The organism is Legionella sp. D16C41, from assembly GCF_048541585.1.
Lineage (GTDB): Bacteria > Pseudomonadota > Gammaproteobacteria > Legionellales > Legionellaceae > Legionella_C.
The window spans coordinates 3,308,701-3,366,371 of the sequence record NZ_CP183303.1 but is presented as its reverse complement, the minus strand read 5'-3'; the positions used below and the strand labels follow the sequence as shown (position 1 = coordinate 3,366,371).

The following is a 57,671-nucleotide window of genomic DNA, read 5'->3' as shown; positions in this document are numbered from 1 at the left end:
ATTTTTCTTAATTTAATTGTGCTTTGAAGGTCAGTAAAGTCCTCATTGGTGCTCCCGTTTACGAACTCTAAAGTACGCACCGGGTATGTTCTTGAGTGTTTACGGTAAGGTAGGTGGTTTTTATTGTGTTTATGGTGTATACTATCACCGTAACGATTGAGCATTTTTTCGCGCATGCTGTACGCTGTACCTTGCTGCTTTTCAGACATAACTTATTCCTATCTATGAGATTAATTTAAAGTTGAACTATAAAACAAACTTAATGTCGATTTTATAGTGCAAATTAATCGAATTAAGTTATCAGTATCAATAACATTAAAAAAAACAACCTCAATCTAAAATATAGGCAATTTGCTTTTAATTTACCAATTATTTAGTGGTATATAGGTAATAAGTTACAGTAAAGAATAGCAAAATTAGAAATTGGCGTTGCTTATCCAATTTGTTTACTTTATAATCCGCGCCTGAAAAGATAGGTACATTAGTGAGAGATGATCAAAGTTTACGCCGAGTGCAACGCTTACTATTAGTACAGGTAATAGTTTGCTCGTTAATTGCTTTAGGGATGCTAGCAGCTTTGGGTAAGCAGGCAGCCCTTTCTGCATTATTAGGTGGTATAGTTGCATTCTTGCCTTCATTGATATTTGCAAAAAAACTATTTCAATATCAGGGAGCAAGAGCAGCAAGGCAAATAGTTAGAAGTTTCTACGTGGGGGAATTTCTAAAAATAATATCATCAATCGTACTATTTACCTTGGTTTTTATGTTTTTTGAGGTAACGCCTCTGGCATTTTTTTTAACATACATAGTAGTGGTGATGACTCATTGGTTCTCGCCCTTACTTATTGACAGTAAACAGAATAGGCCCAAAAGTGACTGAAATGGCATCAAGTACAGATTATATTAAACACCACTTAACTTATCTGACTTATGATCTAAAAACCATGAGTTTAGGCTCATCAGGTGGTTTTTGGACTATTAATCTAGATACGTTGTTTTTTTCAGTAATCTTAGGATTTACCGTGCTAGGCCTTTTGTATTTTGGCGCACGTAAAATTACTACAGGTGTGCCTGGAAAGTTACAAAACTTTGCTGAATTGATGTTAGAGTTTGCCGACAATCAAGTAAAAGATTGTTTTCATGGTAAAAATAAGTTAATTGGCCCCTTAGCACTTACTATTTTTACTTGGGTATTTTTAATGAATTTTATGGATATTGTACCTGTAGACGTTTTGCCGCTTATGGCAAAGTCAGTAGGTATTCATTATCTAAAAGTTGTGCCTACTAATGATTTAAATCTAACTCTTGCTTTAGCCTTATCAGTATTTCTGTTAATAATTTTTTATAGTATTAAAATAAAAGGCATTAAAGGATTTGCTAAAGAATTAACTTTGCAGCCTTTTAATCATCCGGCTTTTATTCCCTTTAATATGCTTTTGGAGTTAGTAGGTTTAATTGCTAAACCAATTTCTTTGGCATTACGATTATTTGGTAACTTATATGCTGGTGAATTGATTTTCATCTTAATTGCTTTGCTAACACTTAATGTTACAGCTCAATCTTCTATAGCAGGCACTGCAACATTGGGTGTGGCCCAGTTTCTTTTATCGCTTGGTTGGTCAATTTTTCATATATTGGTTATTACACTACAGGCGTTTATCTTTATGGTCTTAACAATTGTATACCTTAGTTTAGCTCATGAAGATCATTAGTTCTTTTTTAATTTCATTGTTCATTTAAGGGGATTTCTATGCAAGCTGCAAATTTAATCGCACAAGTTCAAGGTATGACTGTTATTGCAGTCGCATTATTGATTGGTCTTGGTGCTTTAGGTACAGCAATAGGTTTTGGACTTTTAGGTGGTAAATTCCTTGAAGGTTCTGCAAGACAACCAGAAATGGTACCTATGTTACAAGTGAAAATGTTTATTGTTGCTGGTTTGCTTGATGCTGTAACTATGATTGGTGTAGGTATTGCGTTGTTCTTTACTTTTGCCAACCCATTTTTAAGTAATTTAGGTTCTTAATAATACAAGCGGCGCCTTTGCGTTTTTAAAAGTTACGGGGGAGACTGCGTTGGATATTAATTTTACATTGATTATACAAATGCTGGTATTTGCAGTATTTGTTTGGTTTACGATGAAATTTGTTTGGCCTCCTTTGGCAAAGGCTATGGAAGAACGCCAAAATAAAATTGCAGATGGCCTAGCCGCGGCCGAGCGAGGTCGTAAAGAGCTGGAGTTAGCACAATTTCGTGTTAAAGATGAGTTAAAACATGCTAAAACGCAAGCTTCAGATATTATTGAGAAAGCGACTAAACGTGCAGCGCAGCTAATAGAAGAAGCCAAAGAAGATGCAAAGCAAGAAGCACAGCGTCAGACTAAAATAGCGCATGAAAAACTTCAGCAGGAAATTAACCAAGCTAAAGAAAATCTGCGTAAACAAGTAGCTGAGCTTGCTGTAGCAGGGGCAGAAGTCATTCTTCAGCGTAAAATTGATGAAAAAATAAATAATCAATTATTAGATAGCTTAATTAAAGAGATTTGAACTTTAGATAAAGAGATTTGACATGTCTGAGAGCGTAACAATTGCTAGGCCTTATGCCAAAGCTATTTTTGAATATGCGTTTAATGCTGGAAAATTACGCCAATGGTCAGAATATCTGCGCAATTTAGCATTATCAGTATTAGACGAAAACGCAGCAAGCTTTATTGATAATCCTGCGTCAACCACAGAGCAGCATGTTGAATTGTTGCTAGTTACTGTAGGAAAAACTAATCCTGAAGATGTTACTTATTTAAAAAATATTGTCGCGTTGTTAGCAGAGAACAAACGTTTACAGGCTTTGCCCGATATTTTTAATTTATTTGAAGTAATGCGTGCTGAACAAAAAAAACACTGGCTGTTCATGTAAATAGCTACTCAGAATTATCTAAAGATCAACAAGATAAGCTAATCGATTCATTAAGTAAGCGTCTTCAACGTAAGGTAAGCTTGCAAATTACTATTGATAAAACGCTGATTGGTGGTGCCGTAATTCACGCTGGCGACTTAGTAATAGATGGCTCAGTTCGTGGCAAATTAGAAAAACTTAGCACCAGTTTAGCCGCATAAATTAAGAGGAAAGATTTCATGTCAGAACAAGTTGCATTAAACCCATCTGAAATTAGCGAACTAATTAAACAGAAAATTGAAAAATTTAATGTTGCTTCAGAAGCAAGAAATGAAGGTACCATTGTAAGTTTGCGAGATGGAATTGTCCGTTTACATGGCTTAGCAGATGTAATGCAGGGTGAAATGATAGAATTCCCTGGTGGCGTGTATGGGCTAGCGCTTAACTTAGAGCGTGATTCTGTAGGTGCGGTAGTGCTTGGTGACGCTGCAAATTTATCTGAAGGTCAAAAAGGTAAATGTACGGGTCGTATTCTTGAGGTTCCTGTAGGCGAAGCATTATTAGGCCGTGTGGTTGATGCTTTAGGTAATCCTATTGATGGCAAGGGCCCAATTAATACGGCAACGATGTCGCCTATTGAAAAAGTAGCTCCAGGCGTAATATCACGTCAGTCAGTTGATCAACCAGTACAAACAGGTTTAAAAGCCATTGACGCTATGATTCCTGTTGGCCGTGGGCAGCGTGAATTAATTATTGGTGATAGACAAACTGGTAAATCAGCTATTGCTATCGATGCCATTATCAACCAAAAAGGTACAGGCATTAAATGTATCTATGTTGCTATTGGGCAGAAAGCCTCTTCAATTGCTAATACAGTACGTAAACTTGAAGAGCATGGCGCAATGGAGCATACCATTGTAGTGGTAGCAAGTGCGGCAGATTCTGCTGCTTTACAATTCATTGCTCCATACTCTGGCTGTGCTATGGGTGAGTACTTCATGGAGCGCGGTGAAGATGCCTTAATTGTTTATGATGATTTAACTAAGCAAGCAAGCTTGGCATACCGACAAATTTCTCTACTTTTAAAACGTCCACCTGGCCGTGAAGCTTATCCTGGTGATATTTTTTTTTATCTACATTCAAGATTACTAGAACGTGCTTCGCGTATTAATGCTGAGGAAGTTGAGCGATTAACTAACGGAGAAGTTAAAGGTAAAACAGGTTCACTTACTGCACTACCCATTATTGAGACACAAGCAGGTGACGTATCTGCCTTTGTACCAACTAACGTAATTTCTATTACCGACGGTCAGATATTCTTAGACGTTGACTTGTTTAACTCAGGTGTTCGTCCTGCGATTAACTCTGGCTTATCTGTATCGCGAGTAGGTGGTGCTGCGCAAACTAAAATTATGAAAAAACTTGGCGGCGGTACACGTCTAGCATTAGCTCAGTTTCGCGAGCTAGAAGCATTTTCACAATTTGCTTCTGATTTAGATGATGCAACGCGTAAACAATTAGAGCGTGGTCAGCGCATTACTGAATTAATGAAACAAAAACAATATTCTCCATTATCAGTAGCCGATATGGGCGTATCTTTATTTATAGTTGAAAAAGGCTATTTAGATGATATTCCTATTGCTGAGGTCAGTAGTTTTGAAGCGGCTCTACGTGCATTTATGCATTCTTCTTACGCATCATTAATGAATAAAATTAATGAAGCTGGCGCTTACGATAACAACATTGAAGCTGAGATCAAAAACGCTGTAGAAGAGTTTAAGCGCACAGGTAGTTGGTAAATAAAGTATTAAGCGGCAATTGGGTTAAAAGCTCAATAAAGTAAAATAAGGTGAGTATATGCCTGGAGCAAAAGAAATCCGTTCGAAGATTGCGAGTACGAAAAATACGCAAAAAATTACTCGCGCAATGGAAATGGTTGCAGCAAGTAAAATGCGTAAAACGCAAGATAGAATGCGTGCGTCTAAACCTTATGCCACTAAAATATATGATGTTGTCAAGCATATTGCGCGTGCCAATTCTGAATATCGGCACCCCTTTATGACAACTCGTGAGATTAAACGTATTGGATTAATTGTTGTTACTTCTGATAGAGGTTTAGTCGGTGGGTTAAATGCTAATTTGCTACGTGAATCAATCCGAGTAATGCGCCAATGGCAAATTGAAAATAAAGAAGTTGATTTGTGTATCATTGGTCGAAAAGGCCAAGCATTTTTCAAGCGTGTAGGTGGCAATATCATTGCTTCTGTTGATCATGTAGGTGATAAGCCTGGTGTTAAAGATCTAATAGGCGTTGTTAAAGTAATGCTGGATGCTTTCTACAATGGTCAAATTGATGCTCTACATATTGTATATAATGAGTTCATCAATACTATGACGCAAAAGCCTTTAATTAAGCAACTGCTTCCTCTTCCTATGTCTGAAGAAGATAGTCAAAGCTTAGGGCATTATTGGGATTATATTTACGAACCCGATGCAAAAGAATTATTAGATGCTTTATTAGAACGCTATATTGAATTACAAGCTTATCAAGCTGTAGTAAAAATATTGCTTGTGAACAAGCGGCAAAAATGATCGCTATGAAAAGCGCGACTGATAATGCTGGTGAATTAATTAAACAATTCCAATTGGCTTATAACAAAGCCCGGCAAGCTGCCATTACACAAGAATTAGCAGAAATTGTCGGTGGTGCATCCGCTTTATAAGAGGGTAAATTTATGAGTTTAGGTACGGTAGTTGAAGTAATTGGTGCGGTAGTAGACGTTGAATTTGATCGTGATAACGTTCCGAAAGTTAATGATGCGCTGCAATTAGAGAATGAATTAGTACTTGAAGTACAGCAACAATTAGGTGACGGTATTGTTCGTACAATTGCAATGGGAACCACGGATGGCCTTAAGCGGGGCGTACGTGCTACTAATTCAGGAAAACCAATTCAAGTGCCTGTTGGTAAAAAAACTTTAGGTCGTATTATGGACGTTTTAGGACGCCCTATTGATGAAAAAGGGCCTGTTGAAGCTGAAGAACATTGGCCAATTCACCGTAAAGCACCAAGTTATGAAGAGCAAGCTGGTAGTCAAGAACTCTTAGAAACAGGTATTAAAGTTATTGATTTACTCTGTCCATTTGCTAAAGGCGGTAAAGTAGGGCTTTTTGGTGGGGCTGGGGTAGGTAAAACTGTAAATATGATGGAGTTAATTCGTAATATTGCTATTGAGCATAGCGGTTATTCCGTATTTGCTGGGGTTGGTGAGCGTACTCGTGAAGGCAATGACTTTTATCATGAAATGAAAGATTCGAATGTGCTAGATAAAGTATCGCTTGTTTATGGCCAAATGAATGAGCCACCTGGAAATCGTCTACGAGTTGCTTTAACTGGTTTAACAATGGCTGAGAAGTTCCGTGATGAGGGTCGTGATGTATTATTATTTATTGATAATATTTATCGTTACACCTTAGCAGGAGTAGAAGTTTCTGCTTTATTAGGCCGTATGCCTTCTGCTGTAGGTTATCAGCCTACATTGGCTGAAGAAATGGGAATGTTGCAAGAGCGTATTACCTCTACTAAAACTGGCTCAATCACTTCCATTCAAGCTGTTTATGTCCCAGCAGATGACTTAACAGATCCTTCACCTGCGACAACCTTTGCCCATTTGGATGCCACTGTAGTGTTGTCACGTCAAATTGCCGAATTAGGTATTTATCCTGCGGTAGACCCGCTTGATTCTACTTCACGTCAGCTAGATCCATTAGTCGTAGGGCAAGAGCACTATGATACTGCGCGTCGAGTTCAGCAAACTTTACAGCGTTATAAAGAATTAAAAGATATTATTGCTATTTTAGGGATGGATGAGTTATCTGAAGAAGATAAACGTGTTGTTACTCGTGCTCGAAAAATTCAACGCTTTTTATCACAACCTTTCTTCGTCGCTGAAGTATTTACAGGTTCTCCAGGTAAGTATGTTTCGCTTAAAGATACTATCAAAGGTTTCCAAGGTATTCTTGCTGGTGAATATGATGATTTACCTGAGCAAGCTTTCTATATGGTTGGCAGTATTGAAGAAGCCGTAGCTAAAGCAAAAACGTTATGAGGCAAGATAATATGGCAAATACAACTCGTTTGGATATTGTCAGTGCAGAGAGTGAGATATTCTCAGGTCCGGTTGAAATGGTTATAGCTACTGGCGAGTTAGGTGAGATAGGTATTTCACCTGGCCATGCTCCCTTATTAACTGTATTAAAACCGGGTGAAATTAGAGTGACTCACCCAGGCGGTGAACATGAGATTTATTATGTTTCTGGCGGTATGTTAGAAGTTCAACCTTATTACGTTACGGTTTTAGCAGATGTTGTCGAGAGAGCAGAAAACTTAGATGAGGCAGCAGCCTTGGCAGCTAAAGCTCGAGCAGAAGAAGCTATGACTAACAAAAACACAGAGTTAAACTACGCTTTAGCTGCAACGGAATTAGCTAGAGCCGTAGCGCAAATCCGTGCTATTCAGAAACTAAGAAAAACACTTAAGTAAGTAGAAATTGCTACCTATTTCATACTTATAAATTAGCAAGAGAGTATGAAATAGGCTTATTTAAACTAACCTACCTATTAGGTTACTCACAGTTATACACACAGCTTATCCACAAACTAATTTTATTATATTATTATTAAAATCAATGGCTTACCTTAAATATATTTCTGTTGATTTAAAAGAAGCAGAAATTTATACACATTTAATTTATAAAGTCAGACTAAGTAATTTATTATTATTTCAAATAAAATTTATTCGCTATTATAAATATATGTATTAATACCATTAAGAAATACTATCTAAAAACCTGCTAAAATAAAATAATCTAAGTTTTACAATGCTTAAAACTAAAAAAGTTAGAGCAATTATGAACTTAACAAAAATACCATTTATAAAACCTTTTACTTACTTAGGTTTTCGCTTTATCTTCTTATCCGAAGTCGCGTTTTTTACATCGGTCTGGATGGCTGCAATGGTTTTTGGCTTAATTGCAACCCATATTAAAGGAAATTCTCCATTTTATGTTGGCCTAATAGGTTTTAGCTTTAATTTACCTATGTTATTGGGCCCTTTAATTGGTGCTATTGTCGATCGTTATCCACGACCGCAGGTTATGCGTGCTGTGTCTTTGAGTGGGCTTATTGCTGCAGTAGCCATGGCCATTTTATTGTTATTTGGTTGGCCAAATTTTTGGTTGCTTTTATTCTTAGTTTTAGTTTATGGATTTAGCCAAGCTTTTTATTTTCCAGCTATTATAACAAGCGTGCCGGAATTAATTAATGATGAAAACGTTAGAGGCAATGCAACTAGTTTAATTAATTCTACTAATCGTGTTGTTATGTTTTTTGGCTATGGCTTAGGTGGACTATTAATTACTTATTTTAGTGAAGGGGCTACTTTCTGGTTTAACGCTTTCTTATTTCTTTTAAGCTTTATCTCTCTCTTAAAAATACATTCAAAGCAAGAATTACCTAAGGCTACAACCTCAGTTTATCAGGAGATGAAGGCAGGTATTTTGTATGTTAAAGATTCCTTACCCGTTTCGGCTATTATTGCATTACTTGGCATCATAGGGTTATTGGGCTGGCCTTATCTCTTTTTAATTCCAGTCGTAAATCGTTATTATTTAAGTGGTACGCCAGCCTCACTGGGGCTACTATTAGCTGTGGGAGGTATAGGCGGTACAATTGGTGCTTTTTATATGTCAGCAAGGAAAACGGTTTTAAGGTTAAATCTTATATTCCTTAGTTCTTTTTTAATTCTTATAATTAGTATGTTTTTACTGACCTTTTGTCGGTCTGTATTATGGGCAATGCTGCTTTTGTTATTAATTGATTTCGGTTTAATGGTTACTTTAACAGCAGGTATGGTATTTATCCAACAAATTGTACCTACTGAATTTCAGGGTCGCATAATTGGTATTATTACTATGGTAAGTTTTGGTACTATCCCTATTGGTAGTACTTTATTTTATGGAATAGTTGGCAGTATTTTTAACGTGATGATTGCTTTTGGAATTGCAGCGTTAATTCTGTTCTTAGCTTTACTTTGGTATATAAAAAAGCTTCCTGAAATTCGCCGTGCTGTAGCGCCAACTTACTTACAAAAAGGTTTAATTACAAACCTTAACGAAGCTGATCTCATTTAGCGAGCTAATTCTTAGTCATCACTTAGTTTCATTCTGCTACTATTATTAAGGGGCCTGCCTAACTTTGCATTCAAAGCTATCTAACGATTTAGTTTGCTCTTTTTGTTTGAAAAAGGGGTAGGTTACAGCCTTATGAAAAAATGCACCTAAACTTTCTAGAGGAGAAAATTGAGCTAATTCTTTGCGAATAGCTTTTGTAGCTTCGAACAATTCTTGTGAGCTGCACATATTTTGATATTTATTAATAAAATAGCGATATGTCTTACCGTTAGACGCAGTAAATTCATTAATTAAATCTTCACCGGTGCGAGGATGAGCAATAATACTTTTTCGACAGGCCTTCATACTTTCTTGTAAATTGTCAAAATCAGAGATATTTGTGCTGCCCACCACAGCTTTCCAATTATCTTCTTTATCTTTAAATTGTTTAACTATTAAGATAGGTATGGTAATAGGCATTAACGAAATTACTTCATCTGTTATTAAATCATCATCTAAAGCAGTTGTCTCGTTACTAAACAATGAATGGTTAGAGAGACGCTTAGTAATAGCTTTATCAAGTTGTTCTAGGCGCTCATAAAGTGATAGATAATGTTGCAGATTAAATTTAAGCTCAGGCATAGTGCTTGCTAATTGAATTTCTTTTTTATTAAGTAGTCTTAAAGGAAAAAGTGTTTCATGTTCTCTAAGCGTAATTAAGCTATCGATACTCTTTTTATAAAAAGCGTCTCTATCTCCTAGGCTCTCAAATGCTACAAACAATAAGTTAAAGATAGAACTAAACTTTTCAAAATCTTTCGTTGCAGAGGATAATACATAAAAAAATAATCCAGTTTTAAAGCCCTCAATAAGTCCTCTATAAGCACTAATAAGGGTATCTACAAGTGTTAATAAAATTATAGCCACACTTACAAAACAGGGAATTAGCGGTGTAAGTATTAATAATGTTAAACCTGCTAAAATTGCCTTAATTAAGGCATTATCAGGCTTATTGATTTGTAACTTTTTATAAATTAAATGACTGCTTATAAAAGGAAGCCCTAGCGCTGCCAGCACACTTAAAGTCAGTATTGCAATAGATATTATAGAATTAATTAATAACGATTTCACTGAATAAAGAATGGGGCCAACCAGTAATCCTAAGACCCTATTAAAAATATATACCATTACTTTTTTCTTCCAAAAGATTCTAGTCTTAGTAGTTCCTGAATTAAGGAAGGTAAATATATTTTATGGTAGGTTACTTAAAACTATCTTCCAAGGCTTAATTTATTTCCTTAATTTGTTTGTGTAAAATAATGGACTGCACAAAATGAGTCAATAAGGTAGTCGATTATTACGTATATTTAAAATTCGAATTCTCGCCTCATTTAACGAAATGAATTTTGATTTAGCTAAAGTTTTAAACAATTCCAGGAGCTATATTAAAGGCTTCGTGGTATCTTTAGCTTTATAGCGCGCATTATTAACAGTAGTGCTAACTGGAAAATATTGCAGATTAAGGGGGCAATTTAGTTGCTTAATTAATTCAAGATCTACAGGACTAAAAGGCTTTAATTGTAACCATTGTTCCTGTTGCTCCTCATTTAAAATCCAAGGCATACGATTATGAAGCTTTTTTAGCATATCATTAGCATCAGTAGTTAATAAACAACAAGTAGGTAATGCTGCAGGCTCAGCTGATGTTTCATGATCCCAAATGGTTGCGATCGCAAGCAATTTTTGATCGGCGCGGGTAATATAAAAAGGTTGTTTTTTTAAAGAAGTAGTTTGTTCCGTATGTTGCCACTCAAAAAAGCCACTCATAATCATAAGACAGCGACGATATTTAAAATGTTGGCGAAAGGTAGGTTTTTCAGCAACACTTCTTGGCGAGCGTTAAACAATACAGTATTTTTTTTAGTTTGGTAACGAGGCACAATCCCCCATTTCATGCTTACTGCTCTTAAGCCTTGCTCGGTCTGCCTTAAACATAAAACTTGCTCTGTCGGTGCTATATTATAGCCTTGTGGTAAAGATTCAATAATAACTTGGCCAAATTGTTCCTTTAAGCGCTCTGCACTAATTTCTAGTACGAATCGTCCACACATTAACTTTTTCCTATTTAGTTAAGTAATTTAGAAAAGCTACTTTAATTTTAAACTGACTTTTAATAAGTAACAAATTTTAATTAAAGTCGCTAACTAGCATGGCTCTACTATTTAATTTGTAGCAAGTGGGCAAAGGTATTTACTGGGTAGTTAAATTTTTACTTTAATTTAAACGGGCGCTCCTGCCGCATTTAGAGTTTCTACTTTTCCTGCTGTTTTATCCGCCTCTGTGGATAAGAGCCGTTTTTTTTCCTCATCTGTTGCTTGATAGAATTGATATCGGTTACTAGAAGGTTGTTTTGTGTTTTTTCCAGCAGGTTCTAAAGCAGATTGCGCTTGAATAAATTGCGTATATTCTGCCTCTTTAAATTGAGGTAATGTAGGTTCTTCGGGTGCAAGGCGATTTACTAGCACGTTGGTAAGTAAAACCAAAATAAGTCCAACACCTATCATAGCTGCGCCAAAGCCGAAAGGCATAAAAGCCAGAGCAATAAAGACCATAGCAGGAATTAAAACATTACTTATAACTGATTTAGCTAACTTAAAGTTTTGGAAAAAAATAAGCTCGCTTCTATATTTTGATTGTGCTTCTAATTCTTTTATTTTAAGAAAAAGTTGTTTTCGCTGCTTTTTGTTAGCTTCATCGTCGCCTTCTAAATTATTAAATTCGCTCTTTAATCGCTCTATATCTTTATCGATTAATTTCTTTGACTCCTTTAGCTTATGAACTTCAATAGCATAGCTAAGAGCCACATAGATTACACTTAAAGCAAAGCATAATCCCGCACCTACAACACCTAAGGTCATTAGCGTAGTTGGAGCGATTAAGTGTGTCGGAACAAAGCCACAACACATCAACGAAAATGCAGAAAATAAACTTGCTGCATAAACTATGCTGTTAATATTTTGGTAGCGATTGTATTTCCATTCAAATTGAATATAATCTTTTAACTTGTTATTTTCTTGTATTTTAATATTAATTTTTTCTAATTCAGATAGTAAAGTAATAAGTCCCTTAATTTTATTTGCATCAAGTTGTGTTTGTAATTCTTTCTTTAGCGTTTCTATTTTTTTATCTAAATCCTTTTTTATAAGACGTAATTCGTTATCAGCATTTTCAATCGCTAACATTTTTTTATTGTATTCGGCTTTTTCTTCCCAATGCTTCCAAATAGCTAGAGTTAAATCCATTAGTAATAGACCTGCGGTAACAATATTACCAGCATAGCCTAAGTTGCCACTTCCTTTTAACCAAAAAAAGCAGGCCATATTGGCTGAACCCCAGATAAGATCGTTTAATAATAAAAATTTACGTTGTCCCCACTGGGTTTTAAATTTTTCCCAAACAGAAATATCAATTTCTCGTTCGGTACTATTCATCCAAGAGCCTTTAATAGTGTGTTTGGCAAATAATAAAATCGTCATTGCTAGGCGAATATAATAAAGAATAAAACTCATATAGCCTGTAACTGGAGCTAAATCGCCAATGTGTTGCTGAGCTTGCGGATTGCGATAAAAAGAATCAAAAATACCAGCTAAAAAACATTGTCCCCATACCCCGTGCGTTAATCTAGGTTCATTTATCGCAGATAATATATTCACAATACCTGTGGCACTTATTGTATCCGTATCAAATTGTTTAGACTGTTGATTTTTATTGTCAATAAAGTCTAATATTTGCTCAACAAGAATAGGAGCAATAGTTGTATATCCCAATAAGTGTAAGAATTTTTCAGCATTCGCTATTTCTTCATTTAATTGTTTTGCCGGTGTAAAAGCTATCTCACTTTCACGTAACTTCATTATTAAATAACTGCAGCGTTTAAGGTGAGCCTCAAGTTCAACTCGTTTGGCTTTGCGATCTTCTGTTAGATGAATTTTATATTCTAAGGCAAAAATATAAAACATAAAAAGAAGTTTGTCGGCTAGCTCTTGCTTTTGGCTATCATTTAAATAAGGAAAATAAGCAGGATTAATATGAGCCAATTCATTACTATAATAACCCGTAAGAGAAGGAAGGGATTTGTTTAAGTGACGTAATTGAGCAAAATTTAAATCATCAAATGCTTTTTTTTTATTTTCCATTAAATTGCTAAAAAAATCATGAGCTTGTTTTAATCCTTCTTGCCCTAATAAAGGACTTAAAAAGTCTTTATTGCTCATGATATTACACCCCAAAACTTAAATTAAAGTAAAAGTACTTTTTTTATCGATTCTACTTAAATAAGAAACTAATTTAATATTTTTTACACCTTTGTAAATTAACTTTGCTGAATCTTTTTATCATAAAAGTTGCTTAAATTGACAACTATAATAATCTAGCTAGTTGATTAACTTATGTAATTTATTTAAACACTATGTTGAGTTAATTGTCAAGATTTAATTTAATTAAATAAGTGGTTGAATTTATTTAGTCTTGTATGATGAAAGGAAAATAAGAGATGCTAATTATGTTGGGGACTGTTTAATTTAATAAATGTTAGAGTTTAAATTAAATGATTCAGTAAACATATTCTTTTCGTTTTCAAAATATACTCTTAAAAATTCAATAAACAATAAGCCCAGCAAGAAATTTATTTATTAATAAAACAAATTGTGTAAAAATTTTAAATTTTTATTAAAATTAGAGTAGCAAGTGTAAAGTGATTTCTTATTAAATAAAAAATTAATTTGAGTTAAGTATGATTAAAGAGTTATCAGACATTTTATAATGTCTTCTCAAAAAAATTAAATCATTGTGATAAACTTATGATCTTTTAAAAGTTTATTCATATCATGAAAAAACGAGTGTTAATTTTAAATACAGGCGGTACCATTAGTAGTGTTAAGACAGACTATGGTTATGAACCTGCATTAGGTTATGTGGGCCGCGCTTTAGCTGAGATTCCTGCGTTAAACCATCCTGATATGCCGCTTTATGATATTGAAGAATATGTCCCTTTACTAGACTCTTCTAATATGACAATGGCTGATTGGAATCGTATTGCTGCTGATATTTTTAAATATTATCAGGATTATGACGGTTTTATTGTTTTTCACGGTACAGATACAATGGCGTATACCGCCTCTGCGCTATCTTTTATGTTAGAAAATCTGGCCAAGCCGGTTATTTTAACAGGCTCGCAAATTCCTTTATCTGAAGTCAGAAATGATGCTATTGATAATATTATCACCTCTCTTTGGTTATGTGCGCATGAGCCAATTCATGAAGTTTGTATTTATTTTAATCAACGATTGTTACGTGGTAATCGCACACAGAAAGTTAGTGCAGAGCGTTTTCGAGCTTTTGATTCCCCTAATTACCCCCATCTTGCCAGTATCGGTATTACTATTAATGTAGACCATAAATTATTACTACCTATGCCTACTAAAGCACTACGCTTACAGACAATTTCACCCCATTTAATTGCTAATATTCGTTTATTTCCAGGCTTTTTAACTGATATCTTAGCTTATTTAATAGAGCAACCACTACAAGGGTTAATTTTAGAAACTTATGGTTCAGGTAATGCTCCAAATCAAGATCCTCGTTTTTTAGCTTTATTAAAAGAAGCCTGTAAACGAAATATCATTATCGTTAATTGTACTCAATGCCAACAAGGCTCAGTTAAAATGGGTCAATATGCAACTAGTCATGGATTAAAGCAGGCAGGCTTAATTAGTGGTCGTGATATGACGCCTGAGGCTGCGCATTGTAAGTTACTTTACTTATTAAGTAAAAATCTTAAACCTGCTTATATAAAAGAGCTAATGGAAACAAATCTATATGGAGAGCTTAGTGCCTAGGCCTGACTTAATTTTTTAAAGCCTTCTTTGTTAGTATTAAAAAGGCTATATTTGGTTCGAAGCACGAAAGAAAATTATACATTAAAAATGTTCAGCTAGAAAACTATACTCCGCTTCTTCTTCAGCATGATTATCAATCAAACTGCCCCTAAATTTAGCCTTGCACCAAAATTTAAGCATAGTTCATGAACAACTGATGGCGTCGACTTAAAAACAACACTGTCCTTCCCTTGCAGGCGAGAATCTATTTTATGTTGGCACAGTGCGAGTATTAAAATAGACTTCTGCCTGCGCGGAAATGACACAGACTTGAATTGATAGCCTTGCATAAATAATTCCCGTCACATAAAACAAACTTAGCAGTTAGTTAGTGAAGCAGTAGACAGTTTTTCTATATTATGATCTACATCTTCTCTCGTAATATCAATTTCGGCCCGTGTTAGGCAATCATTAAGTTTTCCGGCTTCAGGGCCTAATTTAGGTGCATTGATATTAAGAGTAGAGAAAAATGCAACAGTAATAGGTATTTTAAAATTAACACCATATTTATTAACTTCTTCGGCATTCTTTCTCTGCAATTCCTGTATATTCAATATTACATGGTCTTTTCTTGCTTGCAGATACCTATGATGATGTTTATCCAGTTCTTCTAGTTGCTCCTTACAACGCATAACCCCCTCTTTAATAAGCTTTTCTTTTACTTTGGTAAGTTCACGGAAACTTGTAATTTTAGGGTTACTAGTTATCTTATCTAAAAAACCAGAGTGTAGTTCTGCTAAAATATTTTTAAATAGATAGGTGGCCAGATGGTAGCAAAATTTATTATAAGGATCTGAATCGTTAGGAATATCTTGTAACTGCATCTCAGCTAATTTTTTTAAAAATTGATTAATAACTGCAAGGCTATCTGAAATTAAAGGACCAAATGTGCCTTCATCATAGTTTAATTCATCACTAATCTCTTTAGCTTCTTTTTTGGCACTATTTAACAGCTCAATAATGTAATTAGCTATAGACTTATCTTGCACAGATTTATTTAACTTAGGTACAGCTTTAGATATACTTTCTATATTGGACGTATCAACTTTTGCTGATGATTCATTAAGTTCCTCTTCTTTTTCTAAACCACTTTTATCGCTTAGTTCCGTTATTGTTGAGCTTAAAGTAGAAGGATTTAAATTATTTAAGGTATGTATTAGTTGACCCGCAATCGCTCGCTTTTTAGCTGAAAGTTTAGCCTCTCTTCCTCCACTTAAAGCCTGAGAAAAACGATTAACTAGTGATTTATCAGCGGCAGATGAGGTACCCTGATAGTCTGTTAATTCAGTAGTTAAATAGTCACGAATTATTTTTAAAAAAATAGTCATTTTATACTACTCCTTGTAGCGCAATTTTTTTATCATATCAGTAATTTTAATATTAGCAATATAAAATCAAATTGCTTAAATCAGGTATCCACCAGTTAGGATGATGCCAACTAGCTTAAGGAAATTACAATACTTATGTCTCTACAAATTATTATCCTTGCTGCTGGGCAAGGTAAAAGGATGTATTCTACTAAACCCAAAGTGCTTCATACACTTGCCGGCCAACCCATGTTAAGACATGTGATTAATACAGCACAGCAATTAAAACCAGAAGCTATTTATGTAGTTTATGGGCATGGTGGCGAGCAGGTGAAACAAGAATTGAATGACTTAGAGGTCAGTTGGATTCTGCAAGAGGAACAATTAGGTACCGGACATGCAGTTAAGCAGGTATTACCTTACCTTTCGCTGACTTCCAATGTATTAATTCTTGCAGGGGATGTGCCTTTAATTCAAGCAGAAACGTTACAAAAATTAATTGTAAATACACAGTATAATTCTAATGTAGAACCTCGCACACTTGCTTTACTGGTAGCACAATTTCCCGATCCAACTGGTCTTGGCCGAATTATTCGCGATGACACAGGAGCTATACAAACTATTGTTGAAGAAAAAGATGCAACCACTGAACAAAAACAAGTTAAGGAAATTTATACAGGTGTGTGTTGCGCACAAGCTAAAGATTTAGCCCGTTGGTTGCCTCTACTTAATAATAATAATGCGCAACATGAGTATTACTTAACTCAGATTATTTCTTTGGCTGTTTCTGAAGGATATAACTTAACTTCCTTTATGGTAGAAGATATTTTAGAAGTTCAAGGCGTAAATACAAAACTGCAGTTACAACAGTTAGAGCGCGCTTTTCAAAGAAAGCAAGCTGAGCAATTATTATTAAAGGGTACTTTTATAGTTGATGCTAATCGCATTGATATTCGTGGTGAATTAATTTGTGGCAAGGATGTTTTTATCGATGTGAATTGTGTATTCATTGGCAAAGTTATTTTGCATAACGGTTGCTCTATTGGCCCTAATTGCGTACTTTCAAATGTGACTATAGACGAAGGTTCTGAAATTTATGCTAATAGTGTACTTGAAGACTGCGAGATTGGTAAGCAATGTCATATAGGCCCTTTTGCACGTTTACGTCCTGGCACTCAGTTAGGCCCTCGCTGTAAAATAGGTAATTTTGTTGAAGCTAAAAAAGCTATTTTTGCTGAAGGAAGTAAGGCAAACCATTTAAGTTATCTAGGTGATGTAACATTAGGTAAAGAGGTTAATGTAGGGGCTGGTACAATTACTTGTAATTATGACGGAGTAAATAAGCATCAGACTATCATTGAAGACGGCGCCTTTATTGGCTCAGATACTCAGTTAGTGGCTCCTGTAAAAGTAGGTGCTTATGCTACAGTTGGTGCAGGTAGCACTATTCGTAAAAATGTACCGCCTGGCGAGTTAACTATTTGCGAGAGTAAACAAAAGACAATTATTGGTTGGAAAAGGCCGGTTAAAAAGAAAGGTAATAGCTCAAGCGAGGTATCTTAACTCTTGGTGAAAAGTTGTAGTTAGGCTGTTACAAAGAAAGAATAGAAGCTTAGATTTATATTGCTAATACGTTAAGTTTTTCATTTAAAAAATTATATAAATAAATGATTAACGGTAAACTAATTAAAGTAACTATAAATTTATAAATCCAGCCACTTAAACTTAAATTAAAAATTTCTTCATAAGGATAGATGCCGGTAAGTAGAATAGAATAATTAATAGTACATAATAATGTATTTGCTAATATATTTGCAGCAAAGATACGTATGGCACGATGAGTGTCATACATAATTTTGAATTTTTTAAGTAAAAAAGCGTTAGAGCTAAAAGCAACTAAAATTGCCAAAGTAGTAGTCACAATATGTCTTGGCATAACAAAATAATAATAAGAATTGAGATTAAAGAAATCTGGAGAAGGTAATAAAATTGTAGACATAAATAACAAATCAAAAGCTAATGCTGCTAATACCATAACAACTATTAAATATAAATTAGCTCTATAACCAAATAATTCACCTACAAGGCTACTTATTAACATTATAAAGGGAAATAAAATCCCACTGGCAGCTAAAATTCCATACGCTCCAAAGGAGATTAAGCGGTATTCACAAACAAGACTAGTTAATAAAATAATAACAGCTAATCCCAGTAAATAATGATAATAAGGGTTAAAAAAATAGGCTATTTTACTTTTAAATTTATTATCGCGTGAAGATAAAAGATAGGCTAAATAACTAACTCCAATAAGAAGCAAAACACTGGCAGCAACTAGTAAAGAATCTAGATAAAGTAGGCTAAACTTTTTGGTGTAGGGTTCTGAGAAAAGCAATAGAAAATCAAGAGAAAAAAATGAAAATCCCCCCAGTAAGGCAAGTAACATGCATTTTCGTGGTAAGTTAAAAATTTCAGGATAGCGAGCAGAAAATAAAAGGTGAGGTAAGTAAAAACTAATACCAAAAGCAATCGTGGATGAGAAAAATTTTCTTGGAATCGCTTCAAAAACAATTTGGTAGGCAACAGTATTACGTATATTTTCTGTTGAAGGTAGATTTAATAAAAGATAAACGCCTACTGAAAATAAATAGAGTGCTAATAAAGATTGATTTAGTACTTGACGCTGTTGCTTTAAATTACAATTTTTTAAAACTAAGAGATATAACCCAGCTATAAAAGAACACAAGATACTGTTAGCTGTAAAATATAAATCATGTATGGCAATTACTTTAAATGAAACATTAATTAAAAGAATAAGACAAATTACCATTGCCAATGTAAGCAAGATATATCTACGATCGGAAAACGGTGTTGCAATAAAATTCATATTAGAGCCATTTACTAAAACTAAAATGAATAAAACCTTTAATAATTTCTAATATGGCAAGTTTTAATATGTAAATTTTACAATTAAGCACTTAATCCTTTATAGTAAATTTTTTAGAATGTTAGCATTAAGCCGTTACAACCGCTTAATGGGTCGGCACTATACCACTATCATTATTTAGTTGGCAAATTTATCTAAATTGTAAAATTAATTTGCATAGGACAAGCGTCTTTTACCTCTTGCCGATAGCCTGCGACTGGCTCTACGGAATTTAGCTAGTTAATTACAGCGCTAAATCTCCTTGATAAGTCGCAGAATGTCGATTTAGAAAAAAAGATCCTTAAGAGAAACTCACACTATCTATTGGATCTACTCTCTTTTGTTGATCTTGTTTTTCTTTTTTAGCGGAATCAAACAAACCTAAATTATGAGCTGATACTTTAGATGGCGAATTAAATTTAGTTTGAATCAGATTAACCGGTGGTTTTTTGGGGGTTGAGCGCTTTGTCGATGTAATAATAATATCTTTGGCACGGGTTGATCCAGAATTTTTATTAGGATTAATTATTTCTTTAGCGTCTATTTTAGTGTTATTACCTTCCTCTTCTTTGCTATTTTCTTCCTTTGGCGGTAGGGTTATTTCTTGTTTAGGTTCTGGTTGCCTTAATTGTAAAGTTAAAGGACTAGAGTCAAATTCTTTTAATGAATCTCTAACTTCTAGCGTTTCTAATTTTCTGCGCCAAGAACCTATATCAAGCATAAATTTTTGATTCCCAAGTTGTTTTAAAACTTCTCGAGAGACAGATTTAGGCATTCCAAAAATTAACCATAATAACTTAGCCGCTTTTTTGGGATCATAAGTTGCGACTTTAATTAAAAATAATTGGGCTGCTTTTTTAGGATCGTAAGTTGCTACTTCACTTATTTTTAAAAAGGGAGCGTTTAGATCCTCTAGTGCTGTTAACGCTAATATTGAACGTTCACGTAAATATTTCCAATAGGGTTGAATAACTGGATCAGAAATAAATGCTTCTGGACTATGTAACATACGCGGTAAAGCAATTGTTTCTATTTTTTGTATATAGGAGTACTGTTGTAGCTCTATCGCTGCATTATAAATTTTTTGCCAAGGAATATCGGCTGGTGGCCCTTTAAGTAACTTAGGAATTTGTTTTTTAAGGCCAGAGGCTACAATATCAAAAATAAGGCTGATTAAACTCTGGTAAGCGCCTACGGGATCAAATACTTTTCGTTGTGATTGATCGATTGGCCGTGGTAAGCGAGAGTGAGCAGCAACGCTAATCTGGGTCAATAGCATGGCTTGCGCTACAAAAGGTTGATAGTATTTAGAGGGTATATTTGTTAGTGATTCAATGCCCCAACTCAATAAAAGGGTAGCACCTAATTGATAGAGACCTAATGCTAATGAAAGCTCAGCATTTTCTTTTAAATATTCTACTTGATGGCGCTGACATAAATCAGGCAATACCATAGTTAAAGCATAACGCCCACGATGATAGACAGATAAAACGGCAACAACTTTATCGCCAAAAGGGATATAGCCTATTAAGGATAAGGCTGCTTCTGTAGCCCAAAAAGTGGTAAGATCACGAAAGTTACCTCTTACATAACGTAGCAAGTCGCATTTCTTTTCAATACAAATTTGCTTGGGAAGGTCAGAATTAACGGTATTTAAAGATTTAGATGCCTCAAAAGCTACTACAGCCATACGTACCGTAGCTTGTGTTTTTTTCCGAGTATTATAAACCCATAGTGCTGCTTGTAATAATCCTAATGAAGTTTGTAAGAGTGTAGTAGCACTTACCCACTCCGCATTTTTATCAATTAATTCATCTTCACTATATTTTTTTAAACTGTCAAAAGCATAATTGACAGCAACTAAAGGTGCTATGTCTTCGGCAAAAATACGGGCTATATGATAGGCAATTTGCCTGGTTTGGGTATGGGTGATTACAGAGGCAACTGTTTTTACCGCAGCTGGTGCAAGTTCAAACGATTTTAAGATGGTATTATAAGTGAAACTACTAACATTCGTTGCTGTTTCTGCAACTGTATTACTGTTCCATAAATCGCTACCCCATCCTTTTATCCTATTCCACCAACTATTATTACCTGGGGATTGAGTAATTGCTTGTGCGTTAACTGAATCCTCAGAATTATTCCACCACCAACGCATATGCTTCTCCCTGCTGAAGTCGGAAATTTCATTCTAGGGCCAAAGTAAATTAATTTCTAGACATTTTGATATTTAATTTAATGGAGTAATTCTTTTTTAGTAAACTTTACTTAACTTAAAGCTTTAGAGTGTTTTTTCGGGATATTCGCATAAATCACGTATGGTACAACCATGGCAATGAGGTTTACGGGCAACACAAACATAACGTCCATGTAAAAGCAACCAATGATGAGCATTCAGCACAAATTCTTCATCAACAACCTTTAGTAAATTTAATTCAACTTCTAGCGGGTTTTTACCAGGTGCAATACCCGTACGATTAGCAACACGAAAGATATGTGTATCAACTGCTATAACAGGCTGTTTAAAAGCGGTATTTAAAACGACATTAGCGGTCTTGCGGCCTACACCAGGCAGTGCTTCTAATTCTTCACGAGTAGTTGGGACTTCACCATGATGCTTTTCTAGTAGCATCTGACATGTCTTAATAACATTTCTTGCTTTACCGCGATATAAGTTAATTTTATTAATATAAGTTTGTAGTTTTTCTTCGCCTAATGAAAAAATAGCTTCTGGAGTATTGGCGATAGGAAATAATTTCTCAGTAGCTTTATTCACACTGATATCTGTTGCTTGGGCAGATAAAATGACCGCAATAAGCAGTTCAAACGACGAATTAAAACGTAATTCGGTAGTAGGGCTAGGGTTAGCTGCTTGAAAGCGTTTAAAGATTTCGCGGCGAGTTAAACTATCCATGATTTTTTTTAGTCTTTACACGATTAAGAGCTTGTAAAATATAATTTTTCTTTGCTTCTAATTCTTGGCTATTTTGCGTTTGTTTAGCTAATTGCTTTTTAGCCCGGTAGAGCTGCTGTTGCTCATGTTGCTCACGTAAATTTCTTATTTGTTTAGCTTGAAAGCGTTGCCTGGCTTGCTCACGATTATAAGTTGGTTTATCAATAATATGCATCTCAATACAATCTACTGGGCAGGGCTCAACACACAAACCACAGCCTGTACAAGCTGTTGCTAAGACTACATGCATAAGTTTTCCACTACCAATAATGGCATCCACAGGGCACGCTTGAATGCATTTAGTACAGCCTACACAATCTGCTTCACGTATTTTAGCAACGCTAGGTTTACGCATATTTGCTTGTGCTGTAGAAAGGTAAGGAGTAGCATCCATTTGTAATAACTTTGCTAATACTTTAACAGTTTCAACGCCACCTGGCGGACAGCGATCAATAGGGGTGCTTCCTTGTAACAAAGCTTCTGCGTAAGGTAGGCAGCCAGAAAAACCACACTCGCCACATTGCGTTTGTGGTAATAAGGCATCGATATCTTTTACTGAAATAGTCATTTTACTTTCATACCAGGTAAAGCGCCTGTATCAGGTTGTAATAAAAATATACCTTTTCCATCACCAGCTGCTAAAATCATTCCTTCAGATACGCCAAAACGCATAGTGCGTGGTGCTAAATTAGCAACAACAACGGTTAAGCGGCCGATAAGCTCATTAGGTTCATAAGCTGATTTTATACCAGCAAAAACTTGCTTTTGGCTATTTCCTAAATCGAGCTGTAAACGTAATAATTTATCAGCGCCTTCAACCGGTTCAGCAGCAATAATTTTAGCTACTCGTAAATCGATTTTACTAAAGTCGTCAATACTAATAGATTGTATTTCTGCAACTTGTTCCGCTTTAGGCTGACTAGTTTTAGTTAAATTAGCTTTTGTTTCTTCTAACACAGCATCTACCTTATCACGTTCAACGCGAACCATTAATGGTTTAAATAAATTAATAGTCTGATCTACTAATGGCTTATTAAGACAATCCCAGGTTAGGCTCCCACAGTTTAAGAAGGTTTCTACTTGATTAGCCATTAAAGGTAATACAGGCTTAAGATAGGTCATTAAAATACGAAATAAATTTAATCCCATAGTACAAATAGCCTGGACATCAGCTAATTGTTCTGGATTTTTGGCCAATACCCAAGGTTTATTTGTATCAATATACTGGTTAACTCGATCAGCACATTCCATGATTTGGCGAATGGCTCGCGCATAGTCTCTTTGAACATAGGCATCAATAATCCCTTCACGAAAGCTTAAAAGCTCTTGATACAATGTTGGTTCACTTAAGGCTGCTGCTAATTGATTATCAAAGCGCTTATTAATAAAACCTGCACAGCGGCTAGCAATATTCACCACTTTACCTACTAAGTCAGCATTAATTCGATTAATAAAGTCATCAAAATTTAAATCAAGGTCGTCTACTTTACCATTTAATTTAGCAGCAAAGTAATAACGTAGATATTCAGGATGAAGATGATTTAAGTAGGTTCTTGCTTCAATAAATGTGCCCCGGGATTTAGACATCTTCTGTCCATTAACAGTTAAAAAACCATGCGTAAAAATGGCTGTCGGAAGACGATGGTTACTTCCGGCAAGCATTGCAGGCCAGAAGAGGGCATGAAAGTAGACAATATCTTTACCTACAAAATGATAAAGCTCCGCTGTAGAGTTTTTTCCCCAAAATTCATCAAATGATAATTGATGAAGTTCACAGTATTTTTGAAAACTTGCCATATAGCCAATAGGGGCATCTAACCAAACATAGAAAAATTTATTAGTCGTACCTGGAATAGGGAAACCAAAATAAGGCGCGTCACGCGAAATATCCCACTGCTTTAAGCCTGCTGCAAACCACTCATCAAGTTTGTTACTTACCTCTGTTTGTAAATGGCCTTGGCGAGTCCATTCTTTTAATAATTTTTCATAACGTGGTAAATCAAAAAAATAATGTTCCGATTCTTTTTCAATCGGTTTTGCGCCTGAAATTGCGGAAACTGCATCGATTAAGTCCGTGGTTGCATAGGTAGCACCACAACTTTCGCAATTATCACCATATTGATCAAGCGTGCCACATTTAGGGCATGTTCCTTTGACATAACGATCAGGTAGGAACATTTCTTTAACTGGATCATAGGCTTGCCGAATAGTTTTTTTAACAATATCACCATTGGCTTGTAACTGCTGGTAAATCTGACTCGCTAGCGTCTGGTTTTCCTTAGAATGCGTTGTATGGTAATAGTCGTAATAAATAGCAAAGTTTTGAAAATCCTGCTCATGGCTTTGCTTCATTTGTCTAGTTAATTCTTCAGGACTTATACCAAGTTGTTCTGCTTTTAACATAATTGGCGTGCCATGGGCATCATCACCACAAACACTAATACAGGTATGGCCTAACATCTTATGCGTACGGACCCATACATCTGTCTGAATATGCTCAACTAAATGTCCTAGGTGAAGTGGGCCATTAGCATAAGGAAGTGCACTGGTTACCACTAATTTGCGAGTCATACTTAAAAACCCTGTCTTATAAAAGTGACAAATTATAATGTATTTATAAGTAAAATGCTTGTTCTAGGTAGTTTTAATAAGTAATTAATTCTAGTAAGCGGTTGAAGAAAATAGAAAGGAAAATGAAGAAAGTATATGTTGAGCTTAAGCTCAACATATACTGAGAGAATAACAGTAATTAATTATTTTATAACTAATTTAGATTCTTCTGTTTGTACTACATCTGTTTGTACTTCAGCAGGTTGATAAGTTGTATAACGATTCGTGCTTTGTCCTAAATCTTTTACTTCAGGAGTAGTTCTAGTAGGAGAAACTACTATAGAAGGAGCATCAGTTTTCGCAGTGCTACGATGTAAAGTATCTTCTTCATTCGCTGCTTTAGGAAGATCCTTTTCTACTTTTTTAGATGGGTGGCTATGAAGTTTGCTACCAAGACCTTTAAGTGGGTTGTTAAAACTAAAACCATTATTACCGAAACCATCGTTAACAATGTGTTCGTGCTTGAAGTTAGTAATGTGAGTTTTCTTAGTGCGGAATAAGTTATCAAAAAGATTAGATAGCTTAGTCACTGCATTAACGACAGCTGAAGCAGCAAAAACTGCAGCGGCAGCAATTCCAGCAGCTGCAAAAGAAGCAGCAACGACAGACATTGAAGCTAAACCTGCGAAAGGTGCAGCGCCGAAAAGAGTAATACCAGCAACGAAACCAAGTGCAGGTGGGAAGAATGCACAAGTTAAGCCTACTCCAAGTGCAGCTAAAAGAGCTAAGCTAACTGCAGAAGCAGTTTTCCAATTGTTTTGCACATCGCTTTTCTTAAATTTAAAATTAAATAATGCCATAATTTTTCTCCATATGTTTGAAAAAATCGTTGGCATCATAGCAAATAATTACTTTAAGTGAAACAAATATGTCCAATAAGTTGTTACAAAACTGTAAATTTATACCAACCAAGGTATTTTAATTAAAATTAATAAGCTTTTAGGTAACAAGCTAATTTTATTTAATTTTTGTTTAAAAATATTCCAATATGGAATATTTTAAATTTAATTGATCTTGTTTTTTTCATAAAAGTATTGCAAAACTGTAAACTAAAAAAGTGTGTAATTTTTTTGTAAAAAATAAGCTTTTTATTTTAACAATGTATAATATTTTGTGTTGTGCTTAAATTAAAATAGAGAGTAATTGCCAAAGTCTTGCACTTTATGGAAAAATCACGAATTAATGACTTAAGTGTAAATAGTAATGAAATGGTAATTGATCGAGCCGGCTATAGGCTTAATGTAGGAATTATTCTTGTTAATGATTCAGGTCGTGTTTTTTGGGGCAGGCGTAATGGCCATGATGCCTGGCAATTTCCGCAGGGCGGTTTAATTGCAGGTGAAACACCGCTTGAGGCAATGTATCGTGAACTACGCGAGGAAGTTGGCTTAGATAAAGAAGATATTGAAATTATAGGTGTTACTAAACGATGGCTAAAATACCGTCTACCTAAACAATATTTGCGGCATGGGAGTGAGCCTTTAGTTATTGGCCAAAAGCAAAAATGGTATTTACTCAAGCTAATTGCTTCTGAACAGAAGGTACGTCTTGATTTAAGTGATTCGCCAGAATTTGATAGTTGGCGTTGGATTGATTATCACGAACCGCAGGAGCAGGTGATTTTTTTTAAAAGACAAGTCTATGCTCAAGCCATGAAGGAATTAGAGCACTTGTTAAAAAAACGGCGTACCCCATTTGGTATACGTCGCAAGCGAGGTAATCATAGTTCATAAATGTTAAAAATTTTAAAACGTATTGTACAGGATGTTACGACCGCTAATCATTTATCTGAGGCTTTATCTATTCTCGTGCAGCGTTTGCATAAAGCCTTGGCGGCAGATGCTGTATCGGTATACCTAATTGATAATAAACATGCTGAGTATGTGTTAATTGCTACTGAAGGGCTAAATAAATATGCTGAATCACAAGTTCGAGTCGGTTTAGACAGTGGAATTATTGGATTAATTGGCCGACGAGAAGAACCTATTAATATTATTGATGCGCCTATGCATCCAGAGTTTCATAAAAACCCACTGCTGGGTGAGGAACACTTGAATGCTTTTTTAGGTGTTCCTATTATTCAGCATCGTAAGCTCTATGGGGTAATTACTGTACAACAGACAGAGCAACGTTATTTTGATGATGCAGAAGAAGCTTTCTTAATTACTCTAGCTGCCCAATTAGGCGGTATTATTGCTCATGCTGAGGCAACAGGTGAATTAGTTCAATTAACTCAACCTAAGCCTATAGGGGCAAAAAAAACTGAGTTGCCTGCACATATTGCTTTATCTGGTATTGGCTGTGTACCTGGGGTGGGTATTGGGCGTGCTGTTGTTATCTATGCGCCTGCTGATATCGATTCAGTACCTCGCCATACGGTTGAAGATATTGAAACGGAAATAGATATTTTTTTAAAAGCATTACAATCTGCCCGTGAAGATATGCAACGTTTAAGTAGACGTATTAAAGCGACCGTTGCAGAAGATGAACAAGCATTATTCGATGTTTATATTCGTATTTTAGATAAAGAAAGTTTGGGTGCTGAAGTTATAGCAGTTATTCAAGCAGAAAACTTAAGCGCTCAGGCAGCATTGTCAGTTGTTATTCGGAAACATGTTCAGCAATTTGAAAGTATGGAAGATGAATACTTACAAGAGCGTGCCAGTGATTTTCGAGACTTAGGTCGCCGTGTCCTTGCTGAATTACAACTTTCGCAACGAATAGAAATTACCTATCCGCGGCGAACCGTCTTAGTGGGTGAAGAAATTACAGCCTCTGTATTAGCTGAAGTACCAGAAGGTCAATTAGTTGGTATTGTTTCTGCTAAAGGCTCTAATAATTCACATGTGGCTATTTTGGCTCGTGCTTTAGGCGTGCCTACTATTATGGGTATACGTGGACTTAAGCTAGAAGCTTTATCTAATCGTGCAGTCATTGTAGATGGTTTCTTAGGCCATGTTTATGTTTCTCCTTCTCGTGCTCTATTGGCTGAATTTAAAAAATTAGCACAAGAAGAACTTAAATTAAATCAAAGTCTTGAAAATCTACGCGATAAACCGGCAGAAACACTGGATAATTACAAAGTCTCTTTGCAAGTTAATACAGGTCTTGCTATGGATGCTGGTTTATCAATGAGTGTTGGCGCTGAAGGGGTAGGACTTTATCGCTCTGAAGTGCCTTTTATGAGTCGAGATCGTTTTCCTTCCGAAGATGAGCAACATATTATTTATCGTCAGATATTAAAAGCTTTTGCACCACGTTTGGTAACTATGCGTACTTTAGATATCGGTGGCGATAAAATTTTGCCTTATTTTCCGGTAGAAGAAGATAATCCTTATTTAGGTTGGCGGGGTATAAGGGTGACACTTGATCATCCAGATGTATTTCTTATTCAGGTTAGAGCTATGATGCGTGCAAGTGAAGATTTAAATAATCTTCGTATCATGCTGCCTATGATTACCAGTTTAAGTGAAGTAGAAGAGGCCGCCTTACTAATCGAGCAAGCTTTTCAGGAACTCTTGGAAGAAGGTTGCCAAATCGAGAAACCTAAACTTGGTGTAATGATTGAGGTGCCTGCAGCGATTTACTTAACTCGTGACTTAGCTAAACGGGTTGATTTTATTTCAGTAGGTAGTAATGATTTAACCCAATATTTACTTGCTGTTGATAGAAATAATTCACGTGTAGCTAATTTATATGATTCATTTCATCCAGCTATGTTACGTTCATTAATAAAAATTATAGAGGGCGGCCATGCGGCTGGCATTGAAGTCAGTATTTGTGGTGAAATGGCCAGTGATCCCTTAGCAGTTGTCCTACTTGTTGCAATGGGCTTTGATACGTTAAGTATGAACTCTACCAGTCTGCCACGCGTCAAATGGGTTATTCGTAATATCTCTTTAGCTAAAGCAAGGAAAGTGCTTGCCGATGTATTGGAATTAGAGCACGCAGTTGAAATAAGGCTTTACTTACAAAAAGCCTTAGAAGACGAAGGCTTAGGCGGCCTAGTTAGAGCAGGTCGAATATAATGTCTATGCTTACTATTGTAGCTAATAGTACTTTATATGTCCTTACGGGTATCGTAGCAGGCCTAATGTCAGGTCTAATAGGTATTGGTGGAGGAATTATTGTTGTACCTGCTTTACTAATTATTTTTCAGTACTTTGTCAAAGTACCAGCAGATCTTGCTATTCATTTAGCTACGGGAACTTCTCTTGCAGCAATTTTGATAATCTCGCAAGCAGCAGTACGAGCTCATTGTCGACATGGTATCATTTTATGGAGTTTATTTAAGCGTTTGGCACCAGGAATTGCCATAGGCAGTTTTTTTGGTGTCTTGTTATCTACGTATTTATCAGTTAGTTGGCTAGAAAGCCTATTAGCTGTTTTTCTACTATTTATTGCAATAATGCTTATGCTTAATATTAAGTATAATTTTAGACTTCTCCACTCTAAATTGTCTCAACCACCTAGAGTATTATCAAGTTTAATTAGTTTTTTAATTGGCTTTTGCTCAGGTTTATTAGGAGTAGGGGGCGGCGTAATAATTGTGCCTTATTTGTCTTATTACAATCTAGAAATGCGACAAATCGCACCAGTTTCAGCTTTATGTGTTACGACTGCAGCGATTACCGGTACTTTAATGTTTATTATAATGGGCTTTCATGAGGCTGGGTTGCCAGCTTATACTACGGGTTATATTTATTGGCCAGCTGTCATAAGTATTGCTATTCCTAGTATTTTGGGTGCTTTTTGGGGGGCAAGGCTTACTTATCTACTTTCTCAAAGGCAATTGGAGTATATTTTTATTATTATTTTGTTAATAACGAGTATCGAGTTAATATTATAACGTTATAATCAAATGTATTATTGCAGTTTGACTACCTTATTAAGTTTAATATTTACTAGCTAATTGGGTTAAATGCTTTGAATAATCTGAGGGAAAATCATGCTAACTTATCCTGCTATTGACCCTGTGGCATTCTCTATTGGGCCGCTTAAAGTACATTGGTATGGCTTGATGTATTTATTTGGTATTACAGCTGCTTGGTGTTTAGCCCAATGGCGGGTTAAGCATTATAAATTAAATTGGACAACAGAACAAATTAGTGATCTCATTTTTTATGCTGCTTTAGGTGTAATTCTAGGTGGTCGGCTAGGTTATATGCTGTTTTATAATACGCAGCAGTTTATTAATAATCCTCTGATATTCTTTAAATTATGGGAAGGCGGTATGGCTTTTCATGGTGGATTATTAGGAGTAGCTATAGCACTGATTTTGTATTCGAGGAAAATAAAAAAACCTTTTTTAGAAATTGGTGATTTTGTTGCACCTTTAGTACCTTTAGGTCTTGCTGCTGGTAGGTTAGGAAATTTTATTAATGGTGAATTATGGGGGCGAGTAACGGATGTCCCATGGGCTATGATATTTCCGCATTCAGATGGATTGCCACGCCACCCCTCTCAATTATATGAATTTGGTTTAGAAGGTATTGCTTTATTTATTTTAGTTTGGTGGTATGCAGCAAAGCCGCGTCCGGTTGGTTGTGTATCTGCGGTCTTTTTAATTGGTTATGCTTGCAGTCGCTTAATTATTGAGTTTTTTCGTGAGCCAGATGCGCAACTTGGTTTTGTTGCTTTTAACTGGCTAACGATGGGGCAGTTATTATCAATACCTATGCTTGCTGCAGGTTTTTGTTTATGGTGGGTTAAACGATGCAAACCTATTTAGCATTATTAGAACATATTTTACAAACGGGCGTTGAAAAATCAGATCGTACTGGTACAGGAACCTTATCAGTATTTGGCTATCAGATGCGCTTTAATCTAGCAGCAGGCTTTCCCTTAGTTACAACAAAAAAATTGCATATACGTAGCATTATTCATGAATTATTATGGTTTTTACAAGGTGATACAAATATTGCTTATTTAAATGACCATGGCGTTACTATTTGGAATGAATGGGCTGACGAGAAAGGTAATTTAGGCCCTGTATATGGGCGGCAATGGCGCTCTTGGCCTACACCAGATGGTCGTAGTATTGATCAATTAACAGAAGTTGTAGAGCAGATTAAAAATAACCCTGATTCTCGACGTCTTATTGTCAGTGCCTGGAATGTAGGTGAGTTGGATAAAATGGCTTTAATGCCTTGCCATGCCTTATTTCAATTTTATGTTGCTCAGGGAAAATTATCTTGTCAGTTATATCAACGCTCAGCAGATGTTTTTTTAGGTGTGCCTTTTAATATTGCCTCTTATTCATTATTAACCTATATGATTGCACAACAGTGTAATCTTGCTTTAGGTGATTTTATTTGGACTGGCGGTGACTGCCATTTATATAATAATCATATAGAGCAAGCTCGCATCCAGCTAACAAGAAAGCCTTTTCCGCTACCGGAACTAGTTATCCATCGCTGCCCAAAGTCTCTTTTTGATTATCAGTTTGAAGATTTTAGTTTTATTAACTATCAAGCGCATCCCACTATTAAAGCGCCTATAGCTGTATAAATTCTTTTAGCTTTACATTAAGGAAAGCTTTAATAGGCGGTATACCATTTGGCGCCCAATCTTTTTATAATTAGCTTCCTAAGTTTAAAAAGCTTAGGAAATAAACTTTCCAGTCAATTTTAGGCAATTTGTATATATTTTATTTTTATGTTTTAATATTGTTCGTGTTGACTTATTTGAATTTATTATGGCTAAAAAAATAGTTTTCCTTATGACTTTTCTAGCAGCTTTGTTTGTATCGATTGGTTATGCGAGCAAGCTTAGTCACTACTTAAACAAAATGGAAGCACAAGATCGAGCTAAGCAGCAGCAAGAATGGCAACAAGATATGAATTTTAATGATTTTTCTTTTCGTTTGGACAAACGTTATCGAGATGAACGCGGCCAATATTGTCGCGATTATATCTTTAGAGCACGTAGCAATCCTTATCGACATGGATTTTATACCGTTTGTGAAGAACGATAATAAGCAGAACAAATATTAAAGTAATAAATATCAGGCAAGGCGTTAATTTAAGTTTTAATGTAGATTGTGGCCAAAGCCTAATGGCGCTGCCTTAAGGCTTTCTCCCAATCTGCACTCAAATCTGACTTTTCACCAAGATTTATAACTTGTGACTAAGATACAGGCTTGTCCGAGGGATTCAGGAATCTCGGCTGAGGATTAGAGACCTGGATCCCGTGGACAAGCCACGGGACGTAGGCTAGAGTTTTAAGGCAGCGCCATTAGTCCAAGGCCCAACCTATATAAAAATTCTCTTAAATTGATGCCATAATGTGATTTATTACATATTGCGATTAATTTTCCAGAAGATTATAGTCTTAGAACTTAAATTAGACTTAATTTAAGTTAGCTTCTTTAACTTGGTATTTTAATAGCAAGTAGCCTGGGTGAAACGACGTGAAACCCGGGTTTCGGCCCGCAGGCCTACACCCAGGCTACAGCTGCTTTTTGATACTCTACGTCCCTCGGCTTGTCCGAGGGATCCAGGAATCTCGGCTGAGGATTAGAGATCTGGATCTCGTGGACAAGCCACGGGACGTAGGCTAGAGTTTTAAGGCAGCGCCATTAGTCCAAGGCGCAACCTACATAAAATTCTCTTAAGTTGATGTCATAATGTGATTTATTACATATTGCAATTAATTTTCCAGAAGATTATAGCTTTGGAAATTAAATTAGACTTAATTTAAGTTAGCTTCTCTAACTTGGTATTTTAATAGCTAGAGGTTCTGCTTTAGTTTTATCTTTTACAAGGGAATAGCCTGTTCTACCATTAGCAATATAAATTAAAGACCAACTACTTATCATAGAGCCGTCACCAAATACACAAATATCTGTTTGGCCCAGCGCATTACTAAATCCACCATTAGGTACTAAAAATACAATACTTGCTCCACCAATATTCTTACAAAAATTAAGAGATGGATTATCATAATTTCCTTTAAATAGAGGCGAGTTAGAAGGAATAGGTGGTAATTTCTTAATTAAAGTTGCTGCTATATTAAGCTCAGGAGATGCAAAGGTCTCTAAACCTACAGCGATAAAGCCTCCATCTATTTTAAATGTACAAAAATCCTTCTTAAACCCCTCTGTTAAACCAGTTTTAGTACTAAATTGCGCTGGCATTTGTTCAACCTGCCCTCCCGCTTGATAGCAGTAATCTTCAAATGCTTGTTTATTAGGGTCATCAGCATAACTTAAATTTACAAAAAGCAAGCTTAGTAAAATTAGTCTTTTGTGCATTTAAATATCCTTAAATTGAGTATATAAAACTTCTATAGCGGTTACTATTTTAAGTTATTTTCGATTAAGTAAGCGTTGTAAGCGCTCAATTTCATTTAGTAAATCTAATGCTAAACCAGCGCCAGCCAAATTAACACCTAAATCTCTGTTAAGTCGTAGAACCATATTAATACGGCGAAAGGCCTCATTATCAAATTGCCATTCATTTTGATTGTTTTTATTAGCTGCAATAATTCCTTCATCAATTATTTCAAGAATAGTTGTCTGTGAGACACCAAAAGAATAAGTAATTTCTTGTAGAGATAAATAGAATTGCTCTTCACATTCAGACGCTTGAGTGTCATTATGATTTTTAGTCATTACTTACTCCTAAGTTTTGTCGCGGGTTAAATGGTGTGGCTGCAGCAATTTGTTCATAGAGTTTATTAACTTCAGGATTTTCGATAGTAGAAATAACAATTTTTAAACTAATAAATTGATCACCTGAAGGAGTACCAGGCAAACCTCGCCCTTTAAGACGCATTTGTTTTCCAGTTTGGGTTAATTTAGGAATTTTAAGCTTTACCAGGCCACCTAATGTTGGCACTTGCACGCTAGCACCCAGCGTTGCCTCCCAAGGAGTTATAGGTAGTTCTAGATGAATATCTTTTTTTTCTAATTTAAACCACGGATGAGGAGCAATATTAATTTCAATATATAAGTCTCCCTTACGTTGCTTTTTACCTTCATTTCCTTGCCCTTTTAAGCGAATTTGCTGCTTATCGGTAACCCCTTTAGGAATTTTAACTTTAATTGAGCGTGTTTCATATTCAGGCCAGCCCTGTTGCGTCATTACAGGCTTTTGTAATTGTAGTGTTTTTTCAGCGCCATGAAAGCTGTCTTCAAGGCTGATAGTAAGTTTGGCATGAATATCTAAAGATTCTGCGAAATAATCTTCTTGTTCATATTGCCGTTGATGACGTTGTCTAAAAATATTACTAAGAAAATCCTCAAAATCTGCGGCTCCTGCTTGATCAAAAGATTCATGAAATTGATAATCAGTTTGCGGTCCTGGTCCTTGGCTGCTATATGTTTTGCCAGTATTAGGATTTTGCCAATATTGACCATACTGATCATATTTGGCCCGTTTTTCCGGATCTTTTAATACTTCGTAAGCCTCACCTAGTTCCTTAAATTTACTCTCAGCATCAGGCTCTTTACTAACATCAGGATGATATTTACGTGCTAATTTACGGTAAGCTCGTTTGATATCTTCTTGGCTGACATTTTTATCTAGCCCCATAATTTTATAGTAATCTTTATATTCCATTATTATTCTTCACGATTTATTAAGCTATTTATAATATTTATCTATTTATTTGTTAAATTTTATTTTTTAATTAGGATAGGTGGTAACTGTTGACTATGCCTATCACAAAACATTAGAACACCACCTATAACACCTGCTGGCATACTAATTATATTTAAGATAGGTACAAAACTAATTAAATTAATTAAAAAGCCAAAACCTAGAGATTCTTCTTTATTATGTGCCATTAATTGACGCATGGTTCTAAAGTCAACTAAATTATTGTCCATAGCATAATCTTGATATTGCATACTTAAAACCCAAGAGTTAAAAGCAAACCATAAAAAAGGAAAGAAGGGATGAATAAAGGGGATAAAAAATAAGCAGCACATACCAAAAAAGCGCGGTAAAAAGTAACTAATAAACTGTAATTGGCGTTTTATGGTGCGAATGGTAATTTCAGCAAATGTTAACTCTGGAATCATTTGATTACGTAATAAATATTGAGCGCGTTCCGCTAATAGGCCATTAAAAGGCGCTGCTATTAAGTTAAATACAATGGTAAAAGTCGTTAGAAAAAAAAGAAAAAAACTTAAAATAAAAAAAATCATAATGACACTATTTAAAAAGCTTAACCAAGTAGGAAGCTGATTAATATAGTAATGAGAGAGCGGGAAAAAATAGTGATATAGTAAATAAAAAAGGCCAACAAAAACAAAGAGATTAAAAATAATAGGCAAAACAACAAAACGTTTTAAACCTCGTGTCGGTAAATGGGTCATACCAAGTAGAAGGTAACTCATTCCTGTAGTAAATTTAATCATTAATAAAATAATTGGTTTTGTAACCCGTTAGGCCAGTATAACCTGCCCTTATCGCGGATTAAATAGACTTTTTCAAGCGCTGCTATAATCATCACTAATTTAACGCTACTAAAAAGAGAGCTACTCTTTATTTAATAGAGCAGCTCAGAATGTAAATTAATGAAAATGAGGTTTCATAACTACTTTAATACATCCATCTTCTTTATCACGGAATTTTTCATAAGCAGTTGGTGCTTCATCAAGAGTGATACGATGTGAAATAACATTAGATGGATCAATTTTACCATCCATAACTTTTGATAATAATAATGGAAGGTAATGCTGAACATGAGTTTGGCCCATTCTAAAAGTTAACCCTTTATTCATCGCAGCACCAAAAGGAATATTGTCAGCAAAACCCACATAAACGCCTGGAATAGAGATAGTTCCGCCTTTGCGGCAACTCATAATCGCCTCTCTTATACAACGTGGCCTATCGGACGTTAAATTTAAACTTTGTTTTGCTTTATCAATAATTGCATCAAATTTTGGCCCAGCGTGGGCTTCGGTTCCTACAGCATCTATACAAGCATCTGGCCCTAAACCGTTAGTCATTGTCATTAATTCATCATAAACGTCTGTTTCTTCAAAATTAATTGTTTCTGCTTTACCCCAGGTTTGTGCTAATTTTAAACGCTCTGGCACACAATCAATAGCTATAACCCGACCTGCACCAAGCATCCAGGCACTATGGATAGCAAATTGGCCTACAGGTCCGCAGCCCCATATAGCAACAGTATCGCCTGGTTGGATATTGCAATTTTCAGCCGCCATATAGCCTGTAGGAAAAATATCGGATAAAAACAACACTTGCTCATCACTATAACCGTTAGGAATCACAATAGGTCCTACATCAGAGTAAGGAACTCTAGCATATTCTGCCTGCCCACCAGCAAATCCTCCTAACATATGTGAATAACCAAATAAACCAGCTGGTGAATGGCCCATTCTTAATCTAGCAATCTCTGCATTAGGATTTGAATTTTCACATAAAGAAAATAACTCTTTTTTACAAAAAAAACAGTCGCCACAAGAAATAGTAAAAGGGACAACCACACGATCTCCAACTTTTAATTTCTTATTACCTGATCCTACTTCAACTACTTCTCCCATAAATTCATGCCCTAAGACATCACCAGATTCCATAGTGGGGACTAAGCCATCATAAAGATGTAAGTCAGAACCACAGATAGCTGTTGCTGTGATACGAATAATGGCATCGCGATCATGAAGTATTTTAGGATCATCAACCGTATCTACTCTAACATCATGTTTTCCATGCCAACAAAGTGCTTTCATAGTCAATTCCTTTTAAAAGTTTTTACTCGGTAGAGGCAATTTTTTAATAGATTTTCTGCCCTGCCCTAAATCCATAGAAAGGCATCACCTAATTAGTATAGTCTAGAAGTTATAGTGGTAAAAAAAGAACACAGTATTTAAAAGGTTTAAAGTTATGACTTAATTTATAAATTAAGAGGTTAGCTTGTTAATTTTAAATAAAAATACAATTGCTTTGTAGAAAGCAATTGTATTTAAATAAATTTATAGTTTAACCCGGATTACGTGACCAGTAACGAAGCTTGCGGCAAGCTTTAATAAATTTGGCTGTAGCATTTTCATCTATCAAACTGAAAAAACCATCATCTAAATGATTAATCGAACCCACTTGGGTTAAAAGAGGCTGTAAATGTTTTGTATACCCTATAAATTTACAGTGTAGATAAGCATCATTAATAAATTCATGTACTTTTGGTAAATTAAATAGCGCTGTCTTACCCTCAGCGATTAAAAGTACTACTGCATCATACAGTACAGAAGGGCCACCACCAATTTTTTCATTAACTTTAACCTTAGTGCCATCGCTTAGTGTCACACCTGAAATATGGGGCGCAATAACAAAAGGCAAAGCACCCTCTGCTGTAAGCTCTTGAATAAGCTTATTATAGAGTTTAGCATTAGCACCATCGGACAATAAAATACCTAAGGTTCGACCAGCAAAACTATTCATAGGATTTTTTAAAATACTTAATTTATCAGAGGCTTGTAAATTTTGTAAAGTTGGTTTAGCAGCAGGCGCAGGCTTTGGCAGCTGCTCAATCCCCAAACCTTTTGCCACGTTATTAGCTAGCTCTTGATCTATATTTAATAAGTGAGAGACCATACGCAGGCGAATATCTGCGGTTTCAACTTTACTTAATTCAAACACTAGCGCATCGCTTAAATGCTTTTGTTCAATGACCGTTTGGCTTAGGTAAAATTGTCGTGCTTGGCTGTAATGGTCAGCAAATTTTTCTGACCTTACTCTTAATTTAGGCCCTTCTTCATGCGCTGGATAACTACTAAATCCAGCTTGTCGATTTTCTCGTGGGCCTACTCCCCATGAATTAGGATTGTAATTTACTCGACCTTTAGGATTAATAAATGCCATATGGCCATCTTGCTGGAAATGGGCAAACGGGCACTTAGGAGCGTTAATAGGTAAATGAGTAAAGTTAGGGCTACCTAGGCGTTTTAACTGAGTATCTAAATAAGAAAAGTTACGCCCCTGTAAGAGAGGATCGTTAGTGAAATCAATACCAGGAACAATATTTTGCGTACAAAAAGCTACTTGCTCAGTTTCTGCAAAAAAATTATCAACGCAACGATTTAAGACTAAGCGCCCTACAATTTTAATTGGAATCTCTTCTTCTGGAATAACTTTTGTTGCATCTAGCACATCAAATGGAAAACGCTCACAAAAGGATTCATCAAACAGCTGTATACCTAGCTCCCATTCAGGAAAATTACCAGTTTGTATAGCGTTCCATAAGTCGCGTCGATGATAGTCAGGATCAGCACCATTAATTTTAACAGCTTCATCCCAAATAACGGATTGCATACCAAGCTTAGGCTTCCAATGAAATTTTACAAACGTAGATTTACCTTCCTGATTAACTAAGCGAAAGGTATGAACTCCAAAACCTTCCATAAACCGAAATGAGCGCGGAATGGTACGATCAGACATAATCCACATTACCATATGCATGGATTCAGGTGTCAGTGAAATAAAATCCCAAAAGTTGTCATGCGCTGTTTGGGCTTGTGGAAAACCGCGATCAGGCTCGTCTTTGGCTGCATGTATTATATCTGGAAATTTAATGGCATCTTGAATAAAGAAAACGGGAATATTATTGCCAACAATGTCCCAATTACCTTCTTGAGTATAAAATTTAACAGCAAATCCTCGCACATCTCGAGCTAAATCAGGCGAACCTTTATTACCAGCGACGGTAGAAAATCGGACAAATACAGGCGTTTTCTCCCCTTTTTTTTGAAACAGATGAGCACAAGTCAGATTGCTTAGCGATTCATAAGTTTCAAAGTAACCATGTGCTCCAAAGCCACGCGCATGAACAACACGCTCAGGAATACGCTCGTGATCAAAATGAAATATTTTATCTCGCAAAATAAAATCTTCTAATAAAGTTGGCCCCCGCGCTCCAACTTTCAAAGAATTATGATCATCTGCAACGGGTGTACCTTGTTGCGTGGTTAAAGTTTCGGTATTAGCGTCTGCTACTTGATGTAAATCACCACCCTCAGCTCGGTAAAGCTTTTGATCGCTAATTTCTATTTCTTTTAAGTTCACGCCAGTTAAATCAACATCCTTTTTGTTATTATCCATTTAATTATTCCTAATCTGTAATTGTAATTAGTTAATAGAGTATAGAGTTAAGAAGTCATGTTAGCTTAAATTAACCTTTATAAAAAATAAAAAACATCTTTAATTTTGCCGATTTTCTGCTTTAACCTCTGAATTTGTTCGTGGGGCTCAGTTATCTAGTTAAATCACTGAAGCCTGTGGACAAACTACAGGACGTAGTCCTGATAGGTATTCTTAAGAAATATTAAGACTAGCTAGTTTATATTCATGAGCAAGTTTATCAGCTAAACGAGTAGGCTCAGGTAAACGGTAACCTTTTGATAGTTTCAAAATCCATGCCAGAGCGCTTGCTAAATCAGCTTTATGGCCGGCTGAAATAAAAAGTGGTTTCACATTGAATTTATTACGTAGTACCGCACCTATAATATTTTTCTGCCTATCATAAAGATAAGAATAATCGCCACGTTCATTACCTGGTTCTTGTGCATATCCATACAACTTACTTTTACCACAGCCAATAGTAGGAATATCATAAGCTAAGCCTATATGGCAGGCTAAACCAAAACGGCGTGGATGTGCAATACCTTGGCCATCACAAACAATTAAATCAGGTTTAATACTTAATTGATCTAGCGCTCTACAAAGAGCGGGTACTTCTCGGAAAGATAAAAAGCCAGGTTTGTAAGGAATATCAATTGAAGTAATTGCTTTAGTTATTTCAATAGGCTCTAAGCTTTGTGCATTTAAAAGAATTGCTATAGTAAAAGCTCGATTACTTGGATAATCGTAACCTATATCAATACCAGCTACGTAATTTACAGTTTCAGGTATAGGTTTTATTTGAATTTCTTTCGACCATTGCTTTTGATAAATAATGGCCTGTTTTACATGAAATTCATTATTGAGAACTAAATTTTCCGGGTTTTTTAAATTCATAATACCTATTAGACTTTTTATTAAGACTATCTAAAATTAAATGAAATAAGATAGCTTTAGTGAGAAGAATTAGACTTTTTCTATTATCTGTTCATAAAGTTATTTTGAATAATTTATATATCATTAAATTTGCTACCCAATCAACTTTAAGCAGTTATTAAATGGTGGAATATAATTATGTCTAATTTGAAAATATGTCAAAAGTGTGGTGCAAAAATAGAAATTGAAGATGGAGACAATCTAGAGCCCATGCAAGAGGTACTGCCAAGAGAAGAAGAGGCTATTGAACCTATTGATACTTTATGTGAAGAATGTGCTCATCAGCAAATGATTCATAAAAGCTAATTAAAAACATAATAGTGCAGCAACTAGATTAGTTACTGCACTATTATGAATATTGGCTAAAATTGCCCTGTACGATCACCACTGCGGCTAGCCATTGCAGTATCATAATAACGAGTAATAGAATCACTCCACATCTTGTCTGACATATTGGGCCAATTGTCTTTATCAAATCCGGGTGAGTTTTTTAATTGCTCTTCATTTAAAGGAATTTGAAAACAATCATGGTCTTTATTATAAGAAAAGATACTCCAAGGCATTGCAAAAAGTTTATTCCCCATTCCTAAAAAGCCACCGTAGCTTAAAACAACATAATTTACTTTTCCGCTTAGTTTATCTAGCATTAATGCTTCAATTTTACCAAGATTATCGCCTTGCATATTTTCAACTTTAACTCCAATTACATCATTTGCATTGACAACATGATTAGTATCCATTGCGATCTCCTTAATTAAAATTTCGGTTAAGTTAATTTTTACAAATTATTTCACTACAATTGCTGAACGAACAGCTCTAATACCACGAACATTTTTCGCTAAATTTGTAATATTGACTCGTTCTCTATCATTAGCTACTTCACCAGTCAAATAAACGACTCGATTTTTGGTTTCTACTTTAATGGGCCAATACTCAACTGCTTTTTTACCAAATAATTTTTCTTTTAAGATAGCGCCTTTTACCTTGGCTGTAAGCATCGTATCACTTAGAGGTGCCTTGCTATTGACGACTGATAACTGTTCTGTGTTAACTTGCCTTACCCCATCTACTGATTCTGCTAAGGCAATAGCACGCTCATATTGCATATCACTTTCAACTTTCCCGGCTAAAATAACTTGCTGATTAGTTGTTTTTACAGAGATTTTGGAGACTGGAACCAATGATGATTTAGTATATAGCGCTTTGATTTTTGCAGTAATAGCGGTATCTGTAATAACATTTTGTGTAGCATTTTCATGATGACTAACTGCTGCCTCAACGGCGAGAGGAGAAATAGTAGTCAGAGCAAAGACACCACACAATAAACTTTGTTTAAACATAGTCACTCCTTATGTTATCTAAACGTGTCCTATCTTTTAGGAATTTTTAGTCAATTTATTAGTGAAATAATTTGTCATAATTTCAAAAAACAAACTGTGACTATTTAAGTTAACATTTCTGTGACAATGATGTCAATAGATTGCTTAATTCTATCCTTAATTTCTATTTACCAAATTATAGCTAAGATAAGATTGAACTAAATTAATATAGCAACTGACTATAAGCTCTATTACAGTGTGCTTGTTAAATAAATTATCTTTAAAAGAGATTTGCTGGGGCTGATTTTTATACCTAACGCCTAACGAGTTTGCCAAATTTTTATTAATAGCCAACCCTAAGCTCTTTGGAGTACCCTGCGCACCCATCCTCCTTTAGGAACAGATGATGTGAAATAATCTAGCTAATTTAGTTCTACTTGCTCGTTAATTATACATTAAGATTGGTATGCTATCATAAATAATGGCTTATAGTTATATCTTCTGGTTATGAGTATTGAAGTACATTTCTGGTTTTCCACGACACATATATTCGGCACCAGAGTTAAAAATGCTGTAGGATCACTTTTTTCTACTCCTTTAAATGAAAATGCAGGCCATGTTAATTTTAAAATGGATATAATCGAAGGAACTCCAGCATTCTGCAAAATGCAAGAAAATAAAGGTCAGTGGATTTATGAAAAAAGCTTAGGTTATGTTGGCGAAGTAAAAAAAGACAAAAGTGCTATTGTTAGACCTGATGGTGAGACTTCTCTAACAGGAATAAATACTAAAAAGCAAAGGACTCTTAAACTTGATTATCGGCAAGCTAACAAAGTCAAAGTAAATGTTATACATCATAGTTTTTGGCCAGGGCCAAAACCTCCCATAAGTTCGATAGTTAAAGATTTATTACATTTAGTAGGCCTTACCGAGCCTTCTAAAGGAGTAGTAGCCGAGTTAAGTAGGCATGAATTGGATATGGACCGAGAAGAAACAAGTAAAAAAGCTACAACTATTGAACATCAAGCGCCGATTACATACATTGATCCGGTTATAGAAGAACAAAAATATATTAAAGAGCTTCTTAAAAAGGCGTTGATTTTGCAGCTACATGAACTTAGGGCGAAACACCAGAAAGAAGTTGACACTATTCAATTAACTAGAGCAACCCTTTTAAAACAGCTAACGGTTGAAAAAGAGCCAAAAGCAAAAGTTCTTGCTCTTAAGCTTAGCTTGTTAAAAAAAGCCTATCAAACTAATCCCGATACAAATATACAAAAAGAGATTCTAAAATATGAAGCTTTTAATCATGAAAAAAAGACACCTATAGAGCTTGAATTAAAAAAATTAGATGCAGAGCTTATAAGAGTAAATACAAATTTCAATAAACAAATCAAGGAATGTGAGTCAGAGATCCAAGAGCTCCAGTCTACAATAAAAGCTTATACTACCCATTTACAGAAATCAGATAAAGAGATAGTAGATTAAAATGAACAAGATATGCGGGAATTAATGAGCGAATATGAATTAAGGAAAACGCTTCTTGAAGAAGCAAAGCTCGTTTCTGAATTAACGGCATTTCATCAAAAGTTACAGGAAATTAATTTTAATGGAGCAGGTCAAGATAAAAGTAAAAAGCAGCAAATAGACCAGCTTATATTTAACATAGAGACTATTACAGTTAAGCTCTTAACGCTACGTGAGAATCTAGAGTCTATTAAAAGGACATTAAATGATAGTGAGTTAATTGATTCTATCGAGGATATACGACAAGATTATTTACAACGATATGATATGAGTGAAAGAGAAATAAATCATTATTTAAGCAAAAATAGGACTAAGGGTAGTCATTCTGAAGCTTGGATCACCTTACCCACAAAGGAAAGTAATTGTCCTTTTTATCTTGATGAATTAAAAATCCTTGAGGCAATTGAAAGAGAAAGAGAGCAAAATTATAGTTTCATTACCAATAATTGTGTAAGTAGTGTCAAGCGCTGTTTAATAGCTGGACTTACAGACAACACAAGAGCCGCTCTTAAAGCTCGAGCAGGCTTTATAGAAGATGATTTTAAAATGAACAAAATGGAAACGCCCATGGCTTTTCAAATTTGGCTAGCTAAACTTCGAGATGGCTTGCAAGAACTAAATTTTCCTAAGCAAAAAACTAGTAAAATAGAGTCACACACCTTCAAACCAGCTTGGAACTAGATTCTAAATAAATATTAAGAAAATAACTTCTCTAAAAATTAACTAATTAAAATTAAATAGAAGACTAAATTGAGCGCTACTTAGATAATAAGTTGGTTTATAAATTAAAAGAATGTTTGATTAGAAAGGATGAAATAGCTATATCTCTCTTTAACTTGAAATGATGCTAGCTAACGTTAACTAGCATCAAATAAATTATAAATTAGTGGTGTTTGTTACGAAAATCTTTAATTGCTTTTTCAGCTTCCGCACGGGTGTAGCCATAATGTTTTTGTAGTTTGCCATAAATTTCTTGTTGATTGCCTTGAAGCTCACGAAAGTCATCATCGGTCAATTTGCCCCAAACTTGTTTCATTTTACCTTTTAACTCTTCCCAGTTACCTTCAAAAATATCTTTATTCATAATAGTTCCTTGTTGTAGTTTAAAGATTAAGAAAAACAACGGGTTATTTAGGACAAATAATCAACTTAAATAATAGTTAAACTCGCTTAATTATGCAACTTAACTCGTTAAACGCTTTTAAGTAAATAAATTAGAAATATTAACAGGTACCGGTACTGATTTATTGAGCTTATAGTCAACCCAAACAACTTTGCTAATCCCTTGCGCCATTAAAGTATTTTCTTGAAATAAATCATGATCAATAATGAAACTTGAGCGGCCAAGGCTATGAATACTACTTTTAATTGTTAAAGTCGCTGGATAAACCACAGGCTTTAGAAAAGTGCAGGCAACATGAATAACCACTGGGCCTGTTTTTTGCTCTAAATTAAAATTTAAGCTTGCTAACCATTCTATTCGTGCTTCTTGAAAGTAATCGAAATAGCGGGCGTTATTAACATGGCCTAAGGCATCCATATCGCCCCAAGCGATAGCAAATGTCTTCTGATGAACAGTAATTTTTGAGTTACTCATGTAAGGTCCAATGGATCAATATCAATACTCCAACGTATGTCTTGGGCTTGTTTAGTTATTTTGATCCACTCGCGCATGCTCGTCAATGACAAATGTAGCTGTTTGCGAGAAGATGCTTTTATTAAAAGTTGCATGCGAAATAAATTGGCTTTTCTAGCTAACGGGGCTGGTGCTGGCCCTAAAATTTGTAAGCTATTGTTATTTAAGTAGGTTTTAATTGATTTTAAAAAGTGCTCAATACGCTCATTTTTTTTGTGTTGCGCGCGAATAACTGCTAAGTAATGATAAGGAGGTAACGCAGCCTGTATGCGGCTAATTAAAAGTTTTTTCGCAAACTCAGCATAGCCTTTTTGAATAAGTATATTCAATAGCGGGTGACCAGGAAGATGTGTTTGAATAATAACTTCTCCCGGGTATTCGGCACGTCCAGCACGTCCTGCTACTTGTGTTAATAATTGACCTAATTGTTCAATAGCGCGAAAATCTTGATTATAAAATCCCCAATCAGCGTCTACCACTACAACTAACGTTAATTTTGGGAAATGATGTCCTTTAGCAAGCATCTGAGTGCCAACAAGTAATTGTGCCTCCTCCCTATTAATTAATTCAAGCTTTGCCTCAAGCTCATTTTTTTTACGTATTTCATCACGATCAATACGTAAAATATTAATATTTGGGAATACCTCTGTCAGATAGTCATAAATTCTTTGCGTACCGGTCCCAATCGGAATTAGTTCTGGATTTTCACATTGCTTACAAAATTTAGGAATTGTCTGACTTAAGCCACAGTGATGGCAGATTAAGCGTCTGGTATAGCTATGCAAAGTTAAATGACTATCACAAGCTAGACAATCAACCATGAAACCACAGGCATGGCATAGCAAAATAGGCGCAAAACCACGTCGATTAATAAATACTAAGACTTGGTTTCTTTGCTGTAGATGTTTAGTAATTATCTGTAGAGAACGCTCTGCTAAACCATGTTGCATAGGTGCTGAACGTAGATCAATTAACTGATAATGCAAAGGGTTAGTCGTCAAAGCTCTATGATTTAATTGTAACAATGTATATTTTTGTTGATTACAATTATAAAGGCTTTCCAAACTTGGTGTTGCTGAACCTAAAATAATGGGTATATTTACCTGATAGGCTCGCATAAGGGCTGTATCGCGTGCTGAATAGCGCACATTGTCCATTTGTTTTAAAGAGGCATCATGCTCTTCATCAATAATGATTAGCCCTAACTTAGGCATAGGAGTAAAAATGGCTGTGCGCGTTCCAATCACTAAACGAGCGATATTATGCGCTGCAGCAAACCAAGCATTATAGCGCTGAGTTTCATTAAGCTTTGAGTGTAGCGTTACTATTTGGTTTGTAAAACGAGCGCTAAAGCGTTTCAATAACTGGGGTGTTAAGCCAATTTCCGGTACTAAAATTAAAACTTGTTTCCCTTGCGCTAGTACTTCAGTAATGATTTGCAAATATACTTCAGTTTTACCGCTGCCTGTTATTCCCTGTAAAAGGAAGCAATGATAGTTGGTTAAATGTTGTTTAATCGCTTCTACGGCAACAGCTTGTTCACTATTAAGGGTTAAGGGCTCAGTTTTTGTAGAGGACGGAGCAGGTAGTGCAAGCACTTGTTCATTTAGAATAATATTTAATTGAATCAGTTTATCTAACTGTGCTTTTGTAAATCCAGCTTGTAATAATTCACTTCTAGTCACTTTATTATTTTGTTCTAGAAAATGAATTAAAGCTCGTTGTTTAAGCGCATTTTTATTTAAAAGACTGTAAGCTTCGTTGGCTGCTAGCCTTAAAGCATAAACCTCAGTTAGAGGTGCTTGTAGAGAGTAGCCTTGGCGTAGCTTTTTAGGTACTGCTAAGGGTAAAACTTCTGATAAAGGTGATTGATAATAAGTGCTAACCCACTGATACAAATTCAGTATTTCAGCAGTTATAATAGGTTGTTTATCAATAACACTATAAATTGCTTTAAGTGGCCTAGTTACTTCTGCGCATGTAGTAGTGCCAACAATAAATCCTAAGCGCTTTTGGTTACGGAAGGGCACCCAAACCCTTGCCCCCACTTCAGGAGAAATATCCTGTGCTAAGTAATCGAAATAATCGTGATTTGTATGGGGAATACACACATGACAAATAATAATCACACGTATTTCCTTAATAATTAAGAACCTGCCTTCAAAGTCTATTAAGGTGGCCACAGGGAGTGATTTTCCTGAAGTCCATTGCTTAATACGCCTAAGTATTCTGCTACGGTCCGCAAAATTAGTCTCTTTGCCTCTCTCTATTGACTCTGAAGACAGGTTGTAAGATTTATATTGCATTTCTACTATCTTAAGCAAAAAGGTTTCTTTTTCCTGCACATTAATGAATGCTCGAAAATAAAGCCAGTTTAACTTAAGCTAACAAAATGTAAACAGCCTTAGGCTTTATTAGGACTGTTTGTCCATTCATGACTGGCAGATTGTCCGGGAGCTGAAAAAACTTTTACCACTACTTTTTCTATACGATGTTTAATTAATTCTTGTTGATCTTTAATAAGCTCATTGACAAACCAGCGAGATAGCTCTTCAACAGTGATGTTAGTTAAGGGTAGTAAAGTAACATCTTCTTTTAAAAAGGGAATTTTCTTATGATTAAAAGTAAAGTAATAATACTCAGTATCTTCACTGATAGTTAAAAAGGGTGAATACTTTGGCATTAAAAAAGTTTGGTTCAAAGAGCGACATAGTTTATGAATACGTTCTTTATAATATCGATAATCAAAAGTCATGCCGTTTTCTTCCACCCAAGTTGTCAGAGCAAGGTAAACACCATACATATGTCCATGTAATGGTTCGCGCTCTGTTGCAGAAAAGATAGTGGTATGGCCTGCAGAAAACTTCATAGATTCTTTCTGTAGCTCAACGGTAGTTAAATATTTAATCATTTATAAGCTTGCTCTTTTATCTTGTAATTGAAAACCAGTTAGAAATAGGTCTAAATTTTTAGTCAACCCCATAACTTTAAACAATTCACCCATCTCACTAGGTAGAGTTAATTTTTTTACAGCCTGCGTCGCTATAATGCGATTTCGTTCATTATCTATTTCTTCTACTAAGCTTAACAGACCGTTAGCCAGTAAAAAAGCAGCTTGATTGGTATAACCAGCAACCTGTAAATTGGCTGCAGAAGCTGCTTCTGCAACCTGAGTAAAATCAACATGAGCGGTAATATCTTGCTCACCGACATGAACTAAAAAATTAGTATGTGCTTGGTGCCTATAATGACACATCAGCGTCCCTTGATTACGATCAGGATGATAATATTCATGTCTAGGGTAGCCATAATCAATTAAAATTATGGCGCCTTGCTTAAGTATGCTACTGACTTGACTAAGCCAACTTTCAATAAATAAATTTGCCTCTGATTGATAGGGTAAGGGTAATTCAGGTAAAGCATGGTTTAGATAATTACGTAAGCGTAAATCGTTTGTAGGCTTAAAAATCTCTGTTAATTCATTTTGTTGGTTGAGGGTAATATAACTTTCTAATAATGCCTTTGCTGTCTGTATAAAACGATGTACTGGCATAGCATCTAATACTTCATTAGCAATGACAATACCATTAAAAGGCTCTGTTGGCCATTGATTGATCCATGTGACTAAATGAGCCAAATGACTTATTTCTTCATTAATTAGTTGTTTTTGCCTTGCTTGTAATGAGCCACTAACTTCTAAAATATAATAAGTATCTGGTAGACAGTTTAAATGTTCTAATCTAGTTAATAAGTCAACACATAAGCGACCCGAGCCGGCGCCAAATTCAAAAATAATAGGGTTAGTTAACAATGAAATAAGCTGCTGGCATTGATTCGCTAAAGTTTGGCCAAATAAAGGCGTTAATTCGGGTGCTGTAATAAAATCACCTTCCTTACCAAATTTAGGTAGTCCAGCACTGTAATAGCCTGCTTTAGGATGATATAAAGCAAGTTGCATAAATTCAACAAATGGAATTTCTTGGTGCTGTTGTAAATAATTATACAAGAAGCTTGATAAGTTCATTATTCGTCTACATAGTAAAATGAGGAAACATACCTTGATTTATAATAACAAACAAGCAGGCAGAGTGGCTTTAATTACTGGTGCTGCCAGGCGCATTGGCGCGGCCATTGCCCAGGAGTTGCATCAAGCTGGCTTTCAAATAGCTATTCACTGTCATCATTCTATCAATGAAGCACAGCTATTAGTTAATTTTTTAAATAATATGCGCAAAGAAAGTGCTGCAGTTTATCAAGCTGATTTAAGCAAACCAAGTGAATGTATTGATTTAGTCACGCAAGTAGTACAGTGGCAAGGCAAGTTAGATGTGTTAATTAATAATGCTTCTGGATTTAAACAAACTGATATCCGTGACCCTGGTTTAGAGGATTGGCAAGCTTTGTTTTCAGTTAATGTTCAGGCTCCTTTTCTATTAAGTCTTAAAGCTTATCCCCATTTATCTTTACAGCAAGGAGTTATTATTAACATCACCGATATCCATGCTGATAAACCATTACGTGGATATGCTGTCTATTGTCAAACTAAAGCAGCGCTTGCTATGCAAACGAAAGCATTAGCAAAAGAATTTGCTCCAACTGTACGTGTTAATGCTGTAGCGCCCGGCGCTATTATTTGGCCAGAAAAGGAAAATGCTTTAACCCCAAAAATTCAAGAGCACATTATTGAAAACACTTTACTAAAACGCCATGGTGATCCACGCTTTATTGCGCAAGCCGTTTTAGCTTTAATCGATAACCCTTTTATTACCGGACAAATATTGAATATTGATGGTGGTAGAAGCATTAGTTAATTAAAGCGAGTACGTGTTTTAATTCAAGGTGCATGTAAATCAAGCCCTGCATAAAGGTTTAAAATATCCGTGACCTTTAATTCTATCAATTTAAGAATTCTGCTGTTCTTGCGACAGGGCTCGTTTTAAGTTGATGCCATTATCTTTCTATTACAAGATTATTAATTAAAAATTGCTCAATTTCTTTTAAAGAGGTTAGCTGATAAAACATAGGCCATAATGATTTAGATAAGCTATCTCGAAAATAATAGCGCATTAAAGAACGACTCTGTAGCACTGCCTTATATTCATTTTCAAGGTTAGCTAAACCATTTAAATGATATAGAAATAGCGCTATTAACTGCTGTTTATCTAAATTTATTGACTTATTTGATAAAATTTCTTGAAAAAGTTCTGGGTTTCCTGTGCCGGCTCGAGAGATCATAAAGGCATCACATCCAGTAGTTGCTAGTGCATTTAAAGTTGTTTGGCCATCTTTTAAATCTCCATTGACAATTATTGGAATATCAATGGTTTTTTTAATTAAGCTAATTCGCTTTAAGTTACAAGGAACGTCATAATTATCAAACCATCTACGGCCATGAATAATAATTGCATCAGCGCCTGTTTTAGCAATTTTTTCTACTAATTCAATATCTTTTGCAGAATTTTCTTGTAGGCGAATTTTAACAGTCAAGGGTATTGCAATAGCTGTACGAACAGCAGTAACAATTCTAATTAACTGCTCTGGTTGTTCTAGTAAAATAGAACCTGCTCCTTTTTTACGAATCTTTGGTTTAGGGCAGCCGCAATTGATATCAATAATATTAGCGCCTAATAATTCAAGCTTTCGAGCAGCTGCAGCCATTGTATAAGGATCATTTCCAGCTATTTGGTAACAAAGAGTCGTTTCTTCAGTGGCGCGATAAAGATAGCGATCATTTGAAGTATGCTTATGAAGTACATCATAAGCTGATAGCATCTCAGAGACACAATACGCTGGGGCTTTAAAAAGCGAAAATAATTTTCTAAATGGTGCACAACTATAGCCAGCTAATGGCCCTTGAATTAGTCGATTAGGCAGCTTTAAAGATTTTAAAAAAAAAGGGGTATTTAATAAATCAGTCATAATTATTTATTTTCGCATAATTTAAGCAAATAGTAATTTAAAATCACAGAAGGTAGGCAAAAATTAATAAAAGTCCAGTAGTTTCCAGCGCGCGAAGTCTATATCTCTGCTAAATCCAAAAGTCTGGATGTTCACTCTTACTTTTACGATTTCTTAAATTAAATAAACTTAAAAATTAAGTCATGAAAAAAACCAGTACTTTCAAGTTTAATAGGTATATACTTTACTATGTAATTAATTTAAGTTAAGTAGTTTCTATAATGGAAAGACGCTATTATTCACCTGTTGAATTAATGAAAATTGCAACCCAACATGCTAATTGCGCTGATACTTTGTTAAATAAAACCTTAGAATTGCATGCACCAGGTTTAGATGAATATCAAGATTGCTTATTAGCAATAGTCTCTCTTATGTATATCGCTTTTGATTTAACATTAAAAGCCTATTTACTACATGATCATCGCCAAATCAAACAAGCTAAAAATTTATCAGAATTGCTTGAGTTAAATCGTGATCTAGTGTTTTCTGCACAAGAACAACAGCTACTTAGGTGTTTATCTAGGCAGTATGCTTTTCGTAAGGGTGTTGATTATGAGCTTTGGGAAGACAGACAACACTTTTTAATTTTTTGTCATCAAATTGTTGCTTTGTATGAAAGATTACAAACAATGATGCCACTTGAATTACAAGAAGATTACCAGTAATTAGTTATTAAGCCTACCCGCTTCCGGCAGGTAGGCAAAAGTCGTTATAACCAAGAAACATTAGTGCTTAGTTACTAAACCCTTATCAGCTTTAGTTATAGCATTATTAATTAGTTTACTTAATGCAACATAACCTTCAAAGCTAGGATGTAAATTATCAGGCAAATATTGCTGCCAATTCTTTAAAGCATAAAAATCACCGCCTACATCAACAAGCACGCAATTTGGGCAAATATTTTTTGTTTGTAACAACAGTTTATTAACGGCTTGACTATGGTCAGTATAATCATCATTTCGTGGAAGAAGCGTACTGATATAGATTTTAGCTTGCTTATTTTTCGCACTAAGCTGTTTAGCAATTTGCAAAATATTATTTACCGTCATTTCTGGCGCTACTCGATCATTAGTTCCAATGAGCAAAAAATAAGCATCAGTAGTAGGTATTTTGTTTATACGTGCTAGGACATTTTCAGTAGTATCACCACCTTCGGCATCATGGCCAAATCCAAAGGGATCAATATGACTTCCTTTAAAATCGTAAGCTAGGCCCTGATCACGCAATAAACAGCGTAAATATTTCCCATTTCCAACCCAGGTAATACTATCACCAATAGTATCTAAGGTATGCTTAAATTTTGGTTTACGAGTTGCATCATAGGCTGCTATTTCATAGGTTCCTATAGGAGGAATGTCATTATTAGCCCATGTGACAAGATAAATATTATCATTTGGTAGTGCAGAAATTAAAGAATTAATACGGAAAAACCAAGTTTTATTATTTTTAGTTAGACCGTAAAGATCATCTAGATTTGTAAAAATATTCTGTGTTAATTTAGGCGAGATAGAAGTAGCATTAACTGCTTTTAAATCTAGTATTCCCAACTTTGTTTTCATCTTAACAGGCCCATCAACAACAAGTTGGCAGGATGTAGCCGCATGTAAATTAATATTTAATAATAAATTTATTATCGTGAGAGATAAAACTAATTTTAATTTATCAAATAATGAGCAGGTTTTTAAGTAAACTAGTTTCATTTTTTTTCCTTGGTTTAATGCTAATTGTTTAAGCGTTAAAATAGCTACCTAGTATTGTTGCTGTGGCTAATTTTTGGTTATAATTTCGGCAAATAATTAAAACTTCTTTACAGTGAATCTAGTCTAAGCAACTTGGCATTCTTTAAATTTCAAGATACGATTATCTTTTTTTGCATATGGTAAAAGAAATGGAGCAGTTAGACCTTAGCAAGATAGAAATGATACAACAGCAAATTTTGCAATTAAATAATTATCTTAATCAACGTATTCTTGGTCAACGAGAGTTAGTATCGCGTTTGTTAATTGCTCTCCTTGCCGATGGACATTTGCTTGTTGAAGGAGCACCGGGGCTTGCTAAAACACGAGCCGTAAAAGAGTTATCTGCCGTTGTTGAGGGTAGGTTTCATCGTATTCAATTTACACCAGATTTATTACCGGGTGATTTAACAGGTACAGATATTTTTCATCCTCAAGATGGGTCTTTCGTATTTCAACCAGGGCCTATTTTTCATCATCTTTTACTGGCTGATGAAATCAATCGCGCACCGGCAAAGGTGCAAGCAGCTTTACTAGAAGCTATGGCTGAAAGGCAAGTTACAATTGGCGGTAAGACTTATCCGTTACCAGAATTGTTTTTAGTTATGGCAACGCAAAACCCAATTGAACAAGAAGGAACTTATCCATTACCTGAAGCACAACTTGATCGCTTTTTAATGTATGTAAAAATTGATTATCCTGACGCTTCTGTAGAACATGATATTTTAAAATTAGCACGTCGTGAAGCGTTAGGCTTATATAATACTCAAGAAAAGTCCGAATTTAATATTCGACCGCTAGACCAGCGGACACTTTTTATAGCACGGCAACAAGTCTTAAATGTACATATGAGTGAGGCATTAGAAAACTACCTTGTACAACTTGTTGTTGCGACCCGCAATCCTAATGTTTATAGCAGTGAATTAGGTCGCTGGTTACGTTTCGGGGCAAGTCCACGAGCAACGATAGCTCTAGATCGTTGTTCTAAAGCGCATGCCTGGCTTTCTGGTCGAGACTTTGTCACACCTGATGATATTCATACTATTGCTCATGATGTATTAAGGCATCGTATTTTATTAAGTTATGAAGCAGAAGCTGAAGGTATTAATAGTGATGATTTTATTGATTCACTATTACGTTTAGTAGCAATTCCTTAGGAAGAGTATGGCTGACGGAATTATTACAGAGCTTAATGAATTAATTGCGTTAAAGCGCCTGGTTAATCGAAAGCGCAATTATATAGCAGCTAAAGCAGTAAAAGCTGGTAATCATCTTTCTCGTATTCGTGGGCGAGGTATGGACTTTGCTGAGGCTAGACATTATCAAGCCGGTGATGAAATACGGCATATGGAGTGGCGGGTAACTGCTCGTACTGGGCGGCCACATATTAAAGTTTATGAAGAAGAAAGGGAGAGGCCAGTTATTTTGCTGGTTGACTTTAACCCTTCTATGTATTTCGGGACGCGATACGCTTTTAAATCAGTTATTGCTGCGCGTTTAGCGGCATTAATTGCTTGGGCTGCAATTAATCAAGAAGACAGATTAGGCGCACTGCTATTTTCGCCCAAAGAGCATAGTGAATTTATGCCTAAAGCTCGTGAGATGGGTGTTCTGCCCATTTTAGCAGCGCTTACTCATTATACAAAGCAGTTTCGCCACCTACAAAATGAAAATCAGGCAGTACCTTTAAATAAAATTTTAAGTAAATTACATCATATTATTAGGCCAGGAAGTCTTATTATTTTAATTAGTGATTTTTATGAATTAAATAATGAATGTGAATCTCACTTACGACGTTTAAAAATTAGTAATGATTTACTTGCTTATCATATTTGTGATCCATTAGAACTTTCGCCACCAAAACCAGCTTTATACGCTATTACAGATGGTAAAAAAGAGCTATTGTTAGATACAACTTATGCGAAGTTACAACAAGGTTATCAAAATTGGTGCGATAGACAGCAATCTGCTATTCAGACTAACTTAAAACGCTTACAAATTCCTTATTCACAATTAACTGCTGAGACAGATTTACCCCAGTTAGTTAATGTAACCTTTCCCCGGAGGCAACGTGGCTGATCCGGTATTAGCTAAATTGCATGATATTCATTTACCTAACCCTATAGGTTGGTGGCCTCTGGCGCCTGGTTGGTATATTTTAATTGGCTTAATTATAATCATTGTTAGTCTACTCATAACAATAGCGTATCGTTATTACAAATATGGACGAGCTAAACGACAAGCTTACCAATTATTAGCAAAGTATGAACAAGACTATTTACAAAATAGTGATACTTCTACTACTTGTGCAAAGGTTTCTGAATTATTACGCCGAGTTGCCCTAGCTTATTTTCCGCGGCAAGAGGTCGCTAGCTTGCAAGGTGAAGCTTGGATCAATTTTTTAAATAATTCATCTAAAGATATTAATTTTAATGCAGTTCGCCAATATTTATTGGAGATGCCTTATCAAAATCAAAGTCAAAAAGCTAACTTAAAACCCTTATTTACTCGCGCCTATGCCTGGATAAAACAGCGAGGTATACCATGTTCGAATTAGCGCTACCTTGGCTTTTAATATTTATTATATTGCCATTTTTTATATGGCTTCTTCTTCGACCTGCTACTTTAATTTTACCAGCAGCATTAAAACTTCCTTTTTATAAAGCGCTAGAATCGATAATTGATACAGATAAATTAGCACTAGCAAAACCTGCTCAAGTTGGTTTGTTTTTTCTTATTTGGTCTTTAATTGTTTTGGCAGCCGCCGGACCACGTTGGGTAGGCGAGCCAATACCTCTAGCTCGCGAAGGGCGTAATATTATGATGGTCCTTGATTTATCCGGTAGCATGGAACTAAACGATATGCTGCTCAATGGTCAACCTGTTAGCCGATTGACAGTAGTAAGACAGGCTGCAAAAACGTTTGTGCGATCTAGAGTGGGCGATCGTATTGGATTAATTTTATTTGGTAGTCAAGCCTATTTGCAGACACCATTAACTTTTGATAGACATAATGTCTTAATGCGTCTTGACGATGCAACAGTTGGATTAGCTGGTAAAACAACATCTATCGGCGATGCATTAGGTTTAGCTGTCAAGCGATTACAAGACGTTCCACCAGCAAGTAGAGTTATTATATTATTAACTGATGGTGCAAATAATTCTGGTGTGTTAGCACCGTTAAAGGCGGCTGAATTAGCAAAGCAAGATAAGATAAAAGTTTATACGATTGGACTTGGCTCAGACGCAGAAATACCAGTGCCTAATGACCCTTTTTTCACCTTTAATGCCGGGGCTGATCTAGATGAACAAACTCTCAAAGAGGTAGCCAACCTTACAGGTGGTCGTTATTTTCGTGCCACTGATCCTGAATCGTTGCAAGCAATTTATCATACTATCAATAAATTAGAGACAACAGCACAAGAACAAGCGACGGTGCGCCCACAAAAAGAGTACTACCCCTGGCCTTTAGGGATCGCATTATTATTATTTTTCTATTGGTTAAGTGAAAGAGCAGGCTTATTTAAGCTATTTCATCTACCTTTGAATCGTAATTTAAATGAGGTCAATGAATGATAACGGAGTTTCACTTTCTACGCCCTTGGTGGTTAATAGCTTTATTGCCTCTAACTTTATTATACTGGCAATTACTCCGCCAAAACCCACGCTTGCAATCTTGGGGTGCAGTTTGCGACAGTCATTTATTAAATCATTTAATTAAATCTCAAGAAGTAGGCAAGCGCTATAGAAGTCTTCTCTTTTTATTATGCGCCGGTATTTTGCTAATAATTAGTTTAGCCGGACCTAGTTGGAGTCGTTTGCCGGTACCTGCATTTCAAGCAATACAGCCACGTGTTATTATCTTAGATATGTCAGAAAATATGTTAGATTCTGACTTAAAGCCAGATAGACTAAGCAGAGCTAAATTTATATTACATGACTTGCTTACTCAAACCAATGTAGGGCAGTTAGGGTTGATTGTTTTCACAGGACAACCTTTTGTTGTTTCCCCTTTAACTGATGATGCTAAAACAATTGATTCCTTGTTACCATCATTAACTCCAGAAATAATGCCTATTGGTGGTCAGAAATTGAGTGACGCACTTGATGAAGGTGCAAAACTAATTAAACAGGCTGGATTTAACGAAGGCCAGTTGCTTGTTTTAACGGCAACGCCGCCTAGCAATGAGGCGAACAATATTGCCAAAAAATTGGCCGCTCAAGGTATTGTAACTTCTATTGTACCTATGATTGCTAAAGATGCTTTGTCTCCTTTATTTTCCTCGCTTGCTAAATCTGGTAAAGGAGAAGTTTTAACTTTATCTAATGGCTCACAACTCAGACAATGGTTGGCTAAAAGTAATAAAAAGCAGAGATTTACTCAAAGTGAATATAAAGATGTTCCGATCTGGCGCGATGAGGGAAGGTGGTTTTTATTACCAGCACTTCTCTTATTATTACCAGTATTCCGGCGAGGTTGGCTGCAGAGGGTAGATTCATGACATTATTAAAGCTGTTGCTATTGTTGGTTATAACTACTAATAGCTATGCGCTAACATGGCAAGATCTTTGGATTACAAAAGATCAACAAGGCGAGAAATTAATGCAGCGCGGTCAATTTAAAAAAGCACAAACAGTATTTACAGAACCTGCTTGGCGAGCTAGCGCAGCCTATAGAGCAGGTGACTATCAAAGCGCAGCCCAAATGTTTAATAGCTTAAAAACGCCAGAAAGTTTTTATAATCAAGGTAATGCGTTAGCCCATTTAGGTAAGTACGAAGAAGCGATAAAAGCCTATAATAAGGCCTTGGCTATCAATCCCAATAATAAAGATGCTTTATATAATCGTCGCTTACTAGAAGATTTATTAAAAAAGCAAAAAGAAAAACAAACTAATTCCGAGCAAAATAAACAACAAGAAAGTAATGGTCAAAATGACCAACAAAGTAAGCAAAAACAACAATCCTCTTCTAATAATAATAAACAGCAAAATGGTCAGCAGAAAGATAGTGAACCTAAACAGCAGAATAATCAAAATAACAATTCTGATAATCAGCAAGCTAATAAGCAAAATAAGCAGCAAAATTCTTCAACAGATCAAAAAAATAATGAAGCAGAGAAGCAACAAACAGAGAATCAAGAAAATAGACAAAATCAAAAAGATAACCAGCAACAGGCTAAACAAAATCAACAAAAGCCTGATAATCAACAGGTCGCTAGTCAATCTTCCCAGGAGCAAGAAAAAGAGCAGGCAAAAGAACAATGGCTAAGGTTGATTCCAGATGACCCAGGCGGATTATTAAGAGAGAAGTTTCTTCGTGATTACATTCGTAGGCAACAGGGGTGGTATCAATGAAAAAACTAATTTTTGCAATTTTTATCATACTTTATAGTAGTATTGTCCAAGCCGAACTTAGTGTCCAAGTTGATACAGCAAAAGTTCATAAGGGAGAAGCTTTTCGTCTCATTATTAATAATGATAAAGCGCCAGCAGGCGTGCCAGACTTAGTGCCGTTGCAAGCAAATTTCACTATCGTTGGCACAGAAAGAAGCACTAATTACAGCATTATTAATGGTAATGCTACCTCTAGCAATCAGTGGGTAATCCTCTTATTGCCTAAAAAGACGGGTACTTTAACTATTCCTGCTATCCAAGTAGGTCAAGAATATACACAGCCTAA

54 protein-coding genes and 3 pseudogenes (2 of these 57 only partly in view) are annotated in these 57,671 nt (G+C 35.5%); 30 read left to right on the top strand and 27 right to left on the bottom strand.

Annotated features, from left to right (window positions below; genetic code table 11):
- Positions 1–209: the 5' portion of a hypothetical protein gene (locus ACNVED_RS14635; RefSeq protein ID WP_419419714.1), read on the bottom strand. 34 nt of this gene lie to the left of the window's left edge; the window shows 209 of its 243 coding nt (coding positions 1–209); it begins with the start codon at positions 207–209; the stop codon falls past the left edge of the window.
- A 275-nt stretch (positions 210–484) separates the two neighbouring features.
- On the opposite strand from ACNVED_RS14635, the gene ACNVED_RS14630 reads away from it, so the two are divergent.
- The 10 genes and pseudogenes from ACNVED_RS14630 to ACNVED_RS14585 all read left to right on the top strand — a co-directional run bounded on the left by ACNVED_RS14630 (position 485) and on the right by ACNVED_RS14585 (position 9,083).
- Positions 485–880 (top strand): ATP synthase subunit I, encoded by a 396-nt coding sequence (locus tag ACNVED_RS14630; protein ID WP_419419713.1) that lies wholly within the window; start codon positions 485–487, stop codon positions 878–880.
- 1 nt (position 881) lies between these two features.
- Positions 882–1,712, top strand: a complete 831-nt coding sequence (gene atpB, locus ACNVED_RS14625) for a F0F1 ATP synthase subunit A (protein ID WP_419419712.1) — start codon at positions 882–884, stop codon at positions 1,710–1,712.
- Between the two features lie 38 nt (positions 1,713–1,750).
- On the top strand, positions 1,751–2,026 hold the full coding sequence (gene atpE, locus ACNVED_RS14620; protein ID WP_028385819.1) for a F0F1 ATP synthase subunit C: 276 nt from the start codon (positions 1,751–1,753) through the stop codon (positions 2,024–2,026).
- A 49-nt stretch (positions 2,027–2,075) separates the two neighbouring features.
- Entirely contained in the window at positions 2,076–2,546 is a 471-nt protein-coding gene (locus tag ACNVED_RS14615; RefSeq protein WP_419419711.1) for a F0F1 ATP synthase subunit B, read from the top strand.
- Positions 2,547–2,568: 22 nt separating this feature from the next.
- Positions 2,569–3,113: pseudogene (locus ACNVED_RS14610) on the top strand (F0F1 ATP synthase subunit delta).
- An 18-nt stretch (positions 3,114–3,131) separates the two neighbouring features.
- A complete protein-coding gene (atpA, locus tag ACNVED_RS14605; protein WP_419419710.1) occupies positions 3,132–4,691 on the top strand; it encodes a F0F1 ATP synthase subunit alpha in 1,560 nt (519 codons plus the stop codon).
- A gap of 58 nt (positions 4,692–4,749) precedes the next feature.
- A pseudogene (atpG, locus tag ACNVED_RS14600) lies at positions 4,750–5,615 on the top strand (F0F1 ATP synthase subunit gamma).
- 12 nt (positions 5,616–5,627) lie between these two features.
- Complete coding sequence (gene atpD / locus ACNVED_RS14595) at positions 5,628–7,001, top strand: F0F1 ATP synthase subunit beta (protein WP_419419709.1); 1,374 nt, start codon at positions 5,628–5,630, stop codon at positions 6,999–7,001.
- A gap of 11 nt (positions 7,002–7,012) precedes the next feature.
- A complete protein-coding gene (locus tag ACNVED_RS14590) occupies positions 7,013–7,435 on the top strand; it encodes a F0F1 ATP synthase subunit epsilon (RefSeq protein ID WP_419419708.1) in 423 nt (140 codons plus the stop codon).
- Between the two features lie 367 nt (positions 7,436–7,802).
- Positions 7,803–9,083: an MFS transporter gene (locus ACNVED_RS14585; RefSeq protein ID WP_419419707.1), complete on the top strand. Its 1,281-nt coding sequence runs from the start codon at positions 7,803–7,805 to the stop codon at positions 9,081–9,083.
- Between the two features lie 45 nt (positions 9,084–9,128).
- On the opposite strand, the gene ACNVED_RS14580 is transcribed toward ACNVED_RS14585, so the two are convergent.
- From ACNVED_RS14580 to ACNVED_RS14570, 3 genes and pseudogenes are all read right to left on the bottom strand, one after another.
- Positions 9,129–10,250: a hypothetical protein gene (locus ACNVED_RS14580; RefSeq protein WP_419419706.1), complete on the bottom strand. Its 1,122-nt coding sequence runs from the start codon at positions 10,248–10,250 to the stop codon at positions 9,129–9,131.
- 252 nt (positions 10,251–10,502) lie between these two features.
- Positions 10,503–11,173: pseudogene (locus tag ACNVED_RS14575) on the bottom strand (SOS response-associated peptidase).
- Between the two features lie 168 nt (positions 11,174–11,341).
- Positions 11,342–13,336: a hypothetical protein gene (locus ACNVED_RS14570; RefSeq protein WP_419419705.1), complete on the bottom strand. Its 1,995-nt coding sequence runs from the start codon at positions 13,334–13,336 to the stop codon at positions 11,342–11,344.
- A gap of 612 nt (positions 13,337–13,948) precedes the next feature.
- On the opposite strand from ACNVED_RS14570, the gene ansA reads away from it, so the two are divergent.
- Entirely contained in the window at positions 13,949–14,959 is a 1,011-nt protein-coding gene (gene ansA / locus ACNVED_RS14565) for an asparaginase (protein ID WP_419419704.1), read from the top strand.
- Positions 14,960–15,315: 356 nt separating this feature from the next.
- On the opposite strand, the gene ACNVED_RS14560 is transcribed toward ansA, so the two are convergent.
- Positions 15,316–16,326, bottom strand: a complete 1,011-nt coding sequence (locus ACNVED_RS14560) for a hypothetical protein (RefSeq protein ID WP_419419703.1) — start codon at positions 16,324–16,326, stop codon at positions 15,316–15,318.
- A gap of 135 nt (positions 16,327–16,461) precedes the next feature.
- Between ACNVED_RS14560 and glmU the strand changes: the two genes are divergently transcribed.
- Complete coding sequence (gene glmU / locus ACNVED_RS14555) at positions 16,462–17,868, top strand: bifunctional UDP-N-acetylglucosamine diphosphorylase/glucosamine-1-phosphate N-acetyltransferase GlmU (protein ID WP_419419702.1); 1,407 nt, start codon at positions 16,462–16,464, stop codon at positions 17,866–17,868.
- Between the two features lie 55 nt (positions 17,869–17,923).
- On the opposite strand, the gene ACNVED_RS14550 is transcribed toward glmU, so the two are convergent.
- From ACNVED_RS14550 to ACNVED_RS14525, 6 genes are all read right to left on the bottom strand, one after another.
- Positions 17,924–19,189 carry a VUT family protein gene (locus ACNVED_RS14550; RefSeq protein ID WP_419419701.1) on the bottom strand — a complete coding sequence of 422 codons (1,266 nt, stop codon included), beginning with the start codon at positions 19,187–19,189 and terminating at the stop codon, positions 17,924–17,926.
- Between the two features lie 340 nt (positions 19,190–19,529).
- A complete protein-coding gene (locus tag ACNVED_RS14545; RefSeq protein WP_419419700.1) occupies positions 19,530–21,386 on the bottom strand; it encodes a hypothetical protein in 1,857 nt (618 codons plus the stop codon).
- A 123-nt stretch (positions 21,387–21,509) separates the two neighbouring features.
- On the bottom strand, positions 21,510–22,142 hold the full coding sequence (nth, locus tag ACNVED_RS14540) for an endonuclease III (protein ID WP_419419699.1): 633 nt from the start codon (positions 22,140–22,142) through the stop codon (positions 21,510–21,512).
- The gene (locus ACNVED_RS14535; protein ID WP_419419698.1) at positions 22,135–22,749 is read right to left on the bottom strand and encodes an RnfABCDGE type electron transport complex subunit B; all 615 of its coding nucleotides are present in this window, start codon (positions 22,747–22,749) and stop codon (positions 22,135–22,137) included. Before ACNVED_RS14535 ends, nth begins: the two co-directional genes overlap by 8 nt.
- Positions 22,746–24,752: a methionine--tRNA ligase gene (gene metG, locus ACNVED_RS14530; RefSeq protein WP_419419697.1), complete on the bottom strand. Its 2,007-nt coding sequence runs from the start codon at positions 24,750–24,752 to the stop codon at positions 22,746–22,748. Before metG ends, ACNVED_RS14535 begins: the two co-directional genes overlap by 4 nt.
- Positions 24,753–24,934: 182 nt before the next feature.
- The gene (locus tag ACNVED_RS14525) at positions 24,935–25,591 is read right to left on the bottom strand and encodes a hypothetical protein (protein ID WP_419419696.1); all 657 of its coding nucleotides are present in this window, start codon (positions 25,589–25,591) and stop codon (positions 24,935–24,937) included.
- A gap of 408 nt (positions 25,592–25,999) precedes the next feature.
- Between ACNVED_RS14525 and ACNVED_RS14520 the strand changes: the two genes are divergently transcribed.
- From ACNVED_RS14520 to ACNVED_RS14495, 6 genes are all read left to right on the top strand, one after another.
- A complete protein-coding gene (locus ACNVED_RS14520; protein ID WP_419421213.1) occupies positions 26,000–26,524 on the top strand; it encodes an RNA pyrophosphohydrolase in 525 nt (174 codons plus the stop codon).
- A complete protein-coding gene (gene ptsP, locus ACNVED_RS14515) occupies positions 26,525–28,819 on the top strand; it encodes a phosphoenolpyruvate--protein phosphotransferase (RefSeq protein WP_419419695.1) in 2,295 nt (764 codons plus the stop codon).
- Positions 28,819–29,640, top strand: a complete 822-nt coding sequence (locus ACNVED_RS14510) for a sulfite exporter TauE/SafE family protein (protein WP_419419694.1) — start codon at positions 28,819–28,821, stop codon at positions 29,638–29,640. The genes ptsP and ACNVED_RS14510 overlap by 1 nt, the downstream gene beginning before the upstream one ends.
- Positions 29,641–29,739: 99 nt before the next feature.
- Complete coding sequence (gene lgt / locus ACNVED_RS14505) at positions 29,740–30,522, top strand: prolipoprotein diacylglyceryl transferase (protein WP_419419693.1); 783 nt, start codon at positions 29,740–29,742, stop codon at positions 30,520–30,522.
- Positions 30,507–31,301 carry a thymidylate synthase gene (gene thyA / locus ACNVED_RS14500; protein WP_419419692.1) on the top strand — a complete coding sequence of 265 codons (795 nt, stop codon included), beginning with the start codon at positions 30,507–30,509 and terminating at the stop codon, positions 31,299–31,301. Before lgt ends, thyA begins: the two co-directional genes overlap by 16 nt.
- Positions 31,302–31,488: 187 nt before the next feature.
- Entirely contained in the window at positions 31,489–31,767 is a 279-nt protein-coding gene (locus tag ACNVED_RS14495) for a hypothetical protein (protein ID WP_419419691.1), read from the top strand.
- A gap of 735 nt (positions 31,768–32,502) precedes the next feature.
- On the opposite strand, the gene ACNVED_RS14490 is transcribed toward ACNVED_RS14495, so the two are convergent.
- The 7 genes from ACNVED_RS14490 to nfi form a co-directional block, all read right to left on the bottom strand.
- The gene (locus tag ACNVED_RS14490) at positions 32,503–33,045 is read right to left on the bottom strand and encodes a hypothetical protein (protein ID WP_419419690.1); all 543 of its coding nucleotides are present in this window, start codon (positions 33,043–33,045) and stop codon (positions 32,503–32,505) included.
- 54 nt (positions 33,046–33,099) lie between these two features.
- Positions 33,100–33,405, bottom strand: a complete 306-nt coding sequence (locus tag ACNVED_RS14485; RefSeq protein ID WP_419419689.1) for a chaperone modulator CbpM — start codon at positions 33,403–33,405, stop codon at positions 33,100–33,102.
- Entirely contained in the window at positions 33,398–34,354 is a 957-nt protein-coding gene (locus tag ACNVED_RS14480; RefSeq protein ID WP_419419688.1) for a DnaJ C-terminal domain-containing protein, read from the bottom strand. Before ACNVED_RS14480 ends, ACNVED_RS14485 begins: the two co-directional genes overlap by 8 nt.
- A 59-nt stretch (positions 34,355–34,413) precedes the next feature.
- The gene (gene cysZ, locus ACNVED_RS14475) at positions 34,414–35,157 is read right to left on the bottom strand and encodes a sulfate transporter CysZ (RefSeq protein ID WP_419419687.1); all 744 of its coding nucleotides are present in this window, start codon (positions 35,155–35,157) and stop codon (positions 34,414–34,416) included.
- Positions 35,158–35,313: 156 nt separating this feature from the next.
- The gene (locus tag ACNVED_RS14470; protein ID WP_419419686.1) at positions 35,314–36,495 is read right to left on the bottom strand and encodes a zinc-dependent alcohol dehydrogenase; all 1,182 of its coding nucleotides are present in this window, start codon (positions 36,493–36,495) and stop codon (positions 35,314–35,316) included.
- Positions 36,496–36,745: 250 nt separating this feature from the next.
- Positions 36,746–38,860 carry a catalase gene (locus ACNVED_RS14465; protein WP_419419685.1) on the bottom strand — a complete coding sequence of 705 codons (2,115 nt, stop codon included), beginning with the start codon at positions 38,858–38,860 and terminating at the stop codon, positions 36,746–36,748.
- Between the two features lie 213 nt (positions 38,861–39,073).
- Complete coding sequence (gene nfi, locus ACNVED_RS14460; protein ID WP_419419684.1) at positions 39,074–39,775, bottom strand: deoxyribonuclease V; 702 nt, start codon at positions 39,773–39,775, stop codon at positions 39,074–39,076.
- Between the two features lie 177 nt (positions 39,776–39,952).
- Between nfi and ACNVED_RS14455 the strand changes: the two genes are divergently transcribed.
- Positions 39,953–40,120 (top strand): hypothetical protein, encoded by a 168-nt coding sequence (locus ACNVED_RS14455; RefSeq protein ID WP_419419683.1) that lies wholly within the window; start codon positions 39,953–39,955, stop codon positions 40,118–40,120.
- A gap of 56 nt (positions 40,121–40,176) precedes the next feature.
- Here ACNVED_RS14455 and ACNVED_RS14450 read toward each other — a convergent pair whose 3' ends face one another.
- Together ACNVED_RS14450 and ACNVED_RS14445 are read right to left on the bottom strand one after the other, a co-directional pair.
- Positions 40,177–40,554 (bottom strand): PRC-barrel domain-containing protein, encoded by a 378-nt coding sequence (locus ACNVED_RS14450; protein ID WP_419419682.1) that lies wholly within the window; start codon positions 40,552–40,554, stop codon positions 40,177–40,179.
- 45 nt (positions 40,555–40,599) lie between these two features.
- On the bottom strand, positions 40,600–41,154 hold the full coding sequence (locus tag ACNVED_RS14445) for a BON domain-containing protein (protein WP_419419681.1): 555 nt from the start codon (positions 41,152–41,154) through the stop codon (positions 40,600–40,602).
- A 486-nt stretch (positions 41,155–41,640) separates the two neighbouring features.
- Here ACNVED_RS14445 and ACNVED_RS14440 point away from each other — a divergent pair, with 486 nt between their 5' ends.
- Together ACNVED_RS14440 and ACNVED_RS14435 are read left to right on the top strand one after the other, a co-directional pair.
- Positions 41,641–42,621 carry a hypothetical protein gene (locus ACNVED_RS14440; RefSeq protein ID WP_419419680.1) on the top strand — a complete coding sequence of 327 codons (981 nt, stop codon included), beginning with the start codon at positions 41,641–41,643 and terminating at the stop codon, positions 42,619–42,621.
- Positions 42,622–42,645: 24 nt separating this feature from the next.
- Positions 42,646–43,341: a hypothetical protein gene (locus tag ACNVED_RS14435; RefSeq protein WP_419419679.1), complete on the top strand. Its 696-nt coding sequence runs from the start codon at positions 42,646–42,648 to the stop codon at positions 43,339–43,341.
- Between the two features lie 202 nt (positions 43,342–43,543).
- Here the strand turns inward: ACNVED_RS14435 and ACNVED_RS14430 are convergent, their stop codons facing one another.
- From ACNVED_RS14430 to ACNVED_RS14410, 5 genes are all read right to left on the bottom strand, one after another.
- Complete coding sequence (locus ACNVED_RS14430) at positions 43,544–43,744, bottom strand: CsbD family protein (RefSeq protein ID WP_419419678.1); 201 nt, start codon at positions 43,742–43,744, stop codon at positions 43,544–43,546.
- Between the two features lie 117 nt (positions 43,745–43,861).
- A complete protein-coding gene (locus ACNVED_RS14425) occupies positions 43,862–44,257 on the bottom strand; it encodes an acyl-CoA thioesterase (protein ID WP_419419677.1) in 396 nt (131 codons plus the stop codon).
- Positions 44,254–46,425, bottom strand: a complete 2,172-nt coding sequence (locus ACNVED_RS14420) for a primosomal protein N' (protein WP_419419676.1) — start codon at positions 46,423–46,425, stop codon at positions 44,254–44,256. Before ACNVED_RS14420 ends, ACNVED_RS14425 begins: the two co-directional genes overlap by 4 nt.
- 275 nt (positions 46,426–46,700) lie before the next feature.
- Complete coding sequence (locus tag ACNVED_RS14415; RefSeq protein WP_419419675.1) at positions 46,701–47,207, bottom strand: 6-pyruvoyl trahydropterin synthase family protein; 507 nt, start codon at positions 47,205–47,207, stop codon at positions 46,701–46,703.
- The gene (locus tag ACNVED_RS14410) at positions 47,208–48,320 is read right to left on the bottom strand and encodes a class I SAM-dependent methyltransferase (RefSeq protein WP_419419674.1); all 1,113 of its coding nucleotides are present in this window, start codon (positions 48,318–48,320) and stop codon (positions 47,208–47,210) included.
- 34 nt (positions 48,321–48,354) lie between these two features.
- On the opposite strand from ACNVED_RS14410, the gene ACNVED_RS14405 reads away from it, so the two are divergent.
- Positions 48,355–49,107: a pteridine reductase gene (locus ACNVED_RS14405; protein WP_419419673.1), complete on the top strand. Its 753-nt coding sequence runs from the start codon at positions 48,355–48,357 to the stop codon at positions 49,105–49,107.
- Positions 49,108–49,246: 139 nt separating this feature from the next.
- Here ACNVED_RS14405 and ACNVED_RS14400 read toward each other — a convergent pair whose 3' ends face one another.
- Entirely contained in the window at positions 49,247–50,215 is a 969-nt protein-coding gene (locus tag ACNVED_RS14400; protein ID WP_419419672.1) for a tRNA dihydrouridine synthase, read from the bottom strand.
- Between the two features lie 260 nt (positions 50,216–50,475).
- Between ACNVED_RS14400 and ACNVED_RS14395 the strand changes: the two genes are divergently transcribed.
- A complete protein-coding gene (locus tag ACNVED_RS14395; RefSeq protein ID WP_419419671.1) occupies positions 50,476–50,919 on the top strand; it encodes a hypothetical protein in 444 nt (147 codons plus the stop codon).
- 60 nt (positions 50,920–50,979) lie between these two features.
- Here the strand turns inward: ACNVED_RS14395 and ACNVED_RS14390 are convergent, their stop codons facing one another.
- Complete coding sequence (locus ACNVED_RS14390; protein WP_419419670.1) at positions 50,980–51,954, bottom strand: SGNH/GDSL hydrolase family protein; 975 nt, start codon at positions 51,952–51,954, stop codon at positions 50,980–50,982.
- Between the two features lie 188 nt (positions 51,955–52,142).
- Between ACNVED_RS14390 and ACNVED_RS14385 the strand changes: the two genes are divergently transcribed.
- The 7 genes in view from ACNVED_RS14385 to ACNVED_RS14355 are tightly spaced (at most 7 nt apart) and all read left to right on the top strand, a layout consistent with a single transcriptional unit that may run on beyond the window.
- Positions 52,143–53,147: an AAA family ATPase gene (locus ACNVED_RS14385; protein ID WP_419419669.1), complete on the top strand. Its 1,005-nt coding sequence runs from the start codon at positions 52,143–52,145 to the stop codon at positions 53,145–53,147.
- Between the two features lie 7 nt (positions 53,148–53,154).
- A complete protein-coding gene (locus ACNVED_RS14380; RefSeq protein ID WP_419419668.1) occupies positions 53,155–54,069 on the top strand; it encodes a DUF58 domain-containing protein in 915 nt (304 codons plus the stop codon).
- Positions 54,062–54,547: a DUF4381 domain-containing protein gene (locus ACNVED_RS14375; RefSeq protein ID WP_419419667.1), complete on the top strand. Its 486-nt coding sequence runs from the start codon at positions 54,062–54,064 to the stop codon at positions 54,545–54,547. Before ACNVED_RS14380 ends, ACNVED_RS14375 begins: the two co-directional genes overlap by 8 nt.
- Positions 54,535–55,566, top strand: a complete 1,032-nt coding sequence (locus ACNVED_RS14370) for a vWA domain-containing protein (protein WP_419419666.1) — start codon at positions 54,535–54,537, stop codon at positions 55,564–55,566. The genes ACNVED_RS14375 and ACNVED_RS14370 overlap by 13 nt, the downstream gene beginning before the upstream one ends.
- Entirely contained in the window at positions 55,563–56,492 is a 930-nt protein-coding gene (locus ACNVED_RS14365) for a vWA domain-containing protein (RefSeq protein ID WP_419419665.1), read from the top strand. The genes ACNVED_RS14370 and ACNVED_RS14365 overlap by 4 nt, the downstream gene beginning before the upstream one ends.
- Positions 56,489–57,346, top strand: coding sequence for a tetratricopeptide repeat protein (locus ACNVED_RS14360; RefSeq protein ID WP_419419664.1), 858 nt, complete (start codon positions 56,489–56,491; stop codon positions 57,344–57,346). Before ACNVED_RS14365 ends, ACNVED_RS14360 begins: the two co-directional genes overlap by 4 nt.
- Positions 57,343–57,671: the beginning of a BatD family protein gene (locus ACNVED_RS14355; RefSeq protein ID WP_419419663.1), read on the top strand. It continues 1,369 nt past the right edge of the window; 329 of the gene's 1,698 nt are visible here — the first part of the coding sequence; the start codon lies at positions 57,343–57,345; its stop codon lies off the right edge, out of view. Before ACNVED_RS14360 ends, ACNVED_RS14355 begins: the two co-directional genes overlap by 4 nt.

What these genes read in the sequence shown, in the direction of transcription:
- ACNVED_RS14590 (WP_419419708.1), top strand. Translation starts at nt 7,013, where the DNA reads ATGGCAAATACAACTCGTTTGGATATTGTCAGTGCAGAGAGTGAGATA.
- ACNVED_RS14450 (WP_419419682.1), bottom strand. Translation starts at nt 40,554, where the DNA reads ATGGATACTAATCATGTTGTCAATGCAAATGATGTAATTGGAGTTAAA.
- ACNVED_RS14585 (WP_419419707.1), top strand. Translation starts at nt 7,803, where the DNA reads ATGAACTTAACAAAAATACCATTTATAAAACCTTTTACTTACTTAGGT.
- ACNVED_RS14385 (WP_419419669.1), top strand. Translation starts at nt 52,143, where the DNA reads ATGGAGCAGTTAGACCTTAGCAAGATAGAAATGATACAACAGCAAATT.
- ACNVED_RS14365 (WP_419419665.1), top strand. Translation starts at nt 55,563, where the DNA reads ATGATAACGGAGTTTCACTTTCTACGCCCTTGGTGGTTAATAGCTTTA.
- ACNVED_RS14510 (WP_419419694.1), top strand. Translation starts at nt 28,819, where the DNA reads ATGTCTATGCTTACTATTGTAGCTAATAGTACTTTATATGTCCTTACG.
- ACNVED_RS14400 (WP_419419672.1), bottom strand. Translation starts at nt 50,215, where the DNA reads ATGACTGATTTATTAAATACCCCTTTTTTTTTAAAATCTTTAAAGCTG.
- cysZ (WP_419419687.1), bottom strand. Translation starts at nt 35,157, where the DNA reads ATGATTAAATTTACTACAGGAATGAGTTACCTTCTACTTGGTATGACC.
- ACNVED_RS14435 (WP_419419679.1), top strand. Translation starts at nt 42,646, where the DNA reads ATGAGCGAATATGAATTAAGGAAAACGCTTCTTGAAGAAGCAAAGCTC.
- ACNVED_RS14360 (WP_419419664.1), top strand. Translation starts at nt 56,489, where the DNA reads ATGACATTATTAAAGCTGTTGCTATTGTTGGTTATAACTACTAATAGC.
- ACNVED_RS14440 (WP_419419680.1), top strand. Translation starts at nt 41,641, where the DNA reads ATGAGTATTGAAGTACATTTCTGGTTTTCCACGACACATATATTCGGC.
- ptsP (WP_419419695.1), top strand. Translation starts at nt 26,525, where the DNA reads ATGTTAAAAATTTTAAAACGTATTGTACAGGATGTTACGACCGCTAAT.
- atpB (WP_419419712.1), top strand. Translation starts at nt 882, where the DNA reads ATGGCATCAAGTACAGATTATATTAAACACCACTTAACTTATCTGACT.
- ansA (WP_419419704.1), top strand. Translation starts at nt 13,949, where the DNA reads ATGAAAAAACGAGTGTTAATTTTAAATACAGGCGGTACCATTAGTAGT.
- ACNVED_RS14520 (WP_419421213.1), top strand. Translation starts at nt 26,000, where the DNA reads ATGGTAATTGATCGAGCCGGCTATAGGCTTAATGTAGGAATTATTCTT.
- ACNVED_RS14550 (WP_419419701.1), bottom strand. Translation starts at nt 19,189, where the DNA reads ATGAATTTTATTGCAACACCGTTTTCCGATCGTAGATATATCTTGCTT.
- ACNVED_RS14480 (WP_419419688.1), bottom strand. Translation starts at nt 34,354, where the DNA reads ATGGAATATAAAGATTACTATAAAATTATGGGGCTAGATAAAAATGTC.
- ACNVED_RS14545 (WP_419419700.1), bottom strand. Translation starts at nt 21,386, where the DNA reads ATGCGTTGGTGGTGGAATAATTCTGAGGATTCAGTTAACGCACAAGCA.
- ACNVED_RS14425 (WP_419419677.1), bottom strand. Translation starts at nt 44,257, where the DNA reads ATGAGTAACTCAAAAATTACTGTTCATCAGAAGACATTTGCTATCGCT.
- ACNVED_RS14485 (WP_419419689.1), bottom strand. Translation starts at nt 33,405, where the DNA reads ATGACTAAAAATCATAATGACACTCAAGCGTCTGAATGTGAAGAGCAA.
- ACNVED_RS14580 (WP_419419706.1), bottom strand. Translation starts at nt 10,250, where the DNA reads ATGGTATATATTTTTAATAGGGTCTTAGGATTACTGGTTGGCCCCATT.
- lgt (WP_419419693.1), top strand. Translation starts at nt 29,740, where the DNA reads ATGCTAACTTATCCTGCTATTGACCCTGTGGCATTCTCTATTGGGCCG.
- ACNVED_RS14455 (WP_419419683.1), top strand. Translation starts at nt 39,953, where the DNA reads ATGTCTAATTTGAAAATATGTCAAAAGTGTGGTGCAAAAATAGAAATT.
- nth (WP_419419699.1), bottom strand. Translation starts at nt 22,142, where the DNA reads ATGGATAGTTTAACTCGCCGCGAAATCTTTAAACGCTTTCAAGCAGCT.
- ACNVED_RS14395 (WP_419419671.1), top strand. Translation starts at nt 50,476, where the DNA reads ATGGAAAGACGCTATTATTCACCTGTTGAATTAATGAAAATTGCAACC.
- atpA (WP_419419710.1), top strand. Translation starts at nt 3,132, where the DNA reads ATGTCAGAACAAGTTGCATTAAACCCATCTGAAATTAGCGAACTAATT.
- ACNVED_RS14525 (WP_419419696.1), bottom strand. Translation starts at nt 25,591, where the DNA reads ATGGCATTATTTAATTTTAAATTTAAGAAAAGCGATGTGCAAAACAAT.
- glmU (WP_419419702.1), top strand. Translation starts at nt 16,462, where the DNA reads ATGTCTCTACAAATTATTATCCTTGCTGCTGGGCAAGGTAAAAGGATG.
- ACNVED_RS14430 (WP_419419678.1), bottom strand. Translation starts at nt 43,744, where the DNA reads ATGAATAAAGATATTTTTGAAGGTAACTGGGAAGAGTTAAAAGGTAAA.
- nfi (WP_419419684.1), bottom strand. Translation starts at nt 39,775, where the DNA reads ATGAATTTAAAAAACCCGGAAAATTTAGTTCTCAATAATGAATTTCAT.
- ACNVED_RS14380 (WP_419419668.1), top strand. Translation starts at nt 53,155, where the DNA reads ATGGCTGACGGAATTATTACAGAGCTTAATGAATTAATTGCGTTAAAG.
- atpE (WP_028385819.1), top strand. Translation starts at nt 1,751, where the DNA reads ATGCAAGCTGCAAATTTAATCGCACAAGTTCAAGGTATGACTGTTATT.
- ACNVED_RS14535 (WP_419419698.1), bottom strand. Translation starts at nt 22,749, where the DNA reads ATGACTATTTCAGTAAAAGATATCGATGCCTTATTACCACAAACGCAA.
- ACNVED_RS14465 (WP_419419685.1), bottom strand. Translation starts at nt 38,860, where the DNA reads ATGGATAATAACAAAAAGGATGTTGATTTAACTGGCGTGAACTTAAAA.
- ACNVED_RS14560 (WP_419419703.1), bottom strand. Translation starts at nt 16,326, where the DNA reads ATGACTATTTTTTTAAAAATAATTCGTGACTATTTAACTACTGAATTA.
- ACNVED_RS14370 (WP_419419666.1), top strand. Translation starts at nt 54,535, where the DNA reads ATGTTCGAATTAGCGCTACCTTGGCTTTTAATATTTATTATATTGCCA.
- ACNVED_RS14415 (WP_419419675.1), bottom strand. Translation starts at nt 47,207, where the DNA reads ATGATTAAATATTTAACTACCGTTGAGCTACAGAAAGAATCTATGAAG.
- ACNVED_RS14570 (WP_419419705.1), bottom strand. Translation starts at nt 13,336, where the DNA reads ATGAGCAATAAAGACTTTTTAAGTCCTTTATTAGGGCAAGAAGGATTA.
- ACNVED_RS14470 (WP_419419686.1), bottom strand. Translation starts at nt 36,495, where the DNA reads ATGAAAGCACTTTGTTGGCATGGAAAACATGATGTTAGAGTAGATACG.
- metG (WP_419419697.1), bottom strand. Translation starts at nt 24,752, where the DNA reads ATGACTCGCAAATTAGTGGTAACCAGTGCACTTCCTTATGCTAATGGC.
- ACNVED_RS14445 (WP_419419681.1), bottom strand. Translation starts at nt 41,154, where the DNA reads ATGTTTAAACAAAGTTTATTGTGTGGTGTCTTTGCTCTGACTACTATT.
- atpD (WP_419419709.1), top strand. Translation starts at nt 5,628, where the DNA reads ATGAGTTTAGGTACGGTAGTTGAAGTAATTGGTGCGGTAGTAGACGTT.
- ACNVED_RS14390 (WP_419419670.1), bottom strand. Translation starts at nt 51,954, where the DNA reads ATGAAACTAGTTTACTTAAAAACCTGCTCATTATTTGATAAATTAAAA.
- ACNVED_RS14490 (WP_419419690.1), bottom strand. Translation starts at nt 33,045, where the DNA reads ATGCACAAAAGACTAATTTTACTAAGCTTGCTTTTTGTAAATTTAAGT.
- thyA (WP_419419692.1), top strand. Translation starts at nt 30,507, where the DNA reads ATGCAAACCTATTTAGCATTATTAGAACATATTTTACAAACGGGCGTT.
- ACNVED_RS14410 (WP_419419674.1), bottom strand. Translation starts at nt 48,320, where the DNA reads ATGAACTTATCAAGCTTCTTGTATAATTATTTACAACAGCACCAAGAA.
- ACNVED_RS14495 (WP_419419691.1), top strand. Translation starts at nt 31,489, where the DNA reads ATGGCTAAAAAAATAGTTTTCCTTATGACTTTTCTAGCAGCTTTGTTT.